The sequence below is a fragment of the Pontibacterium sinense genome, from assembly GCF_015209595.1.
Taxonomy (GTDB): Bacteria; Pseudomonadota; Gammaproteobacteria; order Pseudomonadales; family Balneatricaceae; genus Pontibacterium; species Pontibacterium sinense.
The window spans coordinates 115,343-155,815 of record NZ_JADEYS010000010.1; the positions used below are offsets into that span (position 1 = coordinate 115,343).

46 protein-coding genes and 1 pseudogene (1 of these 47 running past the window's edge) are annotated in these 40,473 nt (G+C 50.3%); 26 read left to right on the plus strand and 21 right to left on the minus strand.

The features are described from left to right. Positions 1–427, minus strand: partial view of an SDR family NAD(P)-dependent oxidoreductase gene (locus IOQ59_RS11450; protein WP_193953426.1) — the 5' portion only. Its footprint begins 305 nt before the window's first position; only the first 427 of its 732 coding nucleotides appear in the window; the start codon lies at positions 425–427; its stop codon lies off the left edge, out of view. Positions 428–530: 103 nt separating this feature from the next. Here IOQ59_RS11450 and IOQ59_RS11455 point away from each other — a divergent pair, with 103 nt between their 5' ends. The 4 genes from IOQ59_RS11455 to IOQ59_RS11470 all read left to right on the plus strand — a co-directional run bounded on the left by IOQ59_RS11455 (position 531) and on the right by IOQ59_RS11470 (position 3,812). Then, positions 531–1,415 (plus strand): LysR family transcriptional regulator, encoded by an 885-nt coding sequence (locus IOQ59_RS11455; RefSeq protein ID WP_193953427.1) that lies wholly within the window; start codon positions 531–533, stop codon positions 1,413–1,415. Positions 1,416–1,894: 479 nt separating this feature from the next. Next, positions 1,895–2,377, plus strand: coding sequence for a hypothetical protein (locus IOQ59_RS11460; RefSeq protein ID WP_193953428.1), 483 nt, complete (start codon positions 1,895–1,897; stop codon positions 2,375–2,377). A gap of 84 nt (positions 2,378–2,461) precedes the next feature. Continuing rightward, positions 2,462–3,022, plus strand: coding sequence for a hypothetical protein (locus IOQ59_RS11465; protein ID WP_193953429.1), 561 nt, complete (start codon positions 2,462–2,464; stop codon positions 3,020–3,022). 277 nt (positions 3,023–3,299) lie between these two features. Continuing rightward, complete coding sequence (locus IOQ59_RS11470) at positions 3,300–3,812, plus strand: GNAT family N-acetyltransferase (RefSeq protein ID WP_193953430.1); 513 nt, start codon at positions 3,300–3,302, stop codon at positions 3,810–3,812. A 362-nt stretch (positions 3,813–4,174) separates the two neighbouring features. Here IOQ59_RS11470 and IOQ59_RS11475 read toward each other — a convergent pair whose 3' ends face one another. Further along, positions 4,175–4,990 carry a restriction endonuclease gene (locus IOQ59_RS11475; RefSeq protein ID WP_193953431.1) on the minus strand — a complete coding sequence of 272 codons (816 nt, stop codon included), beginning with the start codon at positions 4,988–4,990 and terminating at the stop codon, positions 4,175–4,177. Between the two features lie 270 nt (positions 4,991–5,260). Between IOQ59_RS11475 and IOQ59_RS11480 the strand changes: the two genes are divergently transcribed. Beyond that, positions 5,261–5,764: a GNAT family N-acetyltransferase gene (locus tag IOQ59_RS11480; protein WP_193953432.1), complete on the plus strand. Its 504-nt coding sequence runs from the start codon at positions 5,261–5,263 to the stop codon at positions 5,762–5,764. Between the two features lie 137 nt (positions 5,765–5,901). Continuing rightward, the gene (trhO, locus tag IOQ59_RS11485; RefSeq protein WP_193953433.1) at positions 5,902–6,882 is read left to right on the plus strand and encodes an oxygen-dependent tRNA uridine(34) hydroxylase TrhO; all 981 of its coding nucleotides are present in this window, start codon (positions 5,902–5,904) and stop codon (positions 6,880–6,882) included. Between the two features lie 95 nt (positions 6,883–6,977). Here trhO and IOQ59_RS11490 read toward each other — a convergent pair whose 3' ends face one another. The 5 genes from IOQ59_RS11490 to IOQ59_RS11510 form a co-directional block, all read right to left on the minus strand. Further along, positions 6,978–7,739 (minus strand): amino acid ABC transporter ATP-binding protein, encoded by a 762-nt coding sequence (locus IOQ59_RS11490; RefSeq protein WP_193953434.1) that lies wholly within the window; start codon positions 7,737–7,739, stop codon positions 6,978–6,980. 18 nt (positions 7,740–7,757) lie between these two features. Further along, positions 7,758–8,858 carry an amino acid ABC transporter permease gene (locus tag IOQ59_RS11495; protein WP_371871859.1) on the minus strand — a complete coding sequence of 367 codons (1,101 nt, stop codon included), beginning with the start codon at positions 8,856–8,858 and terminating at the stop codon, positions 7,758–7,760. 10 nt (positions 8,859–8,868) lie between these two features. Beyond that, positions 8,869–10,068: an amino acid ABC transporter permease gene (locus IOQ59_RS11500; RefSeq protein WP_193953435.1), complete on the minus strand. Its 1,200-nt coding sequence runs from the start codon at positions 10,066–10,068 to the stop codon at positions 8,869–8,871. A 137-nt stretch (positions 10,069–10,205) separates the two neighbouring features. Continuing rightward, positions 10,206–11,219: an amino acid ABC transporter substrate-binding protein gene (locus IOQ59_RS11505; protein ID WP_371871861.1), complete on the minus strand. Its 1,014-nt coding sequence runs from the start codon at positions 11,217–11,219 to the stop codon at positions 10,206–10,208. 839 nt (positions 11,220–12,058) lie between these two features. Beyond that, the gene (locus IOQ59_RS11510; protein WP_193953437.1) at positions 12,059–12,682 is read right to left on the minus strand and encodes a LysE/ArgO family amino acid transporter; all 624 of its coding nucleotides are present in this window, start codon (positions 12,680–12,682) and stop codon (positions 12,059–12,061) included. Positions 12,683–12,792: 110 nt separating this feature from the next. Between IOQ59_RS11510 and IOQ59_RS11515 the strand changes: the two genes are divergently transcribed. Next, positions 12,793–13,719, plus strand: coding sequence for a LysR family transcriptional regulator ArgP (locus tag IOQ59_RS11515; protein ID WP_228050852.1), 927 nt, complete (start codon positions 12,793–12,795; stop codon positions 13,717–13,719). Between the two features lie 58 nt (positions 13,720–13,777). On the opposite strand, the gene nfsB is transcribed toward IOQ59_RS11515, so the two are convergent. From nfsB to IOQ59_RS11530, 3 genes are read right to left on the minus strand one after another with little or no spacing between them, the layout of a single operon-like run. Further along, complete coding sequence (nfsB, locus tag IOQ59_RS11520; RefSeq protein WP_193953438.1) at positions 13,778–14,431, minus strand: oxygen-insensitive NAD(P)H nitroreductase; 654 nt, start codon at positions 14,429–14,431, stop codon at positions 13,778–13,780. Between the two features lie 29 nt (positions 14,432–14,460). Continuing rightward, positions 14,461–15,564, minus strand: a complete 1,104-nt coding sequence (locus IOQ59_RS11525) for an alkene reductase (protein ID WP_193953439.1) — start codon at positions 15,562–15,564, stop codon at positions 14,461–14,463. Continuing rightward, positions 15,561–16,076 (minus strand): VOC family protein, encoded by a 516-nt coding sequence (locus IOQ59_RS11530; protein ID WP_193953440.1) that lies wholly within the window; start codon positions 16,074–16,076, stop codon positions 15,561–15,563. The genes IOQ59_RS11525 and IOQ59_RS11530 overlap by 4 nt, the downstream gene beginning before the upstream one ends. Before the next feature lie 112 nt (positions 16,077–16,188). Here IOQ59_RS11530 and IOQ59_RS11535 point away from each other — a divergent pair, with 112 nt between their 5' ends. Further along, positions 16,189–17,088: a LysR family transcriptional regulator gene (locus IOQ59_RS11535; protein ID WP_193953441.1), complete on the plus strand. Its 900-nt coding sequence runs from the start codon at positions 16,189–16,191 to the stop codon at positions 17,086–17,088. Positions 17,089–17,159: 71 nt separating this feature from the next. Here IOQ59_RS11535 and IOQ59_RS11540 read toward each other — a convergent pair whose 3' ends face one another. Then, positions 17,160–18,140: a cytochrome-c peroxidase gene (locus IOQ59_RS11540; protein ID WP_193953442.1), complete on the minus strand. Its 981-nt coding sequence runs from the start codon at positions 18,138–18,140 to the stop codon at positions 17,160–17,162. A 305-nt stretch (positions 18,141–18,445) separates the two neighbouring features. On the opposite strand from IOQ59_RS11540, the gene IOQ59_RS11545 reads away from it, so the two are divergent. The 4 genes from IOQ59_RS11545 to IOQ59_RS11560 all read left to right on the plus strand — a co-directional run bounded on the left by IOQ59_RS11545 (position 18,446) and on the right by IOQ59_RS11560 (position 20,926). Continuing rightward, the gene (locus IOQ59_RS11545) at positions 18,446–18,874 is read left to right on the plus strand and encodes a GFA family protein (RefSeq protein ID WP_193953443.1); all 429 of its coding nucleotides are present in this window, start codon (positions 18,446–18,448) and stop codon (positions 18,872–18,874) included. Between the two features lie 181 nt (positions 18,875–19,055). Next, positions 19,056–19,577 (plus strand): DUF1353 domain-containing protein, encoded by a 522-nt coding sequence (locus IOQ59_RS11550; protein ID WP_228050853.1) that lies wholly within the window; start codon positions 19,056–19,058, stop codon positions 19,575–19,577. Between the two features lie 132 nt (positions 19,578–19,709). After that, positions 19,710–20,087, plus strand: a complete 378-nt coding sequence (locus tag IOQ59_RS11555) for a hypothetical protein (protein ID WP_193953444.1) — start codon at positions 19,710–19,712, stop codon at positions 20,085–20,087. A 584-nt stretch (positions 20,088–20,671) separates the two neighbouring features. After that, positions 20,672–20,926, plus strand: coding sequence for a hypothetical protein (locus IOQ59_RS11560; RefSeq protein WP_193953445.1), 255 nt, complete (start codon positions 20,672–20,674; stop codon positions 20,924–20,926). Between the two features lie 153 nt (positions 20,927–21,079). On the opposite strand, the pseudogene IOQ59_RS11565 reads toward IOQ59_RS11560, so the two are convergent. Next, positions 21,080–21,220, minus strand: a pseudogene (locus IOQ59_RS11565) (DUF808 family protein); the annotation flags it as partial. 193 nt (positions 21,221–21,413) lie between these two features. On the opposite strand from IOQ59_RS11565, the gene IOQ59_RS11570 reads away from it, so the two are divergent. The 3 genes from IOQ59_RS11570 (at position 21,414) to IOQ59_RS11580 (ending at position 24,299) form a co-directional block, all read left to right on the plus strand. Next, positions 21,414–21,803, plus strand: a complete 390-nt coding sequence (locus tag IOQ59_RS11570; RefSeq protein ID WP_193953446.1) for a GFA family protein — start codon at positions 21,414–21,416, stop codon at positions 21,801–21,803. A gap of 31 nt (positions 21,804–21,834) precedes the next feature. Continuing rightward, complete coding sequence (locus IOQ59_RS11575) at positions 21,835–22,503, plus strand: phytanoyl-CoA dioxygenase family protein (RefSeq protein ID WP_193953447.1); 669 nt, start codon at positions 21,835–21,837, stop codon at positions 22,501–22,503. A gap of 494 nt (positions 22,504–22,997) precedes the next feature. After that, positions 22,998–24,299, plus strand: a complete 1,302-nt coding sequence (locus IOQ59_RS11580) for a hypothetical protein (RefSeq protein ID WP_193953448.1) — start codon at positions 22,998–23,000, stop codon at positions 24,297–24,299. 307 nt (positions 24,300–24,606) lie between these two features. Here IOQ59_RS11580 and IOQ59_RS11585 read toward each other — a convergent pair whose 3' ends face one another. Together IOQ59_RS11585 and IOQ59_RS11590 are read right to left on the minus strand one after the other, a co-directional pair. After that, positions 24,607–25,275 carry a response regulator gene (locus IOQ59_RS11585; RefSeq protein WP_193953449.1) on the minus strand — a complete coding sequence of 223 codons (669 nt, stop codon included), beginning with the start codon at positions 25,273–25,275 and terminating at the stop codon, positions 24,607–24,609. Positions 25,276–25,375: 100 nt separating this feature from the next. Next, entirely contained in the window at positions 25,376–25,978 is a 603-nt protein-coding gene (locus IOQ59_RS11590; RefSeq protein ID WP_193953450.1) for a rhodanese-like domain-containing protein, read from the minus strand. A 154-nt stretch (positions 25,979–26,132) separates the two neighbouring features. Here IOQ59_RS11590 and IOQ59_RS11595 point away from each other — a divergent pair, with 154 nt between their 5' ends. Genes IOQ59_RS11595 through IOQ59_RS11605 form a run of 3 tightly spaced genes read left to right on the plus strand, consistent with a single transcriptional unit; the run spans position 26,133 to position 28,490 of the window. Next, complete coding sequence (locus tag IOQ59_RS11595; RefSeq protein WP_193953451.1) at positions 26,133–27,089, plus strand: ABC transporter substrate-binding protein; 957 nt, start codon at positions 26,133–26,135, stop codon at positions 27,087–27,089. Further along, the gene (locus IOQ59_RS11600) at positions 27,086–27,850 is read left to right on the plus strand and encodes an ABC transporter permease (RefSeq protein WP_371871860.1); all 765 of its coding nucleotides are present in this window, start codon (positions 27,086–27,088) and stop codon (positions 27,848–27,850) included. Before IOQ59_RS11595 ends, IOQ59_RS11600 begins: the two co-directional genes overlap by 4 nt. Then, positions 27,843–28,490 carry an ABC transporter ATP-binding protein gene (locus IOQ59_RS11605; protein ID WP_193953452.1) on the plus strand — a complete coding sequence of 216 codons (648 nt, stop codon included), beginning with the start codon at positions 27,843–27,845 and terminating at the stop codon, positions 28,488–28,490. Before IOQ59_RS11600 ends, IOQ59_RS11605 begins: the two co-directional genes overlap by 8 nt. Positions 28,491–28,508: 18 nt before the next feature. Here the strand turns inward: IOQ59_RS11605 and IOQ59_RS11610 are convergent, their stop codons facing one another. Further along, complete coding sequence (locus IOQ59_RS11610) at positions 28,509–28,952, minus strand: PACE efflux transporter (protein ID WP_193953453.1); 444 nt, start codon at positions 28,950–28,952, stop codon at positions 28,509–28,511. Positions 28,953–29,082: 130 nt separating this feature from the next. Here IOQ59_RS11610 and IOQ59_RS11615 point away from each other — a divergent pair, with 130 nt between their 5' ends. Continuing rightward, a complete protein-coding gene (locus tag IOQ59_RS11615; protein ID WP_193953454.1) occupies positions 29,083–29,967 on the plus strand; it encodes a LysR family transcriptional regulator in 885 nt (294 codons plus the stop codon). Positions 29,968–30,026: 59 nt separating this feature from the next. Then, positions 30,027–30,707 (plus strand): phosphorylase family protein, encoded by a 681-nt coding sequence (locus tag IOQ59_RS11620; RefSeq protein WP_193953455.1) that lies wholly within the window; start codon positions 30,027–30,029, stop codon positions 30,705–30,707. Positions 30,708–30,780: 73 nt separating this feature from the next. Here IOQ59_RS11620 and IOQ59_RS11625 read toward each other — a convergent pair whose 3' ends face one another. After that, positions 30,781–31,101 carry a heavy metal-binding domain-containing protein gene (locus tag IOQ59_RS11625; RefSeq protein WP_193953456.1) on the minus strand — a complete coding sequence of 107 codons (321 nt, stop codon included), beginning with the start codon at positions 31,099–31,101 and terminating at the stop codon, positions 30,781–30,783. A gap of 171 nt (positions 31,102–31,272) precedes the next feature. On the opposite strand from IOQ59_RS11625, the gene IOQ59_RS11630 reads away from it, so the two are divergent. Both IOQ59_RS11630 and sigZ read left to right on the plus strand, forming a co-directional pair. Further along, on the plus strand, positions 31,273–31,977 hold the full coding sequence (locus tag IOQ59_RS11630; protein WP_193953457.1) for a glutathione S-transferase family protein: 705 nt from the start codon (positions 31,273–31,275) through the stop codon (positions 31,975–31,977). 58 nt (positions 31,978–32,035) lie between these two features. Beyond that, positions 32,036–32,593 (plus strand): RNA polymerase sigma factor SigZ, encoded by a 558-nt coding sequence (gene sigZ / locus IOQ59_RS11635; RefSeq protein ID WP_193953458.1) that lies wholly within the window; start codon positions 32,036–32,038, stop codon positions 32,591–32,593. An 87-nt stretch (positions 32,594–32,680) separates the two neighbouring features. Here the strand turns inward: sigZ and IOQ59_RS11640 are convergent, their stop codons facing one another. From IOQ59_RS11640 to IOQ59_RS11660, 5 genes are all read right to left on the minus strand, one after another. Beyond that, positions 32,681–33,277, minus strand: a complete 597-nt coding sequence (locus tag IOQ59_RS11640; protein WP_228050854.1) for a peptidylprolyl isomerase — start codon at positions 33,275–33,277, stop codon at positions 32,681–32,683. A 174-nt stretch (positions 33,278–33,451) separates the two neighbouring features. Next, positions 33,452–34,294, minus strand: a complete 843-nt coding sequence (locus tag IOQ59_RS11645; protein ID WP_193953459.1) for a lanthanide ABC transporter permease protein PedC — start codon at positions 34,292–34,294, stop codon at positions 33,452–33,454. Next, entirely contained in the window at positions 34,294–35,025 is a 732-nt protein-coding gene (locus IOQ59_RS11650; RefSeq protein ID WP_193953460.1) for a lanthanide ABC transporter ATP-binding protein PedB/LutE, read from the minus strand. Before IOQ59_RS11650 ends, IOQ59_RS11645 begins: the two co-directional genes overlap by 1 nt. 17 nt (positions 35,026–35,042) lie before the next feature. Continuing rightward, complete coding sequence (locus tag IOQ59_RS11655; protein ID WP_193953461.1) at positions 35,043–36,029, minus strand: YVTN family beta-propeller repeat protein; 987 nt, start codon at positions 36,027–36,029, stop codon at positions 35,043–35,045. A gap of 28 nt (positions 36,030–36,057) precedes the next feature. Next, positions 36,058–37,239, minus strand: coding sequence for a lanthanide ABC transporter ABC transporter substrate-binding protein PedA1 (locus tag IOQ59_RS11660; RefSeq protein ID WP_193953462.1), 1,182 nt, complete (start codon positions 37,237–37,239; stop codon positions 36,058–36,060). Positions 37,240–37,407: 168 nt separating this feature from the next. Between IOQ59_RS11660 and IOQ59_RS11665 the strand changes: the two genes are divergently transcribed. Genes IOQ59_RS11665 through IOQ59_RS11680 form a run of 4 tightly spaced genes read left to right on the plus strand, consistent with a single transcriptional unit; the run spans position 37,408 to position 40,375 of the window. After that, a complete protein-coding gene (locus IOQ59_RS11665) occupies positions 37,408–37,842 on the plus strand; it encodes a cupredoxin domain-containing protein (protein WP_193953463.1) in 435 nt (144 codons plus the stop codon). Positions 37,843–37,888: 46 nt separating this feature from the next. Beyond that, positions 37,889–38,458 carry a hypothetical protein gene (locus IOQ59_RS11670; protein WP_193953464.1) on the plus strand — a complete coding sequence of 190 codons (570 nt, stop codon included), beginning with the start codon at positions 37,889–37,891 and terminating at the stop codon, positions 38,456–38,458. Positions 38,459–38,462: 4 nt separating this feature from the next. After that, positions 38,463–39,725, plus strand: a complete 1,263-nt coding sequence (locus tag IOQ59_RS11675; RefSeq protein ID WP_193953466.1) for a HAMP domain-containing sensor histidine kinase — start codon at positions 38,463–38,465, stop codon at positions 39,723–39,725. Further along, a complete protein-coding gene (locus IOQ59_RS11680; protein WP_193953468.1) occupies positions 39,722–40,375 on the plus strand; it encodes a response regulator in 654 nt (217 codons plus the stop codon). Before IOQ59_RS11675 ends, IOQ59_RS11680 begins: the two co-directional genes overlap by 4 nt. Positions 40,376–40,473 lie beyond the last annotated feature (98 nt).

The following is a 40,473-nucleotide window of genomic DNA, read 5'->3' on the forward strand; positions in this document are numbered from 1 at the left end:
CGGATGCGCCTGTGAAGATAATGGTGCCTTGTTCTCGTGGGATCATTTTTTTAGCCGCTTCACGGCCGACCAGAAAACCGGCAAAGGCACACATCTCCCAGACTTTGCGATACAAGCGCGCGGTTGTATCCACAATGCTGCACGGAACGTTGGCACCGATGTTGAATACCACCACACTCATCGGTCCTAACTCGGATTCGACTTTATCAATCAGCTGAATCACTTGGTCTTCGTCGCGGGCATCGGAGTGCAGTGCTGTAATCCCCGCGCCTAGTGCCTCAACCTCGCTCACCAGCGTATCCAGATCACCCCGGCGACGGGTCGCAACAATGTGATAACCCTCCCTAGCAAAACGTCGGGCGATGGCGGATCCCAGATGATCACCGGCCCCGATGATTAACGCGATCGGTTGTTGAACTGTTGTCATGCCCATCTCCTGATAACCGCTGATCGTTGAGAAAAGTCTATTACTTGGCTTAGAATAAATATAATCAATTGTTTGAATTGAAATGATAATCAGGGGTTATGGTATGGAGTTGCAGCAGCTACGTCTGTTTCTGGCGGCGGCCGAATCAGAGAGCTTTACCCGTGGGGCAGAGCGCGCATTTGTGTCACAACCCGCGCTGTCTGTATCTATTTCCAAACTGGAAGCCGAGGTCGGTGTAAAGCTGTTTACCCGCAACAAACGCAATGTGGTGCTTACACCCGCAGGCCGTAAGTTGCTACAACGGGCAAAGCTAATTGTGGGAGAGTGCGCCAGAGCCAAAGATGAGCTGAAGCAGCATGATGTGCAGCGCAGGCTTCGATTGGGCGTGATTAATACCCTATCTATTACCCATGTCGCGCGATTGATTGAGCAATATCGTCGGGAGCATCCAGACCTGAAACTGGATGTGGTTGATTCCAGCGCAGCAGAGATGCACAAGCTGGAAAGTGATAACCGGGTTGATCTGGTCCTGACCCTGTTGCAGAGTAATCCACAGGCCAGCAGACGCTTTAACTGCTCAAAAGAGATCTTCGCTGAACCCTACGTGGTGGCCATGTCGCGCAACCATCACCTGAGCCGATCCCCGTCGATCAGCATTAACGACTTGGATAAAGAACCCTTTATTGGCCGCAGCCACTGTGAGCACCGCAAGGTCATGGAGGGGTTGTTGAAACAGCACAACATACGTCTGAATATGGCCTATATCACCAATCAGGACGACCGCGCCTTAGCACTGGTGGAAGCTGATGTGGGCATTGCCATTGTGCCCGAGCACTATGCGACATCCCGCATTACAACACTGCCGCTCGTCGAAGACCTCAGCCAACGCTCCATCGGTTTTGAATGGGGCGAGAGCGAAAACCTGAACGAGATCACCCAGTTTGTCGATTTTGCCAGCACGGCATCCTGGACCTATGCGGATGTTTAATTGCCACTCCACATGAGAATCAATGTGCCTGAAGTCTGAGGTGTATCAGGTGCATTGATTCGCCCTCTGGCTCTCAAGCCGTGACCAATATATAGTGTCCTGAGGTGGGTAATAGGAGTACCCGTATCGTAATCCGTAGTCAGAATAGGCCGACGCAGTTCGGGCAATACAGACGGATAAATCAGGATGATTGACCTCTATTCTATCTTTCCTTTCTGATCGTCTTTGTTGTTCTTTTCTGTTTATGAACTGACCAGTTATTGATGCTTTAGCGATATGTAAACTGCGTTTTTCCACGGAGTAAATTTTTACTTTGCAAGGTCGTTAAGCTTGCAAGGGCGGTATATTGAAATGTTATGTATTGTTAGGCGGGTATATTTAGCTGTTATGTGTGCGCCATATGAGCGGTGGCGCGTGAGTGAAAGAATTCGCGTGCTACTGGTCGCGACTTGCTACGAGAAACAACAAGGAATGAAATAATGACTGATCCATCTACAGCCATTGGTATTTTATCGTCACTATTAGGCTTAGCAAAAAGCATAAACGATACAGTTACTGACTCGAAAACATTAGCAGCAACGATAGAGCTACAAGAGAAAATAAGAGAGCTAAATAGTGCTATTCTGCAAATGCAAGATGATCATCAATCGCTTCTCGATGAGAAAAATTCCATCAAAGAAGAATTGTCTAATAGAATTAACTGGGATAAAACAGCATCTAAATGCAAAACCCACCAAATCTGTTCTGGCGTAACAGTGATTATTGAGAATGATGACACAAGCTCTGAAAAAGACCCTGTATATTTTTGTCCAAACTGCTTTTCTAATCAGAAGCTGTCTTTTTTGAACAAGATTAAAAAAGACTATAAGGGAACTCATTATGCGTGCGTTAACTCTATATGTGCGCAAGTCTTTACTGATCATGATTGTAAAGTACCATTCAAAGGTGCTAGTTACGGTTGAAAACATAACAAAAGTCGTCAGCGGAATAGTGTAGTTTCCCCGGTTTAGCTAGCCTGTCACTTTTATCCATAGGCATAGAATTAAATGAAACTGAGTGATATAACTAGAACAGAAGTATTTTTTACCGGCTCATTGTATCGAGCATGTGAAAATGAAAATAGCGGTATAGAAAAACTTCTTAAAGATAAGCTTGGCATTGGCGGGACTGTTGAGATCATTGATAGCAGCTTTGAGGTTTGTCTTTTCAGGGATTTTTCGATGGCATACTCACTGGAAAGAGAGAATAAGTCTTTCGAGAAGCAGACATTTGATAATGTTTTTGTTTTATCTGATGGTTCAATAGTGCTCGTAGAGGCAAAGGCGCATCAAGGTTTTGATCCAAAGCAGATACAGCAAATGAAAAAAGCTGCTGAAAAAATTGTTGCGAGTGATATTCCCTTCAATAAAGTCTATTTGGTTGGTTTGTGCTCGTCAGAATATACGCCAAAACTGAGTACAATTGCTAGCTTCGATGCTGTGATTACTTGGAAAGAAATATCGAGCTGTTTCAACGATGAGAAGCACACATTTATGCGTGCAGATTCAATTTATAATGATCGGGTAGCTAAAAAGAAGCGGCAAAGGGCCGCTTCGAGTCACATTTAAATTGAGTGGTATCTCCAACTGAAGTGCCACAATAAACCACAGTGCCAAGGCAGGGGTGCCCTCTGCGTTGAACGTTACCCACAATATATACACCTTTTATAATTAGGTTCCTTAAGCGCTGACAGTAAATCAGGCGTTACACGCAATCTAACGGCCACTGGTTCTATTGTTTTAGAGATAGCTGGATCTGTTTATTTGAGGCCCTTTGATATGAAATCAGATGCACAGTCATCTGATTTTCTGACCTCCTATTCCGGCCATCCGAAGAGCAGCCAATATGATCCGTCCAGTTACACTACAAGACCTACCTGTCATCGCCCGCATTCACGCTGAAGGTTGGTATAACGCCTATGGTGCTTTGTTACCGAAGCCTATTCTGGGCGCAACAACGCCCGATTCGATGCTGGAGAAGTGGCAGGGTTGGTTTGTCTCTGATGATATTTATGTGTTGGTAGAGGATGATGAGATTGTTGGTTTTTACCACACCTGCCAGCCACGCAATATCCAGAATCCGCCCTCAGGGTTTGGTAAGCTGTACCATCTGTATCTGTCGCCATCCAGCAATGGTAAAGGGGCGGGGCATAGGTTGTTTACGCACGCTATTGATCACCTGAAGTCCAAAGGCGATAAGGGGATGTTGTTGTGGACGCTGGATGGTAACGGTCCGGCGAAGGCGTTTTATGAACGTAATGGGATGTCGATGGACGGTGGCCGACTCGATGATCCTGAATGGTTGGAAGGTCAAAAAGGTGTCAGGCATAATTATTTTCGTATCGGGTTAGGATTGTAGAGTCTATTCAGCTCTTTTCTTTTAGCTTCGACCTTATCGACTATAGAAACGCTGACCTCGTAGCTTCGATCTTATCGACCATAGAATCGGCGACGTCGGCCAAAGCGGATAGCTGCTGGATTTTTTCATCTTGGGACAGGTAGCAATCATTTTTCCATAAAGTTTGACCGTACGCCGATATGCTCAATACACCATATCTATTCGTGCGAATGTAATAAGTCGCAGTCTCTATTGCTTCGCCAGCAGCACTGTATCCCTCTTCGTGCCGTTCTCCATAACGGGTCACCACCATTATTACTCTGTCCATAATTTCACCTCTGGCTGATCAAATGAAAAACTTTCAAGCACCATTGTTCTCTGAATTAACCTAATATTAGAGGGCTTGCATAATTTTTAAAACAATCCTTATTGGGACGTGATATGTCAAATAGGTGAGTATTGTTTTCAATGATTTCATTCGTTTGTTTTTTATTTATTGCGTCCAGGCAAGGAAGGTTTTTATTATAGCTGGATAGCTCTGAAAGTAACTCGGAGGCTACTGAGAAATCAGCTATATGTGCTGTATTGAAATAGTTTTCTTGATTTCTTGAAATGGTAGTATCAGTCTCTGAAGTAGTCACAAAGGCAACTTTTTTTACATTCCAATCAATGCAAATTCCGATGAGTCTTTTGGGGTTTTCTATACAGATTATTTTTTCGTTTTCTTGCTTTCTACACGTTATGATTTCAGTTCTCTCTCCGTTATTTAGTAATACTAGATTTGAACTGTCATCTTTTGTTTTAGCGGTGAGTTGTATGTCATATCCAGTGTCTAAATAGATATGTTTTACTGAATTTTCAACTTCCCCCCAGGGCATAGTGAGCATATTTGATGTGTTGTTATCAAAATAGGCTCTGGTTTCGACAAGGGCGGGGTTGTCAGGTTTAAAATCCAGGTCTCTTAGGTATGTCTGTTTGAACGTTTCGATGGGACGTACATGTTTGTCTGAAAACTCTTTTACCGCCCTAACACCTTTCCATCCACATAGTGGACACATAGCAAAATAATACGATGATTTTCCAGTTCCGTATGCATCCCAAAGAATTTTGCTATCACACCATATGCAATAAGGATCAGTGTGTGCAGTGCCACAGGCAGCTGAATGCTTAGAGTGCCATATAAGAATGCTTTCTTTCATTTGTATATGTCCCTTTGTATCCGTTGGCTGCGTTCATTAGGGATGGTGCGGCTAACTCCAAAACTTGTCTAGTCTCTTCCCATGTTATGCGGGCTTTAGTGTAGCCTAAAAGACTTGTTCGCAAGCCCCCCATGAGCAATTTAACGCATATTGGTTCTATTACTTTAGGGAACGCTGGACCTTTTTATTCGAGGCCTATTGATGTGAAATCAGATACACAGTCATCTGATTTCCTGACCTCGTATTCCGGCCATCCGAAGAGCAGCCAACATGATCCGTTCAGCTAACCTACAAGACCTACCTATCATCGCCCGTATTCACGCCCAAGGCTGGCATAACGCTTATGGCGCTTTGTTACCCAAACCTATTCTGGATGCGACAACGCCAGAGTCGATGCTGGAAAAGTGGCAGGTCTGGTTTGTCTCTGACGATATTCATGTGTTGGTAGAAGATGATGAGATTGTCGGTTTTAACCACACCTGCCAGCCACGTGATATCCAGTCTCCGCCCGCAGAATTTGGTGAGCTGTACCACTTGTATCTATCACCGTCCTGTATTGGCAAAGGCGCGGGGCATAGGTTGTTTGCGCACGCTATCGATCACCTGAAGTCCAATGGGCATACAGGGATGTTGTTGTGGACGTTGGATGGTAACGGTCCGGCGCAGGCATTTTATGTACGTCATGGGATGTTGTTGGACGGTTGCCGACGTGATGACCCTGAATGGTTGGGGCCTGATGTGTATGAAGTGCGTTACTGCCTGCCGTTTGCCTGATGCATAGCGCTGGTTGAAAAACGTTCATACGTGCGGCTTGAGAAGAACCGCGCCCTCGTTATCCGTGTATAATCGCGCCCTCAAATTATCGATTCAATTGGCACCGGATTTACGTTCCGGCTCGCCGAGGAAAAGTTATGTCTCAAGTTGTAGTGTGCGCGATGTACAAATTTGTCGTGCTGGAAGATTTTGAAGCGTTGCGTGAACCGTTGCGTAACGTGATGCAGGATAACGGTGTGCGCGGTACCTTGCTGCTGGCACGCGAAGGTATTAACGGTACGGTGGCCGGTTCCCGTGAGGGGATTGATACATTGCTGGCATGGTTGCAGAGCGACTCGCGTTTGGCGGATATCGGTTACAAAGAATCCCTCGATGACAGCAATCCGTTCCTGCGTACCAAGGTGAAGCTGAAGAAAGAGATTGTGACCATGGGCGTTGAGGGTATCGACCCTAAGCGTGTAGTGGGTACTTACGTCAAACCCAAGGACTGGAATGCGCTGATCTCCGATCCGGATGTGGTGCTGGTTGATACCCGTAACGACTATGAAGTTCAGGTGGGTACTTTTAAGGGTGCGATCAACCCTGAAACGGATACCTTCCGTGAGTTTCCGCAGTACGTTAAAGAGAATCTGGACCCGGAAAAAAACCGCAAGGTGGCGATGTTCTGTACCGGTGGTATCCGTTGTGAAAAATCCACGGCGTATCTGAAAGAGCAGGGGTTTGATGAGGTATACCATCTGGAAGGTGGCATCTTAAAATATCTTGAGGAAGTTCCTGAAGATAATACGATGTGGGAAGGTGAGTGCTTTGTTTTTGATAACCGCATCACCGTCAACCATCAGCTCGAAAAAGGCAGTTATGATCAGTGCCACGCCTGTCGTTTACCGCTGACCGCTGAAGATATGCAGCACGAGAAATATGTGTTGGGTGTGAGTTGCCCGCACTGTTTTGACGACCTGAGTGAAGAGCAGCGTCAGCGTTTTGAACAGCGTCAGTTGCAGATTAAGCTGGCTGAAAAACGCGGTGAAGCTCACTTGGGTGCTGAGGTGGTGGACACTATCGCTAAACACCGCGAACTGAAGCAGAAAAAGCGCGAAAGTCAGCAAGAGAAAAGCTGATTTAGCAGACTAGACTGATTAGGTTAGATTAGATAAAAACGCCCGACCCGTGAAAACAGGTCGGGCGTTTTTGTGTGTGTCGGTCTGATCCGGTATTAGTGGTTTAGAATCTGACTTAGGAACAACTGGGTACGCTCATGTTCCGGATGATTGAAGAACGTTTCCGGCTCATTTTCTTCGACGATCTGCCCGGCATCCATAAAGATAACCCGGTCGGCCACGGTTTTGGCAAAGCCCATCTCGTGTGTCACGCAGAGCATGGTCATCCCTTCCTGTGCCAGTTCGATCATTACGTCCAGTACCTCTTTGATCATCTCGGGATCAAGGGCCGAGGTAGGTTCATCGAACAGCATCACATCGGGATTCATACACAGGGAACGGGCGATGGCGACACGCTGTTGCTGGCCGCCAGAGAGCTGGCCGGGAAATTTCAGCGCCTGCTCAGGAATCTTGACGCGCTCCAGGTATTTCATGGCGGTAGCTTCGGCTTCCTTACGCGGCACTTTCTTCACCCAGATCGGTGCCAGTACACAGTTCTCCAGTACCGTGAGGTGGGGGAACAGGTTGAAGTGCTGGAATACCATACCCACGTCTTTACGGATCGCCTCGATCTTTTTCACGTCTTCAACCAGCGGTACACCGTTCACAATGATCTCGCCCTGCTGGTGTTCTTCCAACCGGTTAATACAGCGGATCATGGTGGATTTACCGGAACCGGATGGGCCGCAGATTACGATACGTTCCCCTTTTTGTACCTGAAGGTTGATGTTTTTCAGGACGTGGAACTCACCGTACCACTTGTTCAGATCACGGATCTCAATGGCCAGCTGATCTTCTTGTTTTTGTACTTCGCTCATGTGTTTACTCTCCAAAGATCAGGCACGGTTACTGTGGCCGGTGTGCAGACGTTTTTCCAAATGCATGCTGTAACGGGACATACCAAAACAGAATACCCAGAACACTAAGGCAACAAAGACATAACCCTCCGTTGAGAAACCGATCCAGTTGGGATCGTTGGCGGAGGCTTGCATGATCGCCAGCAGGTCGAACAGCCCGATAATCAGCACCAGACTGGTGTCTTTAAACAGCGCGATAAAGGTGTTTACGATACCCGGAATCATCAGCTTCAGTGCCTGTGGCAGGATGATCATGATCATCTTCTGCCAGTAGCCTAAACCCAATGCATCGGCGGCTTCATACTGTCCTTTGGGGATCGCCTGTAAACCACCGCGCACCACCTCGGCCATGTACGCCGACTGGAACAGGGTGATACCGATCAGTGCTCTGAGCAGTTTGTCGAAGGTCATGCCTTCAGGGAAGAACAGGGGCAGCATCACCGAGGCCATAAAGAGCACGGTGATCAGCGGTACGCCACGCCAGATCTCGATATAGACCACGGACAGGGATCGTACGATGGGCATATCCGACTGTCGGCCCAAGGCGAGCAACACGCCAAACGGCAGGGCGGCGACAATACCCACCACCGCCAGTACCAACGTCAGACTTAAGCCACCCCATTTATGGGTTTCGACAGTTTCGAGGCCGAAGTAGCCGCCGCTGAGCAGAATGAAGGCGATGATCGGGAAAATGACGAGGGTGAATGTGGCGACCCAGCCTTTACGCGGTGTGCTGGGGATGATCAGCCATGCGATCAAGGCGGCGAGGATGAAGAAGGCGGTGTCTAAACGCCAGGTTTCTGCCTCGGGATAAAAGCCGTATAAAAACTGATCAAGACGCTGGCCAATAAAAACCCAGCATGCACCATCGCTGGTGCAGTCGTTACGGGTGGTGCCGATCCAGTCGGCACTGAGCAGAGACCAGTCCAGTACCGGCCAGAGGAAGATAATACTGAAATAGCCGAGTACCAGCGTGGCGATGGTGTTGATCGGGCCATTAAACAGATGCTTACGCATCCAGCCGACTGCGCCAATGGTGCTGGCTGGCGCGGGCAGAGTAGGTTGAGAATCGTATTTCACGTCGGCTCTCCTATCGCTCAACCAGCGACATGCGCTTGTTGTACCAGTTCATGAATATTGAGGTCAGGATGCTGAGCGTCAGGTAGACCGCCATCGTCATCATGATCACCTCAATGGCCTGTCCCGTTTGGTTCAGGGTGGTTCCTGCGAACACCGAGACCAGATCGGGATAACCGATTGCGGTTGCCAGTGACGAGTTCTTTGTCAGGTTGAGATATTGACTGGTAAGCGGCGGAATAATGACCCGCATCGCCTGTGGAATGACGATCAGTCGCAGGGTGCGGACTTTAGGCAGACCCAATGCGGAAGCGGCTTCCAGCTGGCCGTTGGGTACTGCAAGAATACCGGCACGTACGGTTTCTGCGATAAATGCTGCAGTATAGATACTGAGGGCAAGCCATAGGGCAACCAGCTCAGGAATGATGGTCATACCGCCTTTGAAGTTAAAGCCTTTCAGTTCGGGATGGTCCAGTGAGACCGGCATGCCTGCCACGAAAAAGGCCAGCAACGGTAAACCCACAATGAGTCCTAAACCGGCCCAGATGGTTGGGAAGGTCTTGCCGGTTTCGTCATGGCGTTTATCCGCCCAGCGGGAGAGTAGCCAGGTTGCCACAATCCCCGCGATAAACATAATCACCACGAAGGAGAAGCCATTCTCGGTGACGGGGGCAGGCATCGAAAGACCACGGATATTCAGGTAACTGCCTAAAAATTCCACACTCTGGCGGGGAGAAGGCAGTGTGCGTAATACCGCGAAGTACCAGAAGAACATCTGAAGCAGCAGCGGGATATTACGAAAAGTTTCGATATAAAGAGCGGCTAGTCGGGAGATGATCCAGTTGTCCGATAGCCGTGCGATACCCAGCATAAAGCCGAGCACGGTGGCCGCGATAATCCCTAACACCGCAACCAGAATCGTATTGAGTAAGCCGACAACAAAAGTACGGCCGTAAGTAGCGGTCTCACTGTATTCGATCAGTGAAAGCGGGATACCAAAACCGGCGGTTTCACTCAGAAAACCAAAACCGGTGGTGATGCCACGGGCATCGAGGTTGTTGAGGGTATTGGAGACGATGTACAGAACAAAGAGTAGAAGGGTGCCGACCAGCAGTAGCTGAAAGAGTACGGCGCGTTTTTTTGGATCATGCCAGAACTTGGTACTGTTTTCCGGCGGCGGGGGTGGTTTGTGCTGGGACTTCTCTGTGGACATATACCTTCTCCGCAGCCCCTTACATCAGGGGGAACGTCATACAACGGTTCGGAGAAGGCGTTTATGCGTCAGCAGCATAAACCCTTCCCCGTCAGCCCCACGAGTGAGGCTGAATGAGGTGCAGATTTATACCGCGCTTAGCGGATCGGTGGTGCGTACTGCAAACCACCCTGATTCCACAGTTTGTTGATACCACGGTCGATGTTCAGTGGAGAGTCTTTACCCACGTTACGGTCGAAGGCTTCGCCGTAGTTACCCACCTGCTTAACAATCTGGTAACCCCAGTCTTCGCTGATACCGAGACCTTTCGCCAGACCGGCTGATCCGCCCAGCAAACGCTGGATATTCGGATTGGTAGAGGACTTCATTTCATCCACATTGCCGGAGTTAACGCCCAGTTCTTCAGCGTTCAGCATCGCATTCAGTGACCACTTCACGATGTTGAACCACTGATCGTCACCCTGTCGAACAACCGGACCCAGTGGCTCTTTGGAGATTACTTCAGGCAGAGCGACAACAGAGCTTGGGTCTTTCATGCGGGTACGCAGACCGTATGCCTGAGACAGGTCGGTGGTAAATGCATCACAACGACCGCTGTCGAAACTGGCAGACGCCTGCTCGTTGGTATCAAACACAACCGGTGTATGAGACAGGCCGTGAGAACGGAAGTAGTCGGCCATGTTCAGCTCAGTGGTCGTACCGGACTGAACGCAGACGGTGGCACCGTCCAGTTCTTTCACGCTTTTCAGGCCCAGATCTTTCTTCACCATGAAACCCTGACCGTCGTAATAGTTTACGCCGGCAAAGTTGATGCCCAGCTGACTATCACGGCTCAGTGTCCAGGTGGTCACGCGAGACAGTACATCGATCTCACCTGACGCTAATGCGGTAAAACGTTCTTTGGCGGTCAGCGGGATGTATTTAACTTTGGTGTTGTCGCCTAGTACGGCTGCGGAGACAGCTCGGCAGAGATCCACATCGAGACCTTTCCATTCCCCTTTGTCATCCGGGACCGAGAATCCGGGTACGCCGCTGGTGACACCACAAAGGATGTGATCGCGTTCTTTGACTGTTTCCAATGTGCTTGCTGCATAGGCAGATGTAGCAAAGAACATTGACGCTGCGACTGAAGCAAATGCTACTTTTCTCATCATGTACTACGACCTCGAATGACCTGTGGATGCTGTGTTATTTATTTTTTTTCTGTGTAAGTCGCTCAAACTGAACCGTTTTGTGAAAGATGGAGATCTTATTTGTCGGCACTGTTTTAAAGACTTAAATTAGATTAGTGGATAATTTCCTATTTGAAAATACGTTAATTTAAAAACCATGAAATATTATTAGAGGGCACAATTAATGTGCGTTTGCAGCATTATGTTGGTGCAGGCTTTGAGTGCGGTGGGTGTGGCTTTCTGTGGTGGTTTGGTGAAAATTATTAGTGCGGATGCACAATAGGAGGGCGTTTATTTTAAGAAATATTTGTACGCCTTAATCCCCAGTTGTTGAGCGAATTGTCAGCTATAAGCGGTGTTTCGGTCTGTTTTTGAGGGTTTTGGGCGCATGGAGGCTTCAGGTGTTGCCTGTCAAACAGGGCGTCTCGATATAAAATATCGATTGAGATGATAAGGCAATTAGATTGTTTCAGATTCTAATTAGTTTGAGAGTGACATTTTTGTTCACGATAAGTGACATAAAAGTTCAGCTTGTGTTTTTGTTTTTAGGTGGGGTTTATAGTTGATTAACAGTCGAGTGGTTGTTTATAGATTTGAATTTGTTTTTTTGAAGGATTTGGTTTGAGTGAATTAAAATATCGTCGGGCATTGCCCAATGATGTTTTATTTTGGATCTCGTAGTCGTGGTCTTTTATGCCTTCCGGATACTGATAGCAACATTAGTTATCTATCCATCAAGTCGCCCTCGGCACCCTGAAGGGCATAGAAGAGGGCTGCTACAAGGTGAATGAGCCAATCTCCGTTTGTGAGCTTTTCCCTCAGGAAAAGATCAGGCTGGCTGCGATCGACCACATCATCAGGGCAACACACATATCTAAAATGCGCCATGCGATTGGCTTCGCAAATAGCGGGGCTAACCAACGCGCGCCAAAGCTGAGCAGGAAAAACCAGATAAACGAAAAACTGATCGCCCCGGCGGCAAACCAGATACGCTCGTCGGGCGCTTGCTGTCCACCGATGCTGCCGATCAGTACCACGGTATCCAGATAGACATGTGGATTCAGCAACGTGATCGTCAGTGTTGTCAGGATCGCATGTGTGAGATTGCGGATGCCACGGCTTTCACTCTTCAGGCTATTGTCCTGAAATGCGGCCCGGAAAGAGCGTAAGCCATACCAGCCAAGAAACAGTGCGCCGCCCCATTGGGTGATGGAAAGCAGGGTTGGTGATTCTGAGACTAAGGCCCCCATACCTGCGATGCCCAGTGTAATAAACAGCGCATCGAAAAAGCTGCATATACCGGCGATTGGCCAGTGGTATTCACGACGCAGTCCTTGTGTCAGCACAAACGCATTCTGCGCACCAATCGCCACGATCAGTCCGGCGCTGGTAGCTAAACCTTTAAACAAGGCCAACAATTGGGCTGTCATCAACAGAGTCATCTGCTTTCCTCAAAACGGCTGTAAACAAGGTGCAATAGGGATGGCGCTATTCTCAGTCAGGCGGTAAAGTAAGTAAAACTAATGTTATTGATGTTTGATAAGAGAGATTAATGGTGCTGGATCTGCGTCAGATGGCGGCCTTGGCTGCAATCATTGAGGAACAGAGTTTTGAAAAAGCGGCGCGTAAGCTGCACATCACGCAGTCGGCGGTCTCTCAGCGTTTGCGCCAGTTGGAGGAGAAGCTGGGCCAAACGCTGGTGGTGCGATCTAATCCGATACAGGCCACGCGGGCGGGTCAGCAGGCGGTAAAGTACTTTCGTCAGGTCAGTATGTTGCAGAACGAGCTGATGGACGAATTGTCATTGGAGCAACAAAGTGGCTACACCAAAGTGTCGATTGGGGTGAACGCTGATAGTCTGGAAACCTGGTTTCTGGATGCGATGGCACCGCTGCTGAACGAGCGCCAATTGTTGCTGGATATGAAGGTGGACGATCAGGATCAGACGCACCACCTGCTGCGTACCGGAGAGGTGCTGGGATGTATTACGGCCAGCCCGGAAGCGATGCAGGGGTGTAGCTGTATCCCGCTGGGTGTGACGCCGTATCGCTGCCTCGCCAGCCCTGAGTATATCGCCCGTTACTTTCCCGATGGGGTGGATGCGGCCGGTTTTTTCCGTGCGCCGGTGGCAGAGTTTAACAACAAAGATGAGTTGCAGAACCGCTATCTGGAGAAGTTTTTTGATGTCGCGCCGGGGGATTATCCCCGTCATCGTATCCCGTCATCCGTGACATTTTTTGAGATGATTTTGCGTGGATATGCCTGCGGTATGGTGCCGGATCAGCAGAGCCGGGAGATGGTTGCGGCGGGTAAAGCGGTGGATATGACGCCGGGGCGTTATCTGGCGATTCCGCTCTATTGGCATGTCTGGAACCTGAAATCAGATCTGGCGAAATCCCTGACCCATTGTCTGACCGATGCGGCAGATGTTCATCTGGACAGTTTTGATGATCATCCTGATTTGACCCATCCGGGTTAGATCGGTAAAGCGCCAGTGGTGTCTATGCCACCGGCGCGTTCAGCACGTGCAGACGCGATTAGATATCGGTGAAGATCTGCTCAGCGGACAGGCGGGATTTTGGCAAAGAGGCGTTAAAGTCGGCTTCGCTGCGGTAACCCAACGCCACAACCACCAGACTGGTTAAACCTTTCTCACGCAGGCCCAGTGCGTTATCCAGAATCTTCGGATCAAAGCCTTCAATTGGGCAGGCATCCACTTCCAGCGTAGAGGCACCCAACAGCAGAGTACCGAGTGACAGGTAAACCTGCTTTTCGATCCAGTGCTGGGTGTCTTTCATATCAAACTTGTGCAGGTCGTAGTAGAAGCTACGCACGCCATGCTGGGTCTGTTTGGCGTCTTCGGAGGCAAAACGGCCGTCCTGGTCTTCCTGTTCCAGCACATTGTTCAGGTGTTCATCGTTCAGCTGCTGGCGGGCGCACAGCACCACCACGTGGGAGGCATTCAGGATTTTGGGTTCGTTGTACGGATACTCCGCAGACGTTGCACTGGCGACCTGTTGTTTGCCTTCTTCGGTGCTGGCAATCACGTAGTGCCAAGGCTGAGAGTTAACGGATGACGGGCTGAAACGCAGCAGGGTGCGGATCTGCTCAAAGGTTTCCTCGTTGATCTTCAGCGTTGGATCGAAGGCTTTGGTGGAGTGACGGTTTTGTGCAAAGTGGGCGATGTTCATCGTTGTATTCCTGTCGTTGAGACGGCTGTTCAGCCATTTATATCTGCTGTTGGGTACGTGCTGTAACCGCTGATGCCGCCACCAAATAAGCTGTTTGCGTCAAAGTCAGCGAGCGGGATGTTCCGAGCCAGTCGATCGGGCAGATCCGGGTTGGCAATAAACGGTCGGCCAAAGGCCACCAGATCCGCGTGTTCGTTTTCCAGAATCGCTTCCGCGCGCGGTTTGTCATAACGTCCGGCGACGATAATAGTGCCGTTGAATGTCTCTCGTAAAGCGGTACGGAATCCATCTGGTATTTGTGGCGCGTCGTCCCAATCGGCTTCTGACAGATGGAGATAACCAATACCCGCTGTATTGAGATATTCCGCTGCGGTCAGGATCGTCTCGATAACGTACGGGCAGTCCATACCGCGTGCGGTGATGTAAGGTGCCAGACGTACACCCACATGGTCTGCGCCGATAACACCGGCAACCGTGTCAATGACCTCTTTCAGGAAGCGCAGTCGGTTGGTCATGTTGCCACCGTACTGGTCTGTACGCTGGTTGGATGTACTGCGCAGAAACTGGTCGATCAGATATCCGTTGGCCGCATGAATTTCGACACCGTCAAACCCGGCGTCTTTGGCGTTGATCGCCGCCTGACGGTAGTCTTCAATCACCGCTTTTATATCATCTTCAGACAACGCGCGGGGTGTCGGACAGGTGACCATCTCACCGGCATACTCCCCTTCGGCAATCCACACCTCAGCATCGGGTGCCAGTGCAGACGGCGCAACGGGCGGTTCTCCATTGTGGAATACCTTATGAGACATGCGGCCCACATGCCACAGCTGCAGGAAGATCCGCCCTCCGGCACGATGAACTGCATCAGTGACCTGTTGCCAGCCGTTGATCTGAGCCTGACTGTAGATACCCGGTGTAAAGCTGTATCCCTTGCCTTGGGGTGAGATCTGGGTCGCTTCGCTGATGATCAGTCCGGCGCTGGCGCGTTGGGCATAATATTCGGCCATCATCGCGTTCGGAATATCACCCGGTTGCGTGGTGCGCGAGCGGGTCATCGGAGCCATGACGATCCGGTTTGGCAGTGAGTGAGCGCCAAGTTGGTGTGAGCTGAACAGGGGAGAGAGGGTCATGAGAAAGTGTCTCCGTGGGGTGTTTGATCGTCCGGGCTGTAGTGATAGCTGGGCTTGATGGTGTGTTCTGTCGCGGGTGCTTTCGTTTGTTCTATTGTGGAGTGAAGTGGTAAATCCAGTTCAATCATCAGCTCGGCGCTGATGCGCACAAATATCTGCAACATATCTTCGTCCGGCACATTGGCGGTGTGGAACGGTAAGTTCAGATGTTTCAGTGTGTTGATAACGGTTTGTGTCTGCTTGGCCGTGGGCTGACCAGAGGCCGTAACACCCCGAAAAGCGATGTGGTTAAGATGGACCGATTCAGAGTTGCCTTCAGGCTGAACGATCAGATGCCACACTGGCTTGTCTTCCTGATACAACCAGCGTCCGGAAAACGGAAACGGCGGTCGAAAGCCATCCTCTAATGCAAAGAGTGTCATCAGGTCCGTAACTGCTTTGGCGTCTGGCGTGGTGTTCAGGCTGATATGATCAAATGCCCAACTTAAACCGTCGATGTTGTTTGGGATCATGATGAATACTCGAATGAAGTCTTCTGTTCGTTAGCGTTGAAGCCATCTTAATAGTCATATATAAATTGAAAAACAGCTTATAAACCGAATTAGTTTCAAATCTGATTTGATAATGAAAGCATTTAAAGATCTTGAGTTTTTTATCTGCATTGCAGAAACCGGCAGCCTTACCGCTGCAGCGCATCGGCTTGATCTGACGCCTGCTGCGGCAAGTGTCGCGCTGAAGCGCTTGGAAGCGGAGTTAGCTGTGCAATTGGTGATCCGCTCTACCCGCAGCTTGCGCTTAACGCAGGAAGGCGAGGTGTTTTTGCGCTACGCAGAACAGTCATTGCAACTCATGCGAGAGGGTCTTGAAACGTTACAGTCGGGCCGGTCGCTGGTGCAGGGCGTGATTCAGCTGTCTGCGCCGTCTGATTTGGGCCGGAATCTTGTAATCGGGTGGTTGGATGCGTTTCAGGCGCAGTTTCCCAATGTTGAGATTCGCCTGCAGTTGTCGGATCGGATCGCGGATGTGTTTCGCCAACCGGTGGATGTCGCGTTGCGTTACGGGCAACCGGCCGATGCCAATTTTGTAGCGATTCCGGTGGCGGCCAACAACCGCCGGGTATTGTGTGCTGCACCTGAGTACCTTGAACGTGTGGGTACGCCACAAAGCCTGCACGATCTAGATGCGCACAACTGCCTCTGTTTTATGGTGGGTGAGTATGTCCATGATCGTTGGCGGTTCTTTGGCGCGGACGGCGAAACCTCTGTATTGGTGTCCGGCAATCGTGTTGCAGATGATGGTGATGCGGTGCGCCGTTGGGCACTTGCGGGGCAGGGTATCGCATACAAGGCGGGCCTAGATGTAGCTGAGGATCTGAAAACAGGTCGTCTGGTACGCCTATGTGAAGAATGGCAGGGCGAACCTGCGCCGTTGAATATGATCTGTGTGGATCGTCGCCAGCTAACGCCTGCGGTACGTGAACTACGTGATTTTTTGATTGCGCGTTGTGCTGAGCTGGGTGCGTAGACATCGAGAGACCTGAAGTCCGTGTGCGAGACACAAACTTCAGGCGTTGCACATGTTAGCTTTTACCAGAATCAGCCCGGATCAGGGCGGGGAGTATCATTGGTTGATGGTGGTAGCTGTGGCAGACGGAAGTTGGGCTGGTCACCGGTGAGGGTTTTCAGAAAGGCCACGATTTCGCCAATCTCCTGTTGCTTCAATTTCTGTCCCAGCTGAAGTTCTGCCATTACATCAACAGCCTCCTCCAGACTCCACACCGCTCCGTCATGGAAATAGGGGTAGGTGAGTTCAACGTTGCGCAGGGTCGGAACTTTGAACTTAAAGCGGTCGATCTCCTTACCTGTGACCGCTGACAGACCTGCTGCTGCGTTGTCGGTTTTATAGGGTTTTACCAATCCCATCTTCTGGAATGAGTTGCCTCCCAGAGCCTGACCGTTGTGACACGCGGTGCAACCCACTGATTTAAAGCGAGCGTATCCGGCTTTAGCGGTGTCTGAGATGGCAGATTCATCGCCTTTCAGAAACTGATCAAATGGGGCGTTAGGGGTCACCAGTGTTTCCTCGAATGCTGCAATGGCATCGGTGACCTGATCAATTCCGATCCGATCATTGGTATACACCTGTTGAAAGGCCTGTTTGTAACCGGGGATGGTCTCCAGCACGTTGACCGCCAGAGAATGGCTAAAGCCCATCTCTTTAGGGTTGGCGATAGGTCCGCCCGCTTGCTCTTGCAGATCTTTTGCTCTGCCGTCCCAGAATTGGGCCAGATTAAGACTGCTGTTCAGCACAGTGGGTGCGTTGATTGGACCCAGCGCCCAGTTGTGTCCTATCGAGGTCGGCATATTATCCGTGCCGCCCATACTCAGGTTGTGACAGGAGTTGCAGGAGATAAAGCCCGATTTGGACAGTCGTGGATCAAAGTAGAGTTTCTTACCCAGTTCTACTTTGGCTTGATTGCTTGCTTGATAAGGTTCGATGGGTTGCACGGGTTCAGTTGCCAGTGCAGAAGAGGAGGTCAGGATGCCGATGAGGGCCAGACCGTATCGTCGATTCATGGTATAAATCTCCATTGTGAGCCCGCACGGTGGTTGGGTTTCCTACGCAGCCTGCCAGTTGAGAAGGAAGTCCGGCCACCTGTGGGTTTCCGTTTGCAGCAACATACGATGCTGCGTCTGTTTATTGGGACACCGTTTCCGGCAGCCCCACAGTAGTCCTTGCCGCTTTCATCGGATCTGACCTGCATCAACTGAGTTAATTAGCTTTGGCTATGCGGTTGATAGCGCATTGCTATATGGTGCTGATTGAAAAATCGGGTTATCTTCTTTTTAGCCATCATGCAGCCATGAGGAAGTGTTCCGATATGAGTGAAGTAGGTGAGAACATCACGGCAGGCAGTTGCCTGTGTGGTCAGGTTCATTATGAGATCAACGGTAGTTTGGGGATTTTTCAGTACTGTCACTGTTCCCGCTGTCGAAAATTCACCGGCAGTGCGTTTGCCTCCAATCTGTTAGTTAAACCTGATCAGTTCCGCTGGCTTGCCGGTCGGGAGCATGTCGTTTCCTACTCACCTCCTGATACCAAACACTTCGCGACCGCGTTCTGCCGGTGCTGTGGATCGTCTCTGCCGTGGGCAGCCAAAACGGGCAGGGCGGTGGTCATTCCAGCCGGTACGCTGGATGATGATCCCGATATCAAACCGACGCAGAATATCTTCTGCGCATCCCGTGCGAGTTGGTATACATCGCCCTCAGATCTGCCCGATTTTGATGAGTTGCCGCCACGGAATTAAACGTGGCGCAGAGGATAGGGTGTAACTTCAACGTTAGCGTTCAGACTGATAGAACTGAGCAGTTTTTATCCGCCTGAATATCGGGTACTTTGTATATAGATTGTACGGATGCAGTATTGAGTTGTGAGCGTTTCAACTCTCTTCCGGGCGTTTTTCTTACTCCCGATTCAAGGATGTTGTCATGGATGCACACACTGTTACGCCTTCCCAAATGCCGAAACTTACCCCGTTACCTATTCGCACCAAAGGTAAGGGGCTCTTCTCTCGTATCAAAGCCTGGGTCACCGACGTCAGACAGTGGCAGTTGGTGGAAAACTGGGAATTTGATCTGCCTGACGGTCGTCGTGTTCTGATCCCGAAAGGGTTTGTGTTTGATGGAGCCTCAATTCCACGCCCCTTATGGGCCTTACTTTCGCCGACCGGTTTGCTGCTCATTCCTGGTCTGATTCACGACTTTGGATACCGCTACGACTACATCTACGTGGTGGGTAAGGATGGTGAAATCTGTAAACAGGATCAGGCCATGGGACAGACTCATTGGGATGAGATGTTCTATCAGGTCGCTAAGCAGGTTAACGGCATGGTATTGCTGGATTGGCTGGCATGGTTAGCACTGACAACTTTCGGTTGGCTGTCGTGGAAATCAAATCGCAATCGAAGCGCAAAGGATATTATCCCGACAGGTGTTCCTTCTGCAGTTTAAGGCTGAGAGTTTTGTCTGATGCAGATGTCGGCAATGACGTTTTTTTCAGTTTGATTTCAAGTCAGTCGAATAGAATGGCGGGTATTCGAATGACCGTGAACGAATAAATAGGGTGATAGGGGAGATAGATCGATGCGAGTAATCTTAGCTGTGATTATGGTTCTGAGTGCGCCATTGGCGTGGAGTGCACCAGAAGACTTCCGGGATGGACAGGTACAAAAAGATAGCCGTGGCGAGTTACAGGCCTGGGATAAAGAGAACAGTCGCTGGGTGGGTATCGATGAGTTTTGGAAAGCCTACGCTGATCGTAAAGGCGGGTATACCTGGGGCGATACCACGGAGTATCCGCCGTACAATCAGGTAAAAGAGTTCGATACGCTGCTGATTCAGGTGGATAGTGGTCCATGTCTGATGGAGTTTTATCATTCACGCTGGCGTCGTGCCAACGATGTGCGTCGCTGGGATGAGTCTTTTAACGAATATGGCGGTTGTCCGCGGGTGTTTGAGTAAAACCCCGATCTAAAACTGCCTTTGTAACATGACACTCACAATGGACTGATCATGATTGATGATCTGCCTCAATTTGCAGTGTGTCCTCTCTAAATAGTAGTGCTTTTGGGAGTAGTTTATCGGGATAAACTCTTGTTACTATCGCGATGAATATAACGTTAGTTTAAACGTTTGTTTCAACGGGTTGTCATACTGAGCGTGCAGACTTATCGCAGTCGGTTCGGCCCGTTAAACGTATGCAGTACTAACGCAGCTTATAAAGGGAAAGTCAGGACGTTTACGGTGCAATGGATGGCATAGTATGACAGGAGTGGTGTCTCGTACCGCGCTTTCTCTATGATGAGGTGTCTCGAATATCTATTCGCAACACCTCATATCCTCTGTGTCTGAGCGGTTTTTCTGCTCTAGGCAAAACATGCCGGTCAGCTTTTATCTTTTGTAACGTGTCTGTTTTCAGGCGTATTTACGTTGTAACCCTCCCATGCCAATCCGGTTGGATTTTGTATGGCTGTGACAAGGCAGCAACCGTCGCTGAGCGGTGAGGTGAGTCAAACGTTAATGGATCAAACAAAATAGGTTTATAGATGTTTAACAAAGGAAAATGGATTAGCCTCGTTGCTGTAGCAGTAACCTCATTTGTATTTTCATCCACTGCCGTGTCTGCTGAAGAACCCGGTGCCCGTTATAAGAAAGAAAACGTTAAAGGGACCTGTTACTTTGCGGCCAGAGATTGCAGCGGCTATTCCCGTGCACATATCAAGGAAAAGTCCTGCTATATCGATAAGGGTGGTTTGAGCTGGCAGCCGCCAAAAAGTAACTTCTGTAAGGCGATTCGCTAGATTAACGTATCGATTCTGAGTATCCCGCTGTGGTACCTCCTTTGTGGTGTTCCCGCAGCGTTTTACTAATCCTTCCTGCCTTTTCCAGACGCTTTAAAACTGCTCTTTTCAGGTGTGTCGCACCATATTATTTGCTCAGGATTCGTTGGACCTGGTTGACTGTTCGGCATTGAGTGCCAGATCATCTCCTAAAACGCCCGCTGCTTTTCGGGCCGCAATTTTAGACATGGCGGCCACATCGTCGAGTACCAACGCAATATCATCTGGCAGGGCTAACAGGCTGGCTCCGGCCATGTTTGATCTCCATCATTGAGTTTATTCGGGCACAGCTTTTTATTTCACCGAATAGAGATGACAAAGAGCGGCGGCCGATGAGTATTTCCGCTGTTACGACAACAGTGTGTCTTAAGCAAATTTGACAAAAAACAGTCAGGACTGGTCTACACTTGGTCTCTTTGGTGTAGACGCAAAACCCGATGGAGTATTCATGATTACAGGTAGTTGTTTATGCGGACAGGCGTCATATGACATTGCCGGTCCGGTGGGTGAGATTGTGCACTGTCATTGTCAGACTTGCCGTAAAGCACACGGATCGGCTTTCTCCAGTGTGGTGGCTGTCGCGGATGAAGATTTTGTCCTGAAAGGCGAGGAATGGCTCAATCAATACGAATCGTCACCCGGAAAACAGCGCTATTTTTGTCGGTGTTGTGGGACGCAAATTTACGCTAAACGTGAGGGGACGGCTCACGTCATTTTGCGTTTGGGCTCATTGGATGATGATCCTAAGGTGAATGAGAAAAATCACATCTGGGTTTCGCAGAAAGCACCGTGGTACCAGATAAATAGTGAACTGCCGCAGTGTTTGGAGTTCGAATAGGGAATAGGAAACTACAGGGAGGAAGGAAATTATGTCGGCATTTGATTATCAGGGATATGAGCTTTTGTCCGGGTTAGTACCGAGGGACGCAGTGCAAAAGCTTCGGGATGATCTGTCAGAGCTTACACTTGGCAAGTACAAAGGTGGCCTTAGAAATGCGGAGAAAAAGTATCCGCTGATTCGTGAAATCGCTCAGTCTGCTGAATTGCAGAGACTCGCTGAAAGCTATCTGACCGGTATCGCGTCCGTGGTACGGGTGATTTTGTTCGATAAAACCCCGGACAATAACTGGCGGGTGAGTTGGCATCAGGACAGGACCGTGACCTTATCTGACAAGGTCGAACTGGAAAACTGGGGACCGTGGAGCAGGAAAGACGGTGTCTATCACGTCCAACCCCCAATCGAGGTGTTGGATAATATGGTTTCGCTGCGATTACATCTCGATCCGGCAGACCAGCGAAGTGGCTGCCTGCGGGTGTTGCCAGCCAGCCATAACGCGGGCTTGTTAAGCGCAGAGCAAATTCAGGAGTATGCTGAGTCTCATCCGGCAGAGGAGTGTATTGCTGACACGGGTGATGTTCTTGTGATGCGGCCGCATCTTGTACATGCCTCGAGTAAAGCTAAGGCGCCTTCAGCGCGTCGAATTATCCACATCGAATACAGCGGATATCAGCTGCCCGCAGGGCTGAACTGGGCCTGAGTGAATCAGGTCAGTGGCTCCCCGTTAATTTGATCACTGTTATCTCCAAAGACTTGCCTCGGCCTTGCTCGGCCGAGGGTGCTTTGTGCTTGTGATAAATGAAAGTTATATCTGGTCGCGATTTGCACAGATAACTACTGTTCAGGCTTTTATGAATTTCACTCATCTATCTACGCGGCTTTACTCGCGTGCTACTAGATTTTATTTTTTTTAACTTATTGATATTTATCTGAAAAAATAGATTTTATCGATCTTCTTTTCTTTCTTCTGTCGTGAAATGTTTTTTTAATTCCCACTTTGTATCAGTTACCGCTGGACGATTCGTATCGTTTACGCCATATTTCAAACCGTCGTTTAACTAGTACTTTCTTCGTACTGTATGGCTGTACAGATTTGTGTTGTTGGGACATGGTCGCTCATAGCCAGTATTTGATGATGTGGCATAGGTAGGAATGCCGGAAATAAAGTAATTTTAATTAGCTTGGGGAATTCCGATGTCAAAAGGCAACGCAAAAAATCACAATGCGCATAGTCATGCTGGTGGTAATCGACCAGATGTACCACCGGGTCAGATACGTAAAGCCCAGATCATGGCGGAAAAGGACAATCCGGGTTTCAACCGGAAAAAGGCTGATGCTGCGTTAGAAGATGGTGAATATCTGATCACACCTGGAAGTAAGCGTAAATTGGTTTTAACGGATGAAGCTGAAACCGTGGTTATGACTGAAGCAAACGTAAAACTTCAGTTACACGCGTTAGGTGAAGGTGATGTCGTACAGTTGCCAGCCGAATGGCTTGGGCAGGGTAGTGCAACGGATACTGAGTCCGATGAGGTTGTTGAGGGTGATGACACTGGTGATACCGCAGGATTGATGCTGGGTGAACTGTCGGTCATGGAGTTGTTGATGCAAGGCGCTGAATTGGCATCGGTAGGCACTGACGGTGAAGATACCGACGGCGAAGGTACCGATGGTGAAGACACCGATGGTGAAGACACTGATGGTGAAGACACTGATGGTGAAGACACTGACGGCGAAGGTACCGATGGTGAAGGCACTGACGGTGAAGGCACCGATGGTGAAGGCACTGACGGTGAAGGTACCGATGGTGAAAGCACTGACGGCGAAGGTACCGATGGTGAAAGCACTGACGGTGAAGGTACCGATGGTGAAGGCACTGACGGTGAAGGCACCGATGGTGAAGGTACTGACGGTGAAGGTACTGACGGTGAAGGTACTGACGGTGAAGATACCGATGGTGAAGATACCGATGGTGAAGGCACTGAGGGTGAAGGCACTGAGGGTGAAGGTACCGATGGTGAAGATACCGATGGCGAAGATACCGATGGTGAAGATACCGATGGTGAAGATACCGATGGTGAAGGCACTGACGGTGAAGATACCGACGGTGAGGCTAACTCACTGGATAACTGGGTGAGTTTCTTTACCTCAACGGACCACAACAAAATTGAGTTTGACGTTGAGCAGGGTGAAGATGAAAGCTACTCGCTCGATATGAAGATTATGACGTCAGAAGGTTTCGTTAAGCTGCATGATCTTGAGTTGGATACTGAGATGTTGAATGCGCTTGGCATGGATCTGTCAGAAGACAATGGAGAATTTGAACTGACGCTGCATAGCAGTAACCAGGACGAGTCTGTGTTGCTGGCGGAACAGGATGACTCTGAACAGGTTGAGACCTCTACGCCATCCTACAACAGTGATGCTGAGGTCGCGATTCGCCTGATCGGTTTCTACTCCGCTGAAGGTGTATTGGAATTTGGTGATATCGCTTAACAGCCGTTGAGCCTCGATGCAAAAGCTGCTCGGTCGTTATTGGGGTCTACGGATCGCATACGAGCAGCTTTTCTATGTACGTAAGGATAGATAACAGCTCCGTGTGATTTAACAGCCGTTTTTCCTGACCAGGTCTCTCCTGAGAGCGAAAAAAAGGTTAGCTATCGTGAATAAGATCTGTCAGAAATTGACGGTGTTATAATCAAGTGCACAAAAAAGGGTGCCTTATGCGTTAACGATAAGGCACCCTTTTTTTATCCAGAGCATTTGCATCAGACGCTTTCGTTGAAAGATATGTGCTCTGCGATCAACGTTTCAGATATTCGCCAAAGTCGATGTTACCGGCGCAAAGTACGGCCTGAATTCGGTTATGGACATTGAGTTTGCGCAAGATAGCCGATACGTGGGCTTTCACCGTGGTTTCTGCGATGTTCAGGTTGTAGGCGATCTGTTTGTTCGATTCGCCCTTGGACATGCGCTCCAGCACCAGCAGCTGACGGCGGGTGAGGGAGGAGAGCAGTTCCGGTGGAATCTGGTTTTCATCTTTACGGCTGGAACGACGGTTTTCCGGCTGACTGGAGCGGATAATATCAGACGGCAGATAGACATTGCCGGCCAGAATTTGGGTCAGCGCTTCTGTCATCTGTTCGCGTGGTGATGACTTAGTGATAAAGCCAACTGCGCCGTAGGTAATCGCCTGCAAGACGATCTGTTTGTCCTCTTCGGCGGAGACAATGACCACCGGGATGGTTGGCGCTTCATTGCGTAACGTAATGAGACCGTTAAGACCGTTCATACCAGGCATGTTCAGGTCCAGCAGGATCAGATCCAGTTCGTCGCTTTCCTGCGTGATGCTCAGGGCGCTGTCCAGATCCTCGGTTTCAATTGTTTCGCAACCGGGAAAACTTTTCTCGATCACGTTGGTGATCGCTTCACGAAACAGCGGATGATCGTCCGCTATCAATATTTTATACACAACACATCTCCAGCCGTTCTAGTTATTATGTGCGATCACTTCCCGTGTGTCCGCCGGTGTGTCTGTGTTCAGACTACCTTCTTCGTCATATCTTGCGTGCTTATCTATTCCGTACCGGATATGGCTCCGGTGTACCTGCGTGCATCTTCAGTCCGGCATCCCGCCAGCCGTCAACACCGTCCCTATACCAGTAGAGATTAGTATATCCCCAGCTGGCTGCGCGTTTTATCGCGTTCCATGACATCCAGCAATCGGCCCGACAGTATAGTACCAACGCGGCGTTTTGCTGATGATTTGTTACCACTTCCAGATGGTAACGGAAGTACTTTTCCCATCCTTCATCGAGTTCACCCATCCCGACATTGGGAGTCCAGCGGCTGCCCGGTATCTGCAGAAAAGGCTCTTGCTGCAGAAAGTGTCCGTGTTGCCAACGTACTGGTTGTACGTTGAGTAACTTGGGAGGCTGATCGCTGTGCAGCATCTGCTGCAGTGTCTGCGTGCTGATCGTTTTCGCCCCGTCCGCCCCTTGCGGTGTTGGGCTGCGATAGCGGATGATCCGGTAACCCTCAAATGAGAACAGCTCTTCCTGATCCTTAAACGCTTCCAACCAATGGCTGTTTGACGTTGCTTCAGTGTCTGCCTGATCCGCTGCGTTGGCCGATGCCATCCAGAGGAAACAGAGCATAAGGGTCAGGGATCTCATCTTTTTGGCCTCCATACAGGTTTATTACACCCTGCTAAAGTGCCGGCATGAATCCTACCATGGGGCGAAAAAACAGGTACGAAAGTACTATTTTTTGGCGTTAAGGGGCAGCTTAAGGTGATTTTATATAACCCGAAATCCCAGAGATCACCTGATGTTACGTCTATTCCTGCTATTAATTGCCTGTCTGAACCTGCCTGTTTCTGCGGCCCCATTACCGGTGGTAAAGGTCGGTGTCTTGCACGGCGGCACCGTGCATTGGGAGCTGAAAACGTTGCAGGCAGAGGGGCTCGACAGGGTGCATGGTTTCGCGCTGGATATTCAGCCCTACGCGACGATGTCAGCGACACGCCTCGCGTTGAGCAGTGATGGAGTAGATGCCATTGTATCCGACTGGCTCTGGGCTGGTCAGCGCCAGGCTCAGGGCGAAGCGCTGTGGTTTGTGCCGTATTCCCGCTCGATTGGCCGGGTGATTGTGGCTGAAGATAGCGAGCTTACATGGCCCGATGGACTGCGTGGTAAGCGCATCGGAGTGGCCGGAGGTCCGTACTCCAAAGGCTGGGTGTTATTGCAGGCTGAAGCACGTCAGGCCGGTATCGATCTGAAGCGGGAAGCTCAGATTACCTTTGCTGCACCGCCACTTCTGAACAGTGAGTTGGAGCGGGGAAATCTGGATCTGTTGGTGACCTTCTGGCACTACGGGGCACGGCTCGAAGCGAAAGGATTTAAACCACTGTTGTCTTTGCAGACAATCACAGAAAATCAGGGATTATCAGCGCAGATGCCGATGTTAGGCTACCTGTTTAAGCGTGACTGGGTTGAGCAGAATCCGGTGTTGGCACGAGGCTTTAAACAGGCGGTTGCTCAGACTAAGCTGCGTTTACAGAGTGATGCTGATGACCGGCGCTGGGCCCGTATTCGTCCGCTGATGAAAGCGACCGACGATGCCACGTTTGCCGCATTACGGAGTGGCTATCTTCAGGGGGTGCCCACCGCATTGGATGATGCGCAGATCAGCAGTGCACAACGCTTCTATACGCTGATTGACCAAAGCCGTAAAACGCCTACCCATCAACCGCTGGACGCATCACTTTTCCGGTTACAGCCGTGAATATCTTATCGGCATGGCGGGATCAGAGTGTCACCTTACTGGTGATCGGGATTGGTTGGCAGGTCGCCGCCACCGTATTGAACAATCCACTCCTGCCCACACCTCTGGCGGTGATGAGTCTGATGCACGACCTTTGGCTGCAGGGAGAGATGCAATCCCATCTCTGGATCACATTGCAACGGGTCTTGATCAGCTTTGGTATTGCTATGTTTTTGGGGGCGATTCTCGGTGTGCTGATGGGACGGTTTCGTAACCTTAACCGCTGGTTCGATCCCTTCTTGGTATTGTTGCTGAATATTCCTGCGCTTGTGGTGATTATTTTGCTTTATGTCTGGTTTGGGCTGGTGGAAGCCGCAGCCGTGGCTGCTGTCGTGATCAACAAGTTGCCCAATGTCGCTGTCACGCTGAGAGAGGGTGCTCGCACCTTCGATCCTGAACTGGAGGAGATGGCGCAGGTGTATCACTTCAGTTTCTGGCAACGGGTATGTCATATCTGGTGGCCGCAGCTGTTTCCCTTTGTCATGGTGGCCACCCGCAGCGGTTTGGCGCTGATCTGGAAAATTGTGCTGGTGGTTGAGCTGTTAGGGCGTTCCGACGGTATTGGCTTTCAGCTCCACCTGGCGTTTCAGTTGTTTGATGTGACGGCAATTCTTGCTTACAGCTTTGCCTTTATTGTGGTGGTACAACTGATCGAGTGGTGCCTGCTGCAGCCCACCGAGCAGTATGCGGTGCGATGGAAGCGGGAGCAGAATCATGCTTGAGTTTCATATCTCAGGGCGAGGGTTCAGGCGTCCGGTGCTGGGTGATGTGGGTATCCGGTTTGAGCCGGGTGAGAGTATCTGTTTATTGGGACCTTCCGGTTGCGGTAAGACAACGTTGCTCAACATCATTGCCGGTCTAGATAAGGGTTATCAGCAACCGATCTGGCAGGGAGAGACACCTACGCTGGCCTATCTGTTCCAGCAGCCGCGTTTGCTACCGTGGCGTACGGTGATGGATAACCTGTTGCTGGTGAATCCTGATCAGGCGTTAGCACTTAGGTTATTGTCCGAAGTAGGCTTGGCTGATGTGGCGAATCAGTTTCCGACCCGCCTTTCATTAGGAATGGCTCGCCGTGTGGCATTGGTGCGCTGTTTATTGTTATCCCCCGATCTGATCCTGATGGATGAACCTTTGGTTTCTCTCGATCCGGTGACCGCCCGGCAGATGCGTGAACTGGTTGAACGTTTGGTTGTAAGCAACCCTCAACGTCATCTGCTCTATGTCACTCATGATCTGGATGAAGCCTTACAGATTGGAGATCGGATTTTGGTGTTGGGGGGTAAACCCGCGCAGATTGTCAGTCGATTTGAGAAAGAGAGTGCTGAAAGGCGGATGTTAGAGTCCGCCTTGGGAGCTTAATCCTGCCGGAAAATACCCCTAGTCGCTCATACCCGCGGTGATCTGTGTTGGCTGTGGATGCAGCGGAAATACCAGATCATAGGCCCAGTTAAAGGCAAAAGCGTACACCATAAAGAACAGCGTAAAACCTATATCGGTCAGGAACGCATGCCACAGGCTCATCTCAAGCCACCAGGCAACCAATGGCAATGTCGCGATGAGTAATCCGCCTTCAAATCCCATCACATGAATCAGGCGTAACTTAAAGGACCGCTTATTCGGTGGCGTATGGTGCTGCCACTGATCGAACCATAGGTTGTAAAGGTAGTTCCAGCCCATCGCAATCAAGCTCAGGGTGACCGCCAAAGTTCCAATCTCGGTCACCGAATTTTCCAGTACCAAGGCAGCCACCGTCGTCGCCAGTACAAGCGCAATGGCTTCAAACAACAGTGTGTGACGGATTCTGTCTTGGGTGGTCCGCATGGTGATCTCCAGAACTTAGTGATGAAAAAGTGTTGGTGCTATTCTCTCATTTATATCTATAGTTAAAAGTTAGTATATATCTGATAATTAGATGGGTTGGGTCTTGTGTTAAACCCGTAGGAGGTGAGAGATGCGCTTTAATCTGGAGCAACTGCGAGCGTTTAGTTTGAGCGTGGAGCGCGGTTCGTTTTCTGCGGCAGCACGTGAGATGGGCAAAGCGCAATCGGCGGTCAGCACTGCCATCTCAAATCTGGAGCTGGATCTTGGCCTGGAGCTGTTCGATCGCAGTCGTCGCGAACCTACGCTTACGGAAGAGGGACATGCTCTATTACCGCAGGCTAGGGCACTGTTGGAGCAGGCCAAACTGTTTGAAGGACGTGCTGATTCAATGGCAGCAGGTGAGGAGGGGAGGTTGACCCTGGCGGTGGAAGAGTCGCTGATTGGCGAAGCTCTGGAGGATATGCTGGTGCGCTTTGAGCACGCGTTTCCGCAATTGGAGCTGGAACTGCTGAACCCCGCGCGCAGAGATATTATCAGACTGGTACAGCAGGGGCGCGTTGATATAGGCGTGTTAATCAGTACGCTGGAAGCGTCGGAAGGCTACTATATCAAGCCGCTCAAACAGATGACGATTGTGTCTGTGGCGAGTACAGATCATCCATTAAGCGGTCAGGTACTGCCAGGTTTTGACGAGCTTGGCTATTACCGACAATTGTTGCTGACTTCACGTACCGGAAAAGTTGCCGAGATAGATCAGCTGAGTAGTAAGCTATGGAAGGTCGAAAGCCAGTACTTTCTGATAGATATGGTGAAAAGGGGTTTAGGTTGGGCCTGGGTGCCGGAGCATCTGGCCCGGCCATGGTTGGATGACGGTAGCCTGACTATGCTGCGTTTTGAGGGAGGAGGTGATCTGATGAATATGCCGGTGGATCTTATTATTAGCCCCAAATATAAAGAGGGTACGGCAGGCCAGTGGCTCTATCGTGAGCTGGCTGAGTTGGCGTTTCTGGTCTGACGGCATGCCATGGTTTACGGTCTACCGTATAATGTGGTCCATACCTAAGGATCGAAAAAATGTCAGGAAAGATTATGAAAATGGGCTTATCTCCGCTGAAATATCTATCTGCTCGTGCAGTCACTGCCTTGTTGGCTTTTGCGCTTGTTTTACCCGCTCAGGCAGCAGATCAAACGCGTTACCTGATTGTCTCCGCCCTGAAAGCTGAAACGCCGGGGTTAGAGCGTTTCGCCCCGATCATTTATACCGGTGTGGGGAAAGTGAATGCGGCTCTTGGTTTGTATGATGCGATTATTCACTACAAACCGGATCTGGTGATCAACTACGGTACTGCAGGTGCGGTAACAGATACCCGGGGACTGAATAAAATTGGTACGTTTATCGAGCGGGATATGGATGCCCGTGAAATCGGCTTTCAGCGTGGCATTGCGCCATTCTCTGGGGAGTCTCTGCCACAGGCAAAGGGTATCGTACTGGGCACCGGGGACTCTTTTGTCAGTGATTCGATTAAGGCACTGGATGGATTGGGTATTCGTATCGATCTGGTCGATATGGAAGGTTATGCGCTGTGGAAAGTGAGCCAGAAGCTGGGTGTGAAATTTGTCTCCTACAAATACACCAGTGACCATGCTGACGGCGAAGCGCCCAGTGATTGGGAAACCAATGTTGCAAAAGGTGCTAAGGCTTTCGCGGGGGTATTGGAAAAAGAGTACGGGATGTCTTCGCTGCTCAGCGAATAAGGACGGATATTCAGCACGTCAGGTTTGATGCTCACCCCAACCGGCGGGTGGGGGAGCATACTGACACAGTCAGTTACTTAAACTTCACTGCGGTGCCGCTCACGCTCACCATCATCATACTGCCGTTCTGGCCGATGACTTCGTAATCGATATCAATGCCCACGATACCATCAGCACCCAAAGCCTGTGCTTTGGATTCCATCTCTGCAAAGGCGATCTCTCGTGCTTTACCCATCTCCTGCTCATAAGCACCAGAACGACCACCGACAATATCGCGTACTGCACCGAAAAGATCTTTAAAGATATTGGCACCCAGAATAGCCTCGCCCACGACAACATTCAGATAGTCCTGAATTGGCTTGCCATCGACGGTAGAGGTCGTTGTTTTTAGCATCGTTGTTCTCCTTGTAGGGGTATTGGATGAGTATAGGACCTGTGTGCGGAATAAACGGTTCATCATTCTTTACATCTTTTTAAGATGGTCTTTGAAGAAAGTATTCAAAAAATGCGTCTTTTTCGATGTCCCCTCGTCTTATAGGTAAAACATCCAACATGAGAAGACACCATGCTCAAAGTGATTAGCTTTACGATCTGCCCATTTGTTCAACGCGTAACCGCTTTGCTGGAAGCCAAAGGTTTTCCCTACGAGATTGAATACATCAGTCTTAAAGACAAACCTCAGTGGTTTCTGGATCTCTCTCCGAACGGGCAGGTGCCGGTGTTGATCACGGAATCAGGTCAGGCGCTGTTCGAATCCGATGCGATTGTGGAATATATCGAGGATGCCTACGGACCGCTGAATTCGTCACTCACGCCTGAGCAGAAGGCAGTTAATCGAGCATGGAGTTACTTGGCCGCTAAAAACTACTTGGTACAGTGCAGTGCGCAACGCAGTGGTGATGAAGTTACGTTGAATGAACGCAGCGTAAAACTGGCGAAAGCCTTTGCCTCGATAGAAAAAGAGCTGGGTAATGCCCGTTTCTTTAACACCAACGAGGTTGGTATGGTGGATATTGCCTGGTTACCGTTGTTGCATCGGGCGGCGTTAATCGAGAGGCATGCGGGTTATGACTTTCTGGCTGGTTATCCCAAGCTGAAACGTTGGCAGCAGCATCTGCTGTTTACCGGATTGGCAGAAAAGTCGGTGGCAACTGATTTCGAAGAGGCGTTTACAGGCTTCTATTTGTCGGATCAGACATTTTTGGGTAACCGGAACTGTCAGGTATCAGCGCCGGCGAACAATACCTGCGCCACTGATAGTTGCTGTTAAGCTTAAGTGAGGCATGGGGGGGCAGAGAGCGCCCCTTTTGTGATCCATCGGGTAGGTCATGAAGAGGTATGTATTGAACATCGAAGAGGTCTGGCAGGCCTACAGCAACAGCTTACGGGCGATGCTGAAATCAAAGATATCCGATCCCGATGATGTGGAGGATCTGTTGCAGGAGATCCTGATTAAGACACATCGAAATATTGGCACGTTGCGTGCGCAGGACAAGCTCAAACCTTGGTTATTTCAGCTGGCTAATAACACCGTGATCGACTTCTATCGCAAGCGTGGCACCGCGCGTGACGCTGAGCCTGTTGATCTGTGGTATGAACACAGTGAGCCGGATGTTAAGCAGCAATTGAGCGAATGTGTTGTGCCATTTGTGCGGACGTTACCGCAAAAAACCGCTGATCTATTGCTGGCCGTCGATATTGAGGGGCGGTCGCAGAAAGCGTATGCCGCTGAATTAGGTGTTAGTTATTCTACGCTGAAATCCCGCGTACAGCGTGGACGGCTGAAGCTACGTGAGGCGTTTGAGCAATGCTGTCATCTTGAACTAGATCGACAAGGTCGGGTGGTTGAATACCGTAAGAGGCAGGAGAGATGTGGAGATTGCTAAAGTACTGAATATGGAGCATCGGTATCATGCCACGCTTAACGCGCTGAATCCTGTGTGGCATGGTACCGATGTTTAGCGTTTGCTTGCTTACGGTGTCACAGAAAACGGCGTAGCCACCGGCAAAGAGCCACTGTCTGCAATCACAACATCTTTTTCCGGGCGATCACGGTAGTCCGTTGCCGTTTTTTCGATTAGGCGCACAATATCCATCCCGGCCAATACCTTGCCGAACACCACATGACGTCCATCCAGCCACGGTGTTTTCACTGTTGTGATGAAAAACTGAGAGCCATTGGTATCCGGGCCTGCATTGGCCATCGACAACCAGCCCGCACCTAAGTGTGAGAGCTTGAAATTTTCATCCGGGAAGCGTTCTCCATAGATGGATTTACCGCCGGTACCGTCTCCATTGGTGAAATCACCCCCTTGCAACATGAAGTCCTGAATCACGCGGTGGAATTGACTGCCCTTGTAACCAAAACCCTTTTCACCGGTGCTCAGTGCGTAAAAGTTGTTAACGGTTTTTGGCACGGTTTCACCGAAGAGGCCAATCTCGATGCGACCGGCTTTCTTCCCACCAATAGTGATATCCATAAATACTTTTTTGGTGACGACATAATCGTTGCCCGCAAAAGCAAAGGACGCACTGCACAGCAGCATAAGCGCGAGAAAGAGTTTTTTCATTGTTTGATTCCTATAGCGATAGAACAGTCCGTTTGAGGGGATGCACATCCACTGAGAGGTGGATGTGCAGCATGGATGCTACGCCATTTGAGAAGTTGTAGGAACTACAAAAAGCGGGAACGAAGCTGTATAACTAACTGATAAAGATAGTATTTTAAGCGCCCTAAGTTTTGTCTATGCCGGACCTTTACCTTTTGCTTTCATGCCGCGCTGTGGGTTAAATCCTTTGATCGCCAGTACTGAGAATACCAATGTCGTGCCAGCGACCACCGCAAATGCTTCCCAGCTTATTTTCAGGTAGAGCGCATGGCGCACTAACTCGGTGGCGTGGGTAAACGGATTGACGGAACAGAGCCAATACAACCATTCACTGGCTTCGCGCATTTTCCATAGCGGATAGAGTGCGGAGGAGAGGAAAAACATCGGGAAGATGACGAAGTTCATCACGCCAGCGAAGTTCTCCAGCTGTTTGATCCATGACGACATAAACAGGCCCAATGCGCCGAGCATCAATGCCACAAGGATCAGCGCAGGTAACACCGCCAGATAGCCCAACAGTGGCGGATCAACACCCACAAACAGGGCGATAGCAAGGAAGGTATAGACCTGAGCCAGAGAGATCAGGGCAGTGGCAGCGAGCTTACAGATCAGCAGAAATCCACGGGGCAGGGGGCTCATCAGTAAGACACGCATACTGCCCATCTCCCGATCGTAAACCATAGAAAGACTGCTTTGCATGCCGTTAAACAGCAGGATCATGCAGCAGAGGCCGGGAGCGATGTAGACCTCATAGGTAATGTAGGTTTCGTACGGTTCAATAATCGCGATACCCAGCGCCGCCCGAAAGCCAGCCGCAAACACGACCAGCCACAGTAGCGGGCGGATCAGTGCGCTGAAAAAGCGCGAGCGCTGGCTGACAAAGCGCAGGAATTCCCGGCTGAGAATGCCGTAAAAGCAGCTGAAATAAGCGGCGTTATTGAGCGGTGCTTTAGCTTCAATGTTTATGCGGTTATTCATCAAGCGACCTCCTCAACACCGCTGAGGTGATGGAACAGGTGGGTGAGGTTGTCATGCTGATGGCTGGCGCAAATTGCGGCGCCCTGACCCTGAGCCTTCAATTCGCCTTTAAACAGCATCAAAACGTTATCTTCGTCGTGAACCTCTTCAATCAGATGGGTGGCCCAGAGGACAGTCAGATCTTGTTTTTCACATAAGGAGCGTACGTGTTGGTTCAGTTTCAGACGGGTTTGAGGATCAAGCCCAACTGTCGGCTCGTCCAATAGCAGCACGCTTGGATTGTGCATTAACGCACGGGCGATCTCGACACGGCGGCGATGGCCGCCGTTCAGACTGCGGACTTTGTCATTGATCCGATCAGCCATCTCCATGCGTCGTAGCTCAGTTTCCATCCGCTGTTGTGCATCACGACCGCTGATGCCATGTAGAGACGCGTGGTACTTCAGGTTTTGGCCCACGGTCAGGTCCAGATCCAGTGTGCTTTGTTGAAATACCACGCCCAGCTGCTGCATCACCGTGGTCGGGTGCTGCCTGATACTGTGGCCGCAGATGCTAATCTCTCCACTCTGTAAGGCGTACAGCCGGGTGAGCAGGGCAAACAAGGTACTCTTGCCCGCTCCGTTGGGGCCGAGCAGCGCATTGAAACGACCTGCTTGTAATTCAAAGCTGAGATCATTCAGTGCGCCGCGAGGGCCGTAGTTAAAGCTGACGGAGCTGACTCGAATACTCATGAAGACAGACCTTTCAGTTAAGGTTTAACCACAACACCCCAAGGGTAGCGGCCGACTTTGATTGATTTGGTCACCTTCATTTTGTCCACATCTACAACAGACACATCACCGCTCACACCGTTGGTGGTGTACATCTGACTTTCGTCCTCATTGAACGTCATATGCCAGACGCGGCGACCCACCAGCAGATAATCCAGCACTTCATAGGTGTTTGCATCCACGACGGCCACATGGTTAGCCGGGCCTAATGCGATAAAGGCGTACTTGCCATCGGAGGTCAGTTTGACGCCCACCGGCTGAACCTTGTCCGGGTGAATGCCGGGGATTTTAAAGGTCAGCTTTTGAATGATCTGACGGGTGCTGGTGTCGATAACGGATACGGTGCCGCCGATCTCTGAAGAGGCCCACAGCAGGGAATCATCTTTGTTGAATTCCACATGACGTGGGCGCTGATCCACCAGTGTGTTGTCTACCAGTTCATAGGTGCTGGTGTCGATCCAGTGCACCATGTTGGTGGTTTCACTGGTGTTGACGGCCCATTTTCCGTTGTGGCTCACAGCCATACCTTCAGGCTCAACACCCACATCGATCTGTGCCAGAACATCTTGTGTTTCAGTATCGACGACGGTGACCAGTGCATCGTCTTCATTGGCGATGTAAAGGTGACGGTCATTTGGATGCAGGGCAAACTGTTCCGGGTCTTCACCGGATGGAAGCTCGGCGATAATGCTGTGATCGGCCAGATTCATGATCTGTACAGTGTCGGAATCAGACGCACAGATATATAGCTTGGTGTGATCTTTGGACAACGTGATGCCACGTGGTCGCTGACCCACATCGATAGTCTCGGTGACTTTCATCGTGTCTAGATCGATCACTGATAGGGTGTCGTCTTTCTCGTTGGATACGTAGGCCACCGCAGCGAAACTGCTGGCACTGAGGGTGAGCAGGGTAGTGGCAATCGCCGCAGGCAGGGCTGAACGGATAAATTGTGTGGCTTTCATGGGATCTCTCCAAGATTAAGTACAGCTATTACTGCATGCGGCAGCGGCTTTCAGGTTTATCGAATCCAAGGGTGTCCAGGTCGGTAACCGGATGCAGGAACCCGTGTTGCGGTGACTGAGATACCAGCGCACGTGGATGGATAAGTGGAATGGTCTGGCGTAACTGACCGCTCCAGGTGCGGTAGTTAAGCTTGCGGCCCTTAAAGGCGGCGAGCTGAAATTTGTCGGACAGGATAAAGCTGCGCAGTTCAGTGGCGTTGTTGCTGCGGGTTTGAGTCACCGCCTCGGCAATTGAGCGAATCCCAGCCCAAGCAGCATAGTCTTTGCCCGTCATCCAGCGCTCGGCTAACTTATCAAATCGGCTCTGTAGCTGGGCTGCCCCCCATTGCTCCACCACGCGATGCCAAGTTACCGGCGTCAATCCCTGTGTGCCGGCAACGGGACGCGGATACCAAGTGTTGTAAAGAATGTATTCTCCGAAGTCGCCGCGTTCGTCAGCGACAACCACCACGTCATATTCATCTGTTTGAGTGAAAAGTGGCAGTTCGTTCTGCGCAGTACGGCGCAGATCGGTATCAAAGCTCCACTGTTTTTCTTCGACGATCTCAGCGCCAAAGCGTTTCGCGGTGCGTTTAAGCGCATTGGCGTAGGCTTTGTCTTCCGGCTGGTTGCCGCTGATCAGTAACCATTCTTTCAGACGTTTTGCATTGAGCCACTGGCCCAGTGCATCGGTCAGCATGGCGCGGCTGGGAGTGGTGTGTAATACGTTGTTCAGGCATACGTCGGTGCGCAGCTCATCGGCTTGAGATCCGGCATTAAAAATCAACGCATCATTGCCCATTGCCGCTGAAAACTGTTGGAGCTGGGCGGAGGGCATATTGACCACAAACAGACGGATGCCGCTGTTATAGAGGGCTTGGCCATCCTGCAGCATCTGTTCAGCACTGGTCGTGATTTTTTGGGTTAGCTGGTATTTCTGTTTCAGAAAGCGCCCGGTGGTATTGCTGTCTTTTATACCCAGTTCAGCACCGGCTAATCCCGCATCGTCAGGTTCCGGTAGTACGTTAGAGAGTGCTGGCGGACGTTCTGGCTGGAATTGCAGGTATGCCACATCAATCGTGAGTGGTTGCTTGGCCGCCAACGCCACCGTACTGCTTAGCAATAATGCGGAACTGGCGAGGAATAGAGATGTTTTCAGACGTTTCAGCATAGTGATCTTCGATGTAATTGTTCTTATGACACCAGCATAGGGGGTGTGCAGGAGCGGAGAAATATGAAGAAAGTACGAAACAATTAGTACCGAAGTACCATTTTTAAAAAGTGGGCGCTCTCTAGCATTAATAGGTGTAATCCACAGAATAAAAACACCGAGGTATCTATGCGTCTCCTTAAACCCCTAATGATTGCAGGCTTTGCTGGCCTGATGGCTGTTACATCTGTTGCTCAGGCCGCAGGGGATCTTACCCGTCGTCCGCAGAAACTGCCGGATCTGGTCATGGGCAGTGATGAGTCTGACTATTTCATGTCGCAGAAGGAGTACCAGCTGGAAACAGGTAAGTCGTACAAGCTGGCGATCATCTCCAATGGTCAGAAAGAATACGCGATGCAGGCGCCGGAGTTCTTCTCCTCCATCTTCCTGCGTAAGGTAGAAGCAGGTGGCATGGAGATCAAAGCGGTGAGCCTGACCGAGCTGGAGTTTGAAGACGCTTCCGAAGCAGAGATTTACTTTGTACCGGTGAAAACGGGCGAGTTTGAGTTTGAGATGGAAGGCCTGGAAGGTAAAGGCATGGTCGGTGTGTTTAAGGTGAAATAATCACTGGTCAGTGTGTTTGCTTAATATCCGAAAGGGAGAGTACACGATGTTTCGCACCGTCAAAAAATTGATCGGAACAGGTTTGCTCGTCGGAGTAAGCATGCTGGCATCCGCTGACAACACCGTGCAGTCACGGCAGATTGTGTTACAGGACGGAAAAGGTGAGCAGCTGACCATCGGTCGGTTGCTGCTGACACCCACGCAGGACGGTTACAGTGCGGTCGTCAAGATGGACGACGCGCCCTACGGTGATCAATTTCTGTCGATGCGGCCGTTTAAGTGTTTGGAAAGTGAAAAGCAGCAGTTATGTCACTTGCCGTACCCTTATCAGAATAAACAGCAGATTCGCCAGGGTGAGCTGATTGATCTGGAGTATCAGCTGCTGTTTATCCGGCGGGCCCCCAACGACTACGGTATTAACCCGTGGTTTGGTGTGTACTACAAGCTGGAATGGCAGAATCCACCTGAAGGCCCGATTGTGGGTACCTTGTACGAAACCAATCTGGATGTGCTGGCCGCGCCGCCAGATGACCCCACTGCTAAACCGATCACCGCAGGTGATTTGTATGAAGCCGATCATGCGGAACATTGGTTGCCTCAGTTAATAATCAGGTAATCCATTGAAAGGTTTATTGCGGTTAAATTTACTGGTCAGCGTGGTGTTTGTACTGGCCTTTGTTCTGACCCTGTTTGGTCTGATCCGGCAGGGTGAAAAAGATATCGAACGCGAGATCGGTGCCAGTATCCACTTTGCTGAGCAGATGATTGAAGCGGCTCAATACGATCCTTCCCGTTTACAGCCGTTGCTCAACGGTAACACCCGACATATCCATTTCTATCTCAATCATCTGCCTGCTGCGTATGACCGGGATAACGATGTGCCCGCGTGGTTCTCTGATCTGTTGCAACCGAAAGGTGCGTTTGTCGCGCGCCCATGGCGCTACCCGCTCATGAACGGTGAGCTGTTGTATGTGGTGGCGACGCCGGATGATGAGATTGATGAGGTGTGGGAATCCGCCTTGATGCTGGCGGGATTATTTCTTGGTGGTGCGTTGCTGTCCAACCTGATGATCTTTTGGGGGGTGCGTCAGGGGCTGAAGCCAATCAGTAAGATTCTTGAAACCCTGGAACAGGAGAAGAGTGGGCCGTTTTGTACCCGTTTGCAGCATTACTCGATGCCGGAGGCTGACCAGTTGGCGGATCATTTTAATCGAATGGCTGAAGCGCTGGAGCAGGAGCAATACGGTAACCGCCAGCTCACCAAGCAGCTGATGGAATTGCAGGAATCGGAACGCACTCGCTTGGCCCATACCTTACATGATGATCTGGGGCAGTACGTGACGGGTATCCGGGCGCAGGCCTATATGATTTGTCAGGCGGCGGATCAGCAACTGGTGGTTGAGAAAACGGCGGAGCGGATCGTAGGACATTGCGACGAGATGCAGAAAAGCTTCCGCCATCTGATCCGGGATCTGCATCCCGTTATTTTGCATCAGTTGGGCCTGAAAGATGCACTGTGCAATCTCGCCGAACAGTGGCAGGAAAGCAGCGGTATTCCGGTGAAACTTGAGATGGCTAACGCTTTTCCTGAGTTAGAACCAGAACGTGCCGGTCATCTATATCGTTTGGTACAGGAAGCACTGCATAACGTGACCCGGCATGCGCAGGCGACGGTGGCTGAGCTTTCATTGGTGATGCATGGTTCGCGATTACAGCTACGGGTTATCGATAACGGTTGTGGTTTGATGCCGCAGTCTAAGCCGGGGATTGGTATGCGCTCGATGCATGAGCGGGCGCGTTATCTGGGTGGTGTGCTTCAGCTGGAGTCGGTGTCTGGCGGCGGTACCAAAATATCATTGAGCATGCCTGTGGAGGCACCATGAAGATTCTGATTACTGATGACCACGCAGTGGTGCGACAGGGGTATGCCAGTTTGTTGTCTGTGATGCTTGACCCCTGTGAGGTGTTTGAAGCGGAAAGTGGGGAAGAAGCCTGTATGCGGTGTGTTGCGCACCAGCCGGATATGATGATTCTGGATATTAATCTGCCGGGGATCAGTGGCATCGAAACTGCGCGTCGAATTTTAAAGCGAGACCCTGATGCGCGTATCCTGTTTTTCAGCATGTACGATGAGATGCCGATGGTGCAGCAGGCGCTGGATTGTGGGGCTTTGGGGTATATCACCAAAAGCAGTTCCCCTGAGGTGCTGATTGAAGCGGTACGCAACGTGGCGGTCGGTCAGATCTATGTGGAACATGCGCTGGCGATGCGGCTGGCAATGCGTCAGCAACCGAAGACGGTTTCTGATCAACGCCTGCAGGATATGACTCAGCGTGAGTTTGAGGTGTTTGTGATGCTGGCGCGCGGCTTCAGTGTGAAAGCGGTTGCGGAGCAACTCTCTATCAGTGCAAAAACCGTGTCGAATTATACCGCGATGCTGAAGAGCAAGTTGGAAGTGGACTCTACTACGGAGCTGGTACATCTGGCGATTGAGACCGGAGTGATAAAGGTTTCACCGGAAGTAGGGCGTTAGTCGGCATTTTAAGTTTGTTCGAGAGACTGTAGATAAAACTGTGTAACTGCCTATTATTGAGCCAGCAATGGCTAAGGATAGGCAGTATGGACAAGCAA

Coding starts and splice junctions, on each gene's coding strand:
- IOQ59_RS11535 (WP_193953441.1), top strand. CDS start 16,189: ATGAAAGCATTTAAAGATCTTGAGTTTTTTATCTGCATTGCAGAAACC.
- IOQ59_RS11480 (WP_193953432.1), top strand. CDS start 5,261: ATGATCCGTTCAGCTAACCTACAAGACCTACCTATCATCGCCCGTATT.
- IOQ59_RS11640 (WP_228050854.1), bottom strand. CDS start 33,277: ATGAAAAAACTCTTTCTCGCGCTTATGCTGCTGTGCAGTGCGTCCTTT.
- IOQ59_RS11550 (WP_228050853.1), top strand. CDS start 19,056: ATGGATGCACACACTGTTACGCCTTCCCAAATGCCGAAACTTACCCCG.
- IOQ59_RS11515 (WP_228050852.1), top strand. CDS start 12,793: ATGGTGCTGGATCTGCGTCAGATGGCGGCCTTGGCTGCAATCATTGAG.
- IOQ59_RS11590 (WP_193953450.1), bottom strand. CDS start 25,978: ATGAGATCCCTGACCCTTATGCTCTGTTTCCTCTGGATGGCATCGGCC.
- IOQ59_RS11615 (WP_193953454.1), top strand. CDS start 29,083: ATGCGCTTTAATCTGGAGCAACTGCGAGCGTTTAGTTTGAGCGTGGAG.
- IOQ59_RS11610 (WP_193953453.1), bottom strand. CDS start 28,952: ATGCGGACCACCCAAGACAGAATCCGTCACACACTGTTGTTTGAAGCC.
- IOQ59_RS11530 (WP_193953440.1), bottom strand. CDS start 16,076: ATGATCCCAAACAACATCGACGGTTTAAGTTGGGCATTTGATCATATC.
- IOQ59_RS11630 (WP_193953457.1), top strand. CDS start 31,273: ATGCTCAAAGTGATTAGCTTTACGATCTGCCCATTTGTTCAACGCGTA.
- IOQ59_RS11620 (WP_193953455.1), top strand. CDS start 30,027: ATGTCAGGAAAGATTATGAAAATGGGCTTATCTCCGCTGAAATATCTA.
- nfsB (WP_193953438.1), bottom strand. CDS start 14,431: ATGAACATCGCCCACTTTGCACAAAACCGTCACTCCACCAAAGCCTTC.
- IOQ59_RS11455 (WP_193953427.1), top strand. CDS start 531: ATGGAGTTGCAGCAGCTACGTCTGTTTCTGGCGGCGGCCGAATCAGAG.
- IOQ59_RS11665 (WP_193953463.1), top strand. CDS start 37,408: ATGCGTCTCCTTAAACCCCTAATGATTGCAGGCTTTGCTGGCCTGATG.
- sigZ (WP_193953458.1), top strand. CDS start 32,036: ATGAAGAGGTATGTATTGAACATCGAAGAGGTCTGGCAGGCCTACAGC.
- IOQ59_RS11510 (WP_193953437.1), bottom strand. CDS start 12,682: ATGACTCTGTTGATGACAGCCCAATTGTTGGCCTTGTTTAAAGGTTTA.
- IOQ59_RS11540 (WP_193953442.1), bottom strand. CDS start 18,140: ATGAATCGACGATACGGTCTGGCCCTCATCGGCATCCTGACCTCCTCT.
- IOQ59_RS11470 (WP_193953430.1), top strand. CDS start 3,300: ATGATCCGTCCAGTTACACTACAAGACCTACCTGTCATCGCCCGCATT.
- IOQ59_RS11650 (WP_193953460.1), bottom strand. CDS start 35,025: ATGAGTATTCGAGTCAGCTCCGTCAGCTTTAACTACGGCCCTCGCGGC.
- trhO (WP_193953433.1), top strand. CDS start 5,902: ATGTCTCAAGTTGTAGTGTGCGCGATGTACAAATTTGTCGTGCTGGAA.
- IOQ59_RS11460 (WP_193953428.1), top strand. CDS start 1,895: ATGACTGATCCATCTACAGCCATTGGTATTTTATCGTCACTATTAGGC.
- IOQ59_RS11605 (WP_193953452.1), top strand. CDS start 27,843: ATGCTTGAGTTTCATATCTCAGGGCGAGGGTTCAGGCGTCCGGTGCTG.
- IOQ59_RS11660 (WP_193953462.1), bottom strand. CDS start 37,239: ATGCTGAAACGTCTGAAAACATCTCTATTCCTCGCCAGTTCCGCATTA.
- IOQ59_RS11575 (WP_193953447.1), top strand. CDS start 21,835: ATGTCGGCATTTGATTATCAGGGATATGAGCTTTTGTCCGGGTTAGTA.
- IOQ59_RS11680 (WP_193953468.1), top strand. CDS start 39,722: ATGAAGATTCTGATTACTGATGACCACGCAGTGGTGCGACAGGGGTAT.
- IOQ59_RS11625 (WP_193953456.1), bottom strand. CDS start 31,101: ATGCTAAAAACAACGACCTCTACCGTCGATGGCAAGCCAATTCAGGAC.
- IOQ59_RS11500 (WP_193953435.1), bottom strand. CDS start 10,068: ATGTCCACAGAGAAGTCCCAGCACAAACCACCCCCGCCGCCGGAAAAC.
- IOQ59_RS11560 (WP_193953445.1), top strand. CDS start 20,672: ATGTTTAACAAAGGAAAATGGATTAGCCTCGTTGCTGTAGCAGTAACC.
- IOQ59_RS11465 (WP_193953429.1), top strand. CDS start 2,462: ATGAAACTGAGTGATATAACTAGAACAGAAGTATTTTTTACCGGCTCA.
- IOQ59_RS11570 (WP_193953446.1), top strand. CDS start 21,414: ATGATTACAGGTAGTTGTTTATGCGGACAGGCGTCATATGACATTGCC.
- IOQ59_RS11655 (WP_193953461.1), bottom strand. CDS start 36,029: ATGAAAGCCACACAATTTATCCGTTCAGCCCTGCCTGCGGCGATTGCC.
- IOQ59_RS11545 (WP_193953443.1), top strand. CDS start 18,446: ATGAGTGAAGTAGGTGAGAACATCACGGCAGGCAGTTGCCTGTGTGGT.
- IOQ59_RS11490 (WP_193953434.1), bottom strand. CDS start 7,739: ATGAGCGAAGTACAAAAACAAGAAGATCAGCTGGCCATTGAGATCCGT.
- IOQ59_RS11505 (WP_371871861.1), bottom strand. CDS start 11,219: ATGAGAAAAGTAGCATTTGCTTCAGTCGCAGCGTCAATGTTCTTTGCT.
- IOQ59_RS11595 (WP_193953451.1), top strand. CDS start 26,133: ATGTTACGTCTATTCCTGCTATTAATTGCCTGTCTGAACCTGCCTGTT.
- IOQ59_RS11475 (WP_193953431.1), bottom strand. CDS start 4,990: ATGAAAGAAAGCATTCTTATATGGCACTCTAAGCATTCAGCTGCCTGT.
- IOQ59_RS11555 (WP_193953444.1), top strand. CDS start 19,710: ATGCGAGTAATCTTAGCTGTGATTATGGTTCTGAGTGCGCCATTGGCG.
- IOQ59_RS11580 (WP_193953448.1), top strand. CDS start 22,998: ATGTCAAAAGGCAACGCAAAAAATCACAATGCGCATAGTCATGCTGGT.
- IOQ59_RS11645 (WP_193953459.1), bottom strand. CDS start 34,294: ATGAATAACCGCATAAACATTGAAGCTAAAGCACCGCTCAATAACGCC.
- IOQ59_RS11670 (WP_193953464.1), top strand. CDS start 37,889: ATGTTTCGCACCGTCAAAAAATTGATCGGAACAGGTTTGCTCGTCGGA.
- IOQ59_RS11525 (WP_193953439.1), bottom strand. CDS start 15,564: ATGACCCTCTCTCCCCTGTTCAGCTCACACCAACTTGGCGCTCACTCA.